54 protein-coding genes and 2 pseudogenes (1 of these 56 running past the window's edge) are annotated in these 57,671 nt (G+C 35.2%); 31 read left to right on the forward strand and 25 right to left on the reverse strand.

Annotated features, from left to right (window positions below; genetic code table 11):
- Positions 1-39: 39 nt before the first annotated feature.
- From ACFFU9_RS12890 to thrA, 9 genes and pseudogenes are all read right to left on the reverse strand, one after another.
- Positions 40-453, reverse strand: a pseudogene (locus tag ACFFU9_RS12890) (transposase); the annotation flags it as partial.
- Between the two features lie 284 nt (positions 454-737).
- The gene (locus ACFFU9_RS12895) at positions 738-1,454 is read right to left on the reverse strand and encodes a YebC/PmpR family DNA-binding transcriptional regulator (protein WP_379861882.1); all 717 of its coding nucleotides are present in this window, start codon (positions 1,452-1,454) and stop codon (positions 738-740) included.
- Between the two features lie 159 nt (positions 1,455-1,613).
- Positions 1,614-1,904: a 4a-hydroxytetrahydrobiopterin dehydratase gene (locus ACFFU9_RS12900; protein WP_379861883.1), complete on the reverse strand. Its 291-nt coding sequence runs from the start codon at positions 1,902-1,904 to the stop codon at positions 1,614-1,616.
- Positions 1,905-1,968: 64 nt separating this feature from the next.
- Positions 1,969-2,811, reverse strand: coding sequence for a sugar nucleotide-binding protein (locus ACFFU9_RS12905; protein WP_379861884.1), 843 nt, complete (start codon positions 2,809-2,811; stop codon positions 1,969-1,971).
- A gap of 18 nt (positions 2,812-2,829) precedes the next feature.
- Positions 2,830-3,915 carry a glycine cleavage system aminomethyltransferase GcvT gene (gene gcvT / locus ACFFU9_RS12910; protein ID WP_379861885.1) on the reverse strand — a complete coding sequence of 362 codons (1,086 nt, stop codon included), beginning with the start codon at positions 3,913-3,915 and terminating at the stop codon, positions 2,830-2,832.
- Between the two features lie 363 nt (positions 3,916-4,278).
- A complete protein-coding gene (locus tag ACFFU9_RS12915) occupies positions 4,279-4,872 on the reverse strand; it encodes an acetate uptake transporter (RefSeq protein ID WP_379861887.1) in 594 nt (197 codons plus the stop codon).
- A 378-nt stretch (positions 4,873-5,250) separates the two neighbouring features.
- On the reverse strand, positions 5,251-6,543 hold the full coding sequence (thrC, locus tag ACFFU9_RS12920) for a threonine synthase (RefSeq protein WP_379861888.1): 1,293 nt from the start codon (positions 6,541-6,543) through the stop codon (positions 5,251-5,253).
- 50 nt (positions 6,544-6,593) lie between these two features.
- On the reverse strand, positions 6,594-7,514 hold the full coding sequence (locus tag ACFFU9_RS12925) for a homoserine kinase (RefSeq protein ID WP_379861890.1): 921 nt from the start codon (positions 7,512-7,514) through the stop codon (positions 6,594-6,596).
- 81 nt (positions 7,515-7,595) lie between these two features.
- Positions 7,596-10,040: a bifunctional aspartate kinase/homoserine dehydrogenase I gene (gene thrA / locus ACFFU9_RS12930; RefSeq protein WP_379861891.1), complete on the reverse strand. Its 2,445-nt coding sequence runs from the start codon at positions 10,038-10,040 to the stop codon at positions 7,596-7,598.
- A 345-nt stretch (positions 10,041-10,385) separates the two neighbouring features.
- Between thrA and ACFFU9_RS12935 the strand changes: the two genes are divergently transcribed.
- Positions 10,386-11,951 (forward strand): NAD(P)H-hydrate dehydratase, encoded by a 1,566-nt coding sequence (locus ACFFU9_RS12935; protein WP_379861892.1) that lies wholly within the window; start codon positions 10,386-10,388, stop codon positions 11,949-11,951.
- 223 nt (positions 11,952-12,174) lie between these two features.
- Here ACFFU9_RS12935 and ACFFU9_RS12940 read toward each other — a convergent pair whose 3' ends face one another.
- The 4 genes from ACFFU9_RS12940 to ACFFU9_RS12955 all read right to left on the reverse strand — a co-directional run bounded on the left by ACFFU9_RS12940 (position 12,175) and on the right by ACFFU9_RS12955 (position 15,331).
- A complete protein-coding gene (locus ACFFU9_RS12940) occupies positions 12,175-13,038 on the reverse strand; it encodes a nucleoside phosphorylase (RefSeq protein WP_379861893.1) in 864 nt (287 codons plus the stop codon).
- Between the two features lie 12 nt (positions 13,039-13,050).
- The gene (locus ACFFU9_RS12945; RefSeq protein WP_379861894.1) at positions 13,051-13,983 is read right to left on the reverse strand and encodes a DUF1835 domain-containing protein; all 933 of its coding nucleotides are present in this window, start codon (positions 13,981-13,983) and stop codon (positions 13,051-13,053) included.
- Positions 13,984-13,986: 3 nt separating this feature from the next.
- Positions 13,987-14,313: a translation initiation factor gene (locus tag ACFFU9_RS12950; protein ID WP_379861895.1), complete on the reverse strand. Its 327-nt coding sequence runs from the start codon at positions 14,311-14,313 to the stop codon at positions 13,987-13,989.
- 70 nt (positions 14,314-14,383) lie between these two features.
- Positions 14,384-15,331, reverse strand: coding sequence for an isopenicillin N synthase family dioxygenase (locus ACFFU9_RS12955; protein ID WP_379861896.1), 948 nt, complete (start codon positions 15,329-15,331; stop codon positions 14,384-14,386).
- Positions 15,332-15,830: 499 nt separating this feature from the next.
- Between ACFFU9_RS12955 and ACFFU9_RS12960 the strand changes: the two genes are divergently transcribed.
- Entirely contained in the window at positions 15,831-16,244 is a 414-nt protein-coding gene (locus ACFFU9_RS12960; protein WP_379861966.1) for a 3D domain-containing protein, read from the forward strand.
- A 147-nt stretch (positions 16,245-16,391) separates the two neighbouring features.
- Entirely contained in the window at positions 16,392-17,066 is a 675-nt protein-coding gene (locus ACFFU9_RS12965) for a hypothetical protein (protein ID WP_379861897.1), read from the forward strand.
- A gap of 153 nt (positions 17,067-17,219) precedes the next feature.
- Here the strand turns inward: ACFFU9_RS12965 and mgrA are convergent, their stop codons facing one another.
- The gene (gene mgrA, locus ACFFU9_RS12970) at positions 17,220-18,233 is read right to left on the reverse strand and encodes an L-glyceraldehyde 3-phosphate reductase (RefSeq protein ID WP_379861898.1); all 1,014 of its coding nucleotides are present in this window, start codon (positions 18,231-18,233) and stop codon (positions 17,220-17,222) included.
- A gap of 235 nt (positions 18,234-18,468) precedes the next feature.
- Here mgrA and ACFFU9_RS12975 point away from each other — a divergent pair, with 235 nt between their 5' ends.
- From ACFFU9_RS12975 to ACFFU9_RS13020, 10 genes are all read left to right on the forward strand, one after another.
- The gene (locus ACFFU9_RS12975; protein WP_379861899.1) at positions 18,469-20,025 is read left to right on the forward strand and encodes a DEAD/DEAH box helicase; all 1,557 of its coding nucleotides are present in this window, start codon (positions 18,469-18,471) and stop codon (positions 20,023-20,025) included.
- 159 nt (positions 20,026-20,184) lie between these two features.
- On the forward strand, positions 20,185-20,637 hold the full coding sequence (locus tag ACFFU9_RS12980; protein WP_379861900.1) for a cold-shock protein: 453 nt from the start codon (positions 20,185-20,187) through the stop codon (positions 20,635-20,637).
- A 37-nt stretch (positions 20,638-20,674) separates the two neighbouring features.
- The gene (locus ACFFU9_RS12985) at positions 20,675-21,520 is read left to right on the forward strand and encodes a DMT family transporter (RefSeq protein ID WP_379861901.1); all 846 of its coding nucleotides are present in this window, start codon (positions 20,675-20,677) and stop codon (positions 21,518-21,520) included.
- Positions 21,521-21,525: 5 nt separating this feature from the next.
- Positions 21,526-22,548: an MFS transporter gene (locus ACFFU9_RS12990; protein WP_379861902.1), complete on the forward strand. Its 1,023-nt coding sequence runs from the start codon at positions 21,526-21,528 to the stop codon at positions 22,546-22,548.
- 535 nt (positions 22,549-23,083) lie between these two features.
- Complete coding sequence (locus tag ACFFU9_RS12995) at positions 23,084-24,184, forward strand: Re/Si-specific NAD(P)(+) transhydrogenase subunit alpha (protein ID WP_379861903.1); 1,101 nt, start codon at positions 23,084-23,086, stop codon at positions 24,182-24,184.
- A gap of 10 nt (positions 24,185-24,194) precedes the next feature.
- Entirely contained in the window at positions 24,195-24,503 is a 309-nt protein-coding gene (locus tag ACFFU9_RS13000) for an NAD(P) transhydrogenase subunit alpha part 2 (RefSeq protein ID WP_379861905.1), read from the forward strand.
- Positions 24,503-25,879 carry an NAD(P)(+) transhydrogenase (Re/Si-specific) subunit beta gene (locus ACFFU9_RS13005; protein ID WP_379861906.1) on the forward strand — a complete coding sequence of 459 codons (1,377 nt, stop codon included), beginning with the start codon at positions 24,503-24,505 and terminating at the stop codon, positions 25,877-25,879. The genes ACFFU9_RS13000 and ACFFU9_RS13005 overlap by 1 nt, the downstream gene beginning before the upstream one ends.
- A gap of 132 nt (positions 25,880-26,011) precedes the next feature.
- A complete protein-coding gene (locus tag ACFFU9_RS13010) occupies positions 26,012-27,016 on the forward strand; it encodes a glycosyltransferase family 9 protein (RefSeq protein ID WP_379861907.1) in 1,005 nt (334 codons plus the stop codon).
- A gap of 171 nt (positions 27,017-27,187) precedes the next feature.
- The gene (locus tag ACFFU9_RS13015) at positions 27,188-27,736 is read left to right on the forward strand and encodes a DUF4251 domain-containing protein (RefSeq protein WP_379861908.1); all 549 of its coding nucleotides are present in this window, start codon (positions 27,188-27,190) and stop codon (positions 27,734-27,736) included.
- A gap of 129 nt (positions 27,737-27,865) precedes the next feature.
- Complete coding sequence (locus tag ACFFU9_RS13020; RefSeq protein ID WP_379861909.1) at positions 27,866-28,489, forward strand: dioxygenase family protein; 624 nt, start codon at positions 27,866-27,868, stop codon at positions 28,487-28,489.
- A 173-nt stretch (positions 28,490-28,662) separates the two neighbouring features.
- Here the strand turns inward: ACFFU9_RS13020 and ACFFU9_RS13025 are convergent, their stop codons facing one another.
- Complete coding sequence (locus ACFFU9_RS13025) at positions 28,663-30,057, reverse strand: NAD-dependent succinate-semialdehyde dehydrogenase (protein ID WP_379861910.1); 1,395 nt, start codon at positions 30,055-30,057, stop codon at positions 28,663-28,665.
- Between the two features lie 217 nt (positions 30,058-30,274).
- Between ACFFU9_RS13025 and ACFFU9_RS13030 the strand changes: the two genes are divergently transcribed.
- The 10 genes and pseudogenes from ACFFU9_RS13030 (at position 30,275) to ACFFU9_RS13075 (ending at position 40,148) form a co-directional block, all read left to right on the forward strand.
- Positions 30,275-31,330, forward strand: a complete 1,056-nt coding sequence (locus ACFFU9_RS13030; RefSeq protein WP_379861911.1) for a Fe(3+) ABC transporter substrate-binding protein — start codon at positions 30,275-30,277, stop codon at positions 31,328-31,330.
- The gene (locus ACFFU9_RS13035) at positions 31,311-32,975 is read left to right on the forward strand and encodes an ABC transporter permease (RefSeq protein ID WP_379861967.1); all 1,665 of its coding nucleotides are present in this window, start codon (positions 31,311-31,313) and stop codon (positions 32,973-32,975) included. Before ACFFU9_RS13030 ends, ACFFU9_RS13035 begins: the two co-directional genes overlap by 20 nt.
- A 2-nt stretch (positions 32,976-32,977) precedes the next feature.
- Positions 32,978-33,985, forward strand: a complete 1,008-nt coding sequence (locus tag ACFFU9_RS13040; protein WP_379861912.1) for an ABC transporter ATP-binding protein — start codon at positions 32,978-32,980, stop codon at positions 33,983-33,985.
- 530 nt (positions 33,986-34,515) lie between these two features.
- A pseudogene (locus tag ACFFU9_RS13045) lies at positions 34,516-36,175 on the forward strand (cbb3-type cytochrome c oxidase subunit I).
- A 13-nt stretch (positions 36,176-36,188) separates the two neighbouring features.
- Positions 36,189-37,199 carry a cbb3-type cytochrome c oxidase subunit II gene (locus tag ACFFU9_RS13050; RefSeq protein ID WP_379861913.1) on the forward strand — a complete coding sequence of 337 codons (1,011 nt, stop codon included), beginning with the start codon at positions 36,189-36,191 and terminating at the stop codon, positions 37,197-37,199.
- A 3-nt stretch (positions 37,200-37,202) separates the two neighbouring features.
- Positions 37,203-37,472 (forward strand): hypothetical protein, encoded by a 270-nt coding sequence (locus tag ACFFU9_RS13055; RefSeq protein ID WP_379861914.1) that lies wholly within the window; start codon positions 37,203-37,205, stop codon positions 37,470-37,472.
- Entirely contained in the window at positions 37,459-37,899 is a 441-nt protein-coding gene (locus ACFFU9_RS13060; protein ID WP_379861915.1) for a cytochrome C, read from the forward strand. The genes ACFFU9_RS13055 and ACFFU9_RS13060 overlap by 14 nt, the downstream gene beginning before the upstream one ends.
- A gap of 2 nt (positions 37,900-37,901) precedes the next feature.
- Positions 37,902-38,261 carry a group III truncated hemoglobin gene (locus ACFFU9_RS13065; RefSeq protein ID WP_379861916.1) on the forward strand — a complete coding sequence of 120 codons (360 nt, stop codon included), beginning with the start codon at positions 37,902-37,904 and terminating at the stop codon, positions 38,259-38,261.
- A gap of 500 nt (positions 38,262-38,761) precedes the next feature.
- Positions 38,762-39,391 carry an SDR family oxidoreductase gene (locus ACFFU9_RS13070; protein WP_379861917.1) on the forward strand — a complete coding sequence of 210 codons (630 nt, stop codon included), beginning with the start codon at positions 38,762-38,764 and terminating at the stop codon, positions 39,389-39,391.
- Between the two features lie 250 nt (positions 39,392-39,641).
- A complete protein-coding gene (locus tag ACFFU9_RS13075; protein ID WP_379861918.1) occupies positions 39,642-40,148 on the forward strand; it encodes a peroxiredoxin-like family protein in 507 nt (168 codons plus the stop codon).
- A 97-nt stretch (positions 40,149-40,245) separates the two neighbouring features.
- Here ACFFU9_RS13075 and ACFFU9_RS13080 read toward each other — a convergent pair whose 3' ends face one another.
- From ACFFU9_RS13080 to ACFFU9_RS13105, 6 genes are all read right to left on the reverse strand, one after another.
- Positions 40,246-40,692 (reverse strand): TlpA family protein disulfide reductase, encoded by a 447-nt coding sequence (locus ACFFU9_RS13080; RefSeq protein WP_379861919.1) that lies wholly within the window; start codon positions 40,690-40,692, stop codon positions 40,246-40,248.
- A gap of 42 nt (positions 40,693-40,734) precedes the next feature.
- Entirely contained in the window at positions 40,735-41,634 is a 900-nt protein-coding gene (locus tag ACFFU9_RS13085) for an EamA family transporter (RefSeq protein WP_379861920.1), read from the reverse strand.
- A gap of 282 nt (positions 41,635-41,916) precedes the next feature.
- Positions 41,917-42,984, reverse strand: a complete 1,068-nt coding sequence (gene aroB / locus ACFFU9_RS13090) for a 3-dehydroquinate synthase (protein ID WP_379861968.1) — start codon at positions 42,982-42,984, stop codon at positions 41,917-41,919.
- A gap of 114 nt (positions 42,985-43,098) precedes the next feature.
- On the reverse strand, positions 43,099-43,692 hold the full coding sequence (locus ACFFU9_RS13095) for a sugar transferase (protein ID WP_379861921.1): 594 nt from the start codon (positions 43,690-43,692) through the stop codon (positions 43,099-43,101).
- A 9-nt stretch (positions 43,693-43,701) separates the two neighbouring features.
- Positions 43,702-44,079, reverse strand: a complete 378-nt coding sequence (locus tag ACFFU9_RS13100; protein WP_379861922.1) for a DUF4258 domain-containing protein — start codon at positions 44,077-44,079, stop codon at positions 43,702-43,704.
- Between the two features lie 37 nt (positions 44,080-44,116).
- Positions 44,117-45,319: an alanine dehydrogenase gene (locus ACFFU9_RS13105; protein WP_379861923.1), complete on the reverse strand. Its 1,203-nt coding sequence runs from the start codon at positions 45,317-45,319 to the stop codon at positions 44,117-44,119.
- Positions 45,320-45,574: 255 nt separating this feature from the next.
- On the opposite strand from ACFFU9_RS13105, the gene ACFFU9_RS13110 reads away from it, so the two are divergent.
- Entirely contained in the window at positions 45,575-48,013 is a 2,439-nt protein-coding gene (locus ACFFU9_RS13110; RefSeq protein ID WP_379861924.1) for an outer membrane beta-barrel protein, read from the forward strand.
- Here ACFFU9_RS13110 and ACFFU9_RS13115 read toward each other — a convergent pair.
- From ACFFU9_RS13115 to porX, 4 genes are all read right to left on the reverse strand, one after another.
- Complete coding sequence (locus ACFFU9_RS13115; RefSeq protein WP_379861925.1) at positions 48,010-48,519, reverse strand: hypothetical protein; 510 nt, start codon at positions 48,517-48,519, stop codon at positions 48,010-48,012. The genes ACFFU9_RS13110 and ACFFU9_RS13115 overlap by 4 nt on opposite strands.
- Entirely contained in the window at positions 48,494-48,625 is a 132-nt protein-coding gene (locus tag ACFFU9_RS13120; protein ID WP_379861926.1) for a hypothetical protein, read from the reverse strand. The genes ACFFU9_RS13115 and ACFFU9_RS13120 overlap by 26 nt, the downstream gene beginning before the upstream one ends.
- Positions 48,626-48,791: 166 nt before the next feature.
- Positions 48,792-49,232, reverse strand: a complete 441-nt coding sequence (tsaE, locus tag ACFFU9_RS13125; RefSeq protein ID WP_379861927.1) for a tRNA (adenosine(37)-N6)-threonylcarbamoyltransferase complex ATPase subunit type 1 TsaE — start codon at positions 49,230-49,232, stop codon at positions 48,792-48,794.
- Between the two features lie 88 nt (positions 49,233-49,320).
- On the reverse strand, positions 49,321-50,874 hold the full coding sequence (gene porX / locus ACFFU9_RS13130) for a T9SS response regulator signal transducer PorX (RefSeq protein ID WP_379861928.1): 1,554 nt from the start codon (positions 50,872-50,874) through the stop codon (positions 49,321-49,323).
- Between the two features lie 119 nt (positions 50,875-50,993).
- On the opposite strand from porX, the gene ACFFU9_RS13135 reads away from it, so the two are divergent.
- The 7 genes from ACFFU9_RS13135 to sucD form a co-directional block, all read left to right on the forward strand.
- Complete coding sequence (locus ACFFU9_RS13135; RefSeq protein ID WP_379861929.1) at positions 50,994-52,211, forward strand: HD domain-containing protein; 1,218 nt, start codon at positions 50,994-50,996, stop codon at positions 52,209-52,211.
- 127 nt (positions 52,212-52,338) lie between these two features.
- Positions 52,339-53,367: a UDP-3-O-(3-hydroxymyristoyl)glucosamine N-acyltransferase gene (lpxD, locus tag ACFFU9_RS13140; RefSeq protein WP_379861930.1), complete on the forward strand. Its 1,029-nt coding sequence runs from the start codon at positions 52,339-52,341 to the stop codon at positions 53,365-53,367.
- The gene (locus ACFFU9_RS13145; protein ID WP_379861931.1) at positions 53,354-54,760 is read left to right on the forward strand and encodes a bifunctional UDP-3-O-[3-hydroxymyristoyl] N-acetylglucosamine deacetylase/3-hydroxyacyl-ACP dehydratase; all 1,407 of its coding nucleotides are present in this window, start codon (positions 53,354-53,356) and stop codon (positions 54,758-54,760) included. Before lpxD ends, ACFFU9_RS13145 begins: the two co-directional genes overlap by 14 nt.
- Before the next feature lie 3 nt (positions 54,761-54,763).
- A complete protein-coding gene (gene lpxA, locus ACFFU9_RS13150) occupies positions 54,764-55,549 on the forward strand; it encodes an acyl-ACP--UDP-N-acetylglucosamine O-acyltransferase (RefSeq protein ID WP_379861932.1) in 786 nt (261 codons plus the stop codon).
- Between the two features lie 114 nt (positions 55,550-55,663).
- Positions 55,664-56,230, forward strand: coding sequence for an elongation factor P (gene efp / locus ACFFU9_RS13155; RefSeq protein ID WP_379861933.1), 567 nt, complete (start codon positions 55,664-55,666; stop codon positions 56,228-56,230).
- A gap of 127 nt (positions 56,231-56,357) precedes the next feature.
- Positions 56,358-57,296 carry a UDP-3-O-(3-hydroxymyristoyl)glucosamine N-acyltransferase gene (locus ACFFU9_RS13160; RefSeq protein ID WP_379861934.1) on the forward strand — a complete coding sequence of 313 codons (939 nt, stop codon included), beginning with the start codon at positions 56,358-56,360 and terminating at the stop codon, positions 57,294-57,296.
- A gap of 71 nt (positions 57,297-57,367) precedes the next feature.
- A protein-coding gene (sucD, locus tag ACFFU9_RS13165; protein ID WP_379861935.1) for a succinate--CoA ligase subunit alpha crosses the window boundary here: on the forward strand, positions 57,368-57,671 show its start. The gene runs 569 nt beyond the window's last position; 304 of the gene's 873 nt are visible here — the first part of the coding sequence; the start codon lies at positions 57,368-57,370; its stop codon lies beyond the right edge, outside the window.

Here is a 57,671-nt window from a genome sequence, read left to right on the forward strand (position 1 = left end):
AAGCCATAGCAGAGCCAGGCTACTTGTGCAGCTTCATTTTTAGTGACTCATATTCAGTTTCTTGTCTTTTAGTAAAACACGCCAGTTATCGGGTGGACCACGATTATTAAATAATAAAATGGTATGCAGCCTTCCCTTTTTACAAACAGAACATTGGCGGTGCAAAACGGGCCTGTCTGTTTTAACTGGTTCTATTTTTACGGTAGCCAGTTCAGCTTGTAGTTTTGGCAATTTCGTCTTTTTCCAACTGCTACTTAAAATACCATAATGCCGGATGCGGGTAAAACCTTTTGGTAAAATATGCAGAGCAAAACGCCTGATAAACTCCGCGCTCGATACCGTTAAATTGATTTTCTTACCACCGCGACGATAATCCTTGGCTGTAAAAGTGACCTGCTTATTTTTACTATCAATAGTTGCAATCCTGTGGTTGCTAATGGCTATTTTGTGGGTAGAGAGAGAGGCTGAGCTTATCTTTGTAGATTGAATTAGAAGTGGACTTGCGAATAAATCCCCTCTTAAACCTATTGCAAATTTCCCAGACCATCATAATATATCCATTTCGAGCTATTCATAAATATTACAGAGTGGAAAATAACGTTGCACCTCAACTAAATACTCAACTTGCTAATAGACCAAAGCTAAATAGTGTGTTAACGCCCCCAATTGGTTTGCCGTTATATGGGTAAATCGCTTAAAATTGAGGGCAGGGGTATAGGGGGTGAAAAAGCCTCGTTCTACTCTGTCTCATCCATGGTATGGTACACATGCTGCACATCATCATCTTCTTCTAGCTTTTCTAAAAGTTTTTCAACATCTGCGACTTGTTCTTCACTAAGGGTTTTGGTAACTTGCGGAATACGTTCAAAACCAGATGATAAGATTTCGATACCCCGTTTCTCTAGCTCTGCTTGAATGGCACCAAAACTCTCAAAAGGCGCATATATTAAAATGCCATCATCATCTGCAAAAACCTCTTCAGCACCAAAGTCGATAAACTCCAATTCCAATTCTTCGGGATCTAAGCCTTCTGCATTGAGTCTGAAATTGCAAGTATGATCGAACATAAATACTACGGAGCCAGAAGTTCCTAAACTTCCATCACATTTATTAAAATAGCTACGTACATTAGCCACAGTTCTGGTATTATTATCGGTAGCCGTTTCTACTAAAACAGCGATACCATGTGGTGCGTAACCTTCAAAAACGACTTCTTTATAATCGCCTTGGCTTTTATCACTGGCTTTTTTTATGGCTCGTTCTACGTTTTCCTTAGGCATATTTACAGCCTTGGCATTTTGTATAACAGCCCTTAAGCGTGAGTTGCTAGCTGGGTCTGGACCACCTTCTTTTATCGCCATAACAATATCCTTACCAATACGTGTAAAGGCTTTGCTCATGGCAGACCAACGCTTCATTTTACGTGCTTTTCTAAATTCGAAAGCTCTTCCCATAGTTACATTATTTAATTATATTTCTTTGGAGACATTTACATGTCGAAATGTATTAGAATTTACTATATTATTCTTAATCGTTTTTATCACACAAATTTAAAAAAAAACAAGCATCCAAGGTGCCTGTTTTTAATTAATATAAAAATTTAAAGCCGCTAGCTATTCTTCTGGCTCTACTATAAACTCTATAGCCTCTGCTAGCTTGAAATCTTTGTCACTTACCCCATTAACATCATGTGAGGAAAGTGAAATGCTAAGAATGTTATAAGTATTGGACCAATCTGGATGATGGTTTAAAGCTTCACATTCAAAAGCAATTCGACTCATGGCACTAAAGCAATCTTTAAAATTTTCAAACTCAAATTCTGCGTGTATCGCATCATCGTAAAACTCCCAATCTGGAAATCTTAAAAGTCTTTTCTCTATGTCTTCATTTGATAATTTGCTCATAATCAGTATTTATTTAAAAAATTAATGTGTTTTACAATTTAATGATTTACAATCTTAAAATCAATTAAATTTTTAGTTCTAATACAATTTCTTTGCTTTCCAATTGCAAATGCCTTGGTAACAGGTTGTCTTTTGGTAAAACAGCCAAATACCGCTCTTCATTGGTGGTATATACATTTTTATAAACCGGATTTTGCTGCCCTAAAGCGTCTATAAGTTCTTTTATAAAATCGTCGTGATGCACTAAGTCTTTACTTCCTAAATGAAAAATGCCCGATTTATTTCTATTAATTATATAATGGATTTGTTGTGTTACTTTAGAATCTGTGGTAACATTTATTATTAAATTAGGAAATACCTCAATGGGTTCATTATATTTTAAGTTTTGTATGATATCCTGAGTTCTTGGCGAATGCTTTCCAAAAACCATGGGTAACCTTAAGATAGCCACTTTGCTTTTCGGCAAACGTAGTAGCATGTTTTCTATTTTAATTTTGAAATGTCCGTAAACACTATGGGTTAAAGTTTTATCGAATTCGTAACTTGGAAATTTACTATACGCATCAAATACATTGGCAGAAGACAAAAAGATAAGTTTACATTGATGGGCCGATAGATACTCTGTTAAGTGCTTGTGAACCAAAACCTGCTTGGAGAAGTCGCCTCGTAAAGCTGAAATAATTATATCGGGTTTTACAATATCTAAAATTTCAAACACATCGTCTTCATCAATATTATAGTGAAAAAAATGCTTGTTTTTACTATAAACTTTGGTTGCTGTAGCGTAGGTTCCAAAAGTATTAAAATAGGAACAGAGTTCTTTGTAAATACTATTGCCCAAAAACCCACTAGCTCCTAAAATTAAAACCCGGTGTTTACGTTCTTTTTGGTTTTTATTAGCTTTCATATGGATAGCACCAAAAGTTTATTGACGTTTATAAAATGGTGTTTTTACAACAGTTGCAGGAATGGTGTTTTTACGTATTTGGATATGGATTTGGTTGCCAATTCCTGCGAACGGTGTTGGTACATAGCCTAAGCCAATACCTTTGCCCAATGATGGCGCCATAGTACCCGACGTTACAGCACCAATTATAATGCCGTTATCATCTACAATATTATAACCTTGCCTGGGGATGCCTCGTCCTTCAAGTTCGAAAGCAACTAGTTTACGGTTAGAACCGTGTTCTTTTTCTTTTTTTAAAGCTTCGGAATTTGTAAATTCTTTTGTGAATTTGGTAATCCAACCTAAGCCAGCTTCCATAGGCGATGTCGTGTCATCGATGTCGTTACCATACAGACAGTAACCCATTTCTAAACGCAAGGTATCTCGTGCAGCCAAGCCAATAGGTTTAATAGCGTAAGCAGCACCAGCTTCAAATACGTTGTCCCAAATTTGTTTCACATCGTCATTCTTACAATAAATTTCAAAACCGCCACTTCCTGTATAGCCTGTTGCCGAAATGATAACATGCTCAATGCCTGCAAAATCGCCTATTATAAAATTATAAAATTTGATGGCTGATAAATCATGACGGGTTAAAGATTGCATCGCCTCGATAGCTTTTGGCCCTTGAATGGCTAATAAGGCGTAATGGTCACTTAAATTCCGCATGGTAGCGCCCACATCATTTTTAGAAGTTATCCAATTCCAGTCTTTTTCAATATTGCTTGCATTTACAACTAAAAGATAACTGGTTTCTTTAATTTTATATATAATTAAATCGTCTACAATACCGCCAGTATCATTGGGTAAATAGCTGTATTGTGCCTTTCCAACGGTTAATTTAGAAGCGTCGTTACTGCTTATTTTTTGGATGAGTTCAAGCGCATGATCCCCCTCTATTAAAAACTCGCCCATATGCGATACATCAAATACGCCAATGCCGTGGCGTACAGTTTCGTGCTCTATAGTGACACCTTCATACTGTACGGGCATATTATATCCGGCAAAGGGGACTAGTTTAGCGCCAAGTGCTTTGTGGGTTTCTGTTAAAGCTGTGTCTTTCATCAATAAATTTTTTTATATTCCCGCGACGCTGAGAATTTTATTATTTTTTAACGATATATTTTATCGAAAACAAATGTATCGAAAATTTATGGATGTCGCTTTTTTGAACGGGAGTCATAATAAAATATTTTGGTAAAAAGGAGGGGTACCCTATAGTTACAAGTGATACAGGTACAAAAGTGGCGCTTTGTTTTTTATATTAACCGACTTGGCCAATAATAATTTTAGTTAAAAAACAAACCCTATGAAATTGGTATCCATAGGGTTTGATGATTAAAACAATTTATATACGTTTTATTTCGGATTTAATAAAAAATGTATTGAAATCACTGGTGGGCGATAACAATTCCGATAATTATAAATCTATTTTTTTATGGGGCCAATAGGCCATAATACTTTGCCGTAAGACTCATTAATAACTTGGGCTAAAGCTGCATATATTGCAGAAAAACCACACAGAATCCCTTCATAGCCTGCAATTTCTTTTATTAGTGCGCTATTTGTAATATCACCAAGGGCTAATAAAAAGAACAGCAATGTTAAGGTTGCGAAAACCACTTGTAATGCGCGACTTATTTTTAAGGTTGCTATAAAAAGACCTCCAGTGAAAATCCCCCACATAATTAAGTATATACCCATTGATAAGTTATCTGCAGCGGCAGCTAATCCCATTTTAGGCATTATAAGTAAAGCCACTAAAGAAAGCCAGAAAAAACCATAGGAGGTAAAAGCTGTAGTAGCAAAAGTATTGCCTTTTTTCCACTCCATAATTCCAGCAATAACTTGAGCCAGTCCGCCATAAAAAATCCCCATAGCCAATATCATGGCATTAAGTTCGAAAATACCGGCATTGTGAAAATTTAAAAGTACTGTGGTCATGCCAAAACCCATTAAGCCAAGAGGTGCAGGGTTTGATGTGTGGTCTTCTAGTTTTACCACTTGAGTTGTGTTGTCCATTTGTGTGAATGCTTTTTGTATGAGTAGTATTTGTGATTTAGGCTATATATTTAAATGTAGAGTGTAACTGAAGTTTAGGATTCTAGTAGTTCAAAATAATGGATTAGAGCTAGTTAAAACTCATAAGTTGTTACTTAAATTTAACGAAGCAAATGTATATAAAATTTGAATATGTACGACTTTTAAGAAGAGGATTTAATCAAAATTATTATCCACATAAAGGCCATTGAAAAAGGGAGAGGCGCCGATTTTTGAATACGATTTTTGAATATATTAGTTTAAAAATCTATTACTTGAATGGTAATAAAAAAGGAGTGGAACCGTACAGTACCACTCCTTTTTATTTTACTTCGCGTTTTGCTTTTTAAAGCATTCATGCTATCTTAATAAGTAAGCTTTTAAATCGTTATAAGTCTGAATATTTTCTGCAACTTTGTCTTTCCCCATAACAGATTGGATTTGTTCTGGTAAAGGTTGTTCTTCTTTTATAACGTCTTCAACAATATCTAAAAACTTAGTTGGATGTGCGGTTTCTAAGAATACGCAATGTGTTTTTGGATGTTCTTTTAAGTAAGCCTTACATCCTAAATACCCAACGGCACCATGTGGGTCTGCTACATAATTAAAGCTCTTGTACATATCTAGCATGGCAGCTCTTGTTTCTGCATCAGAAAAACTATAAGAAGATAAGTTTTCTTTTAAGGCTTTAAAATTGTTTTTATAAATTTCCTGAATACGGATAAAATTACTTGGTGCCCCCACATCCATAGCGTTACTAATAGTCTGTACGGATGGTTTTGGTTCGTATAATTGTGAGATTAAATACCGTGTTACCACATTATTGGCATTATTTGAAGCTATAAAATGTTGGATAGGCAAACCTAATTGTTGTGCCATCATGCCTGCACAAATATTACCGAAGTTTCCGCTAGGTACTGAAAATACAAGTCTATCATGCTTTTTATGCAATTGCTTATAAGCAAACATAAAGTAGAACAATTGTGGCAACCAGCGTGCTACATTAATGGAATTTGCCGAAGTAAGTTGCATTCTACTGATTAAATCTTCATCTAAAAAAGCAGTTTTAACCATGGCTTGGCAATCATCAAATGTCCCATCCACTTCTAAAGCACTAATGTTTTGCCCCAGTGTAGTTAACTGTTTTTCTTGAATGTCGCTCACTTTTCCGCTTGGATAAAGGATAACGACCTTAACACCTTTAACACCTAAAAAACCATTGGCAACAGCACCACCTGTATCACCAGAAGTGGCGACCAAAACAGTTACTTCTCTATCATTGCTTTTGTTAAAATAGCCTAAACAACGTGCCATAAAGCGAGCACCAACATCTTTAAAAGCCATGGTAGGCCCATGGAACAATTCTAAAGTAGAAATGTTTTCATTGAGCTGTACCACAGGGAAATCAAAGGACAAGGTTTCTTCAACAATGGTCTTTAAAACATCTTCTGGGATTTCAGGAGATACAAATTGTTTAATCGCCTCAAAAGCAATCTCAGTATGCGAAAGCTTGTCAATATTTTCAAAAAATTCCTTGGATAAGGGTGTAATTTGTTCTGGAAAGTATAGCCCCTTATCTGGTGCCAATCCTTTTATTACAGCATCTTTAAATGTTGTATGGGGCGCTTTGTGATTTAGTGAATAGTAGTTCATTGTTTTGTAGTCTTGAGTAAGTCAAAAACTTGTTTGTTTAAAAATTTATTTTATAGTATTTTAACACCCTCCACATTAATCTTCGATACATGCATATCAAAAAGGATATTTGTTCTAGAATACACTTTTTCAATAGCTTCTTTTACGCTGTTAGCAGCCTCTAGTCCTTTGCTTAATGAAAAAATTGAAGGTCCCGAGCCTGAAATTCCCGTGCCTAAAGCCCCTGCTTTTAGTGCCGCTTTTTTTACTTCGTTGTAATGCGGAATCAATGTGCTTCTGTAAGGTTCAACAATTACATCGTGTAATGAATTTTGGATAAGATTATAATCGCTTGTATGCAGTGCATGTACCAAACTACCTAAATTAGCCCATTGGGCAATGGCGTCTTGAAGCGGAACTTCTTTTGGAAGAATGGCTCGAGCTTCAGAGGTTTTTATTTCTATTTGTGGGTGGATTATAGTTACATACAGCTCGTTTGGCGATGGAATTTCAAGTATTTCTAAAGGCGTTAAACTTTTCACCAAAGTAAAGCCACCAAAAAGAGCAGGTGCCAAATTATCGGCATGCTCGCACTTACTGGCCAGGGCTTCGCCTTTTATAGCAAATGCGGTAAGCTGTGTTTTGTTAAATGGTTTCCCTAAGAGTTCATTCATCCCAAAAACACTACCCACAGCACTTGCAGCACTGCTCCCAATACCGCTACCGGGCTTTATGTTTTTATAGATTTCAATTTCGAATCCAAAATCGACATCAATGGCCTCGTACATGGCTAATGCTGAAACACCTGCTACATTGAGTTCTGGCTCATAAGGCAAATCAAAGCCTTCAATTTTAGTAATATGGATGCCTTTTTTATCCGTTTTTCGAATAACCATTTCGTCGCCCACACTATCCAAACAAAAGCCTAAGACGTCAAACCCACATGAAACATTGGCTACGGTTGCAGGAGAAAATATTTTTATTTCATTCATATGTTATAGACATAAAGAAAAACAGAGAAAAGAAAATAACCGGTATAAAGCGGTTTTCACTTTCTCTGTTCAGTCATCTTTTTAATCATTTCCAATTCTAATAATATCTGCAAACAAACCTGATGCTGTAACATCTGCACCAGCACCAGCACCCTTTATGATCATGGGTTGTTCTGGGTAACGTTGTGTATAGAACATCACGATGTTATCTTTTCCTTCTAAATTATAAAAGGGGTGACCTTCTGGTATTTCTTGCAAGCCTACACTGGCCTTGTCGCCATTAAATTGGGCTACATACTTTAATTGGCAATTTTTCGCTTTCGCGGAAGCGTATAAGTTTTGGTAGTGGCTTTCATCTTCAATAAGCGTTTTGTAAAAATCGTCTACAGAATCACTTTTTAACCCAGAATCTGAAAGGAAAGGCGTGTTTTCTATATCTTCAAGATTCATTTCAACACCACTTTCTCTAGCTAAAATTAAAATTTTTCGAGCCACATCCACACCACTCAAATCGATTCTGGGATCTGGTTCTGTGTAGCCTTCAGCAGCAGCATCTTTTACAACATCATAAAACTTGGTTTTATCTGAGAAGTTATTGAACACAAAATTCAAACTTCCAGAAAGCACGGCTTGTATGGATTTTATTTTATCTCCAGAAGCCATTAAGTTATTTAAGGTGTCTATAATGGGCAAGCCCGCGCCTACATTGGTTTCAAAAAGAAATGGTGCATTGTATTTAAGGGATAGTTGTTTTAAAAGTTTATAGTTTTCAAAATCGCTAGAACAGGCAATTTTATTACAGGCTACCACACCAATACTGCTTCTTAAATAATCGGCATATAGATTAGAAACATCGTAATTTGCTGTAACGTCTACAAATATACTATTGCGTAGATTTAAGGATTTGGTTTTTTCATAAAACCCTTTTAAAGAGGCTTTTTCTCCTGCTTCTAAAGTCTCTTTCCAATGGTTTAAATCAAGACCATCATCATTAAAAACCATGGTTCTGGAATTGGATAATCCAGCAATACGCATGTTTATTTTAAGATTTTCTTTTAAATATTTACGTTGCTTTTTTATTTGTTCTACTAATTTCTCTCCAACATTCCCAACTCCAGTAATAAATACATTAAGTTGTTTTGTTTTAGTTTCAAAAAACTGTTCGTGTAAGGTGTTTAAAGCCTTTTTAACATCACTTTGTGCGATCACTGCAGAAATATTTTTTTCGGACGCGCCTTGTGCTATAGCGCGAATATTAATATTATTTTTACCTAAGGTGCTAAACATTTTTCCACTAATTCCTTGATGATTTTTCATTTTATCGCCAACTAAGGCAATAATTGATAAGTCTTTTTCTAAAATAATGGGGTCTATTTTGCGAAGCGCTATTTCATTTTCAAAAGTAGCATCGATGGCCAATTTGGCTGCTTCAGCATCTTTCTCTTCAATGCCTAAACAAATAGAATGCTCTGAAGAGGCTTGCGTAATTAAAATCACATTGATTTTGTCTAGAGACAAGGTTTCGAACAACCGTCTCGAAAACCCAGGGATGCCAATCATGCCGCTACCTTGAAGTGTTAACAACGCGATATTATTAATGTTGCTAATTCCTTTTACAGGACCATTCCCATTAGTATCATCATTGGAGATTATAGTGCCTGCAACTTCAGGCTCTAAAGTGTTTTTAATATGAATGGGAATATTTAAATTTAAGACAGGCTGCACAGTGGGTGGATAAAGTACTTTTGCACCAAAATGCGAAAGTTCCATAGCCTCTTGATAAGATATTTTTTTAATAGGATATGCTTGTTTAACAAGTTTAGGATTTGTGGTATACATACCGCTTACATCGGTCCATATTTCTAGTTGCTCTACGTTAAGTGCAGCAGAAACCATAGCTGCTGTAAAATCCGATCCGCCACGTCCTAGAGTGGTTTGTTCTCCCGATTTCGATTTTGAAATAAACCCTGGAAGAATAGTAATCTGTTGTTTTGCAGCGTTAAAATAGGTTTGTATATTCGAATACGTTAATGGATAGTCTACTTCCGCCTTTGTAAAATTGGAATTGGTTACCACTAAATCTTGTGAGTTTTTATAAGCCGCTGGTGCGTTACGACTCTTTAAAGTTTCCGCTAAGATAAACGAAGACAATAACTCACCAAAAGTCAATAATTTATCTGATGTTTTAGGAGAAAGCTCATTAATCAAATAAATACCATCTAAGAGACTTTTAAGCTCGACCAACTTTTCATCTACATAACGCATAATAGAATCGTTGTTATTAGGAACTAAGTCTTTAACAATAGAAAAATGAATATCTTTTATGATATCAAAAGTATTATTAAAGCTTGTGTCTTTATTTTTAGCCAATTCACCAGCCAATAATAATTTATCTGTAATGCCGCCAACAGCTGAAACTACGCAAATTACGGGATCCGTTTTTGCATAATCATTTAATATGTTGATGACTTTATTTATGTTTTTTGAAGAACCTACGGAGGTCCCCCCAAATTTTAAAACCTTCATTTTTAATGAATTAATGTTTGAATAAATGATTTTGAAAACGTACAACCCTTAAGGTTGCAAAGATAGTCCGAAGAAATATATAAACCTAGAAACCCCAAGGGGTAATGGTAAAGATGGTTACTCCAAAAGCCACGATAGTCGCTTTGAAAAAAGAAAGAATAACAAGGTTTATATTTAAGTTTAAAAGATTCATTTTTCGAAATAAACACTCCAAAAGTATTACTTTTAGCCTAATAAAAAAACAAAAATCGGCTTTTTGCGTAATTCTTAAACAGAAGTGCTTTATTTTTAAAAGATTGAATGGTTTTTTTAATAGAATTGTAGAATTAATAAAAAAACGAACCAGTGAAAATATTCTCAAAAGACCAAATATACGAAGGTGATAAGCTCACGGCCGAACGTCAAAACATTACATCTGCCGATTTGATGGAGCGGGCCGGGATACAGCTATTTAATTGGATGCATTTACGATTACAAGGTGCCCAAGTACCCATTCATGTGTTTTGTGGTATAGGGAACAATGGTGGAGATGGCTTAGTCCTTGCCCGCCATTTAATTACCCATGGTTATCATGTAAAGACTTATGTTGTTAATTGTAGCGATAAGCGTTCTAAAGATTTTTTAGTGAATTATGATCGTATTAAAAACGTATCAAAAAAATGGCCTATATTATTAAAATGTGAAAGTGATTTTCCGGAAATAGCACCCCAAGACATCATTGTAGATGCTATTTTTGGTATTGGTCTTAATCGGCCCATTGATCCTTGGGTAAAAGCATTATTTATGCATTTTAAAAGTACAGGAGCTTTTACAATGGCTATAGATATTTCCTCGGGTTTAAGCACAGAACGTGTACCAGTAGATTCAGAAAGCGTGGTTTGGGCAGGATACACCTTGAGTTTTGCCTCCCCTAAACTGGTGTTTTTTTTACCTGAAACCTCTAAATACACGGTGCATTGGGAGGTTTTAGATATTGGTTTGGATGTTGGCTTTTTACGAGGTGTGCCTACAGAAAATGAACTTATAGGAAAACATGAAGTCTTGCCGATTTATAAACCCAGAACCAAATTTTCACATAAAGGAAGCTTTGGTCATGCCCTTATTGTTGGCGGAAGTTATGGGAAAATAGGAGCCGTAACTTTAGCGAGTAGAGCAGCACTTTCTGTAGGAGCTGGTCTGGTAACAGTATTTGTACCAAAATGCGGATACGTCCCGTTGCAAGCGGCGTTTCCTGAAGCCATGGTGATTACAGATATGGAGGAGGATTTTATCTCTAAAATTGAATTTGATATTACGCCATCGGTTATCGGTCTGGGTATAGGGATGGGTACGAATTCTAAAACCATAGCGGCGTTTGCTGTCTTTTTAAAACAAAACAAAACACCGTTGGTTGTTGATGCCGATGGGATTAACATCTTGTCTAAAAAGAAACGTCTATTAAAATTATTGCCTAGTGCATCGATTTTAACGCCACATCCAAAAGAACTGGAGCGTTTGATAGGAAAATGGAAAGACGATTTTGATAAACTGGAAAAGGTAAAGGTGTTTTCTAAAAAATATGATGTTATTGTGGTTATAAAAGGCGCCAATACGATGACTGTTTATAAAGATAAAACGTATATCAATACCACAGGGAACCCTGGATTGGCAACGGCAGGCAGTGGCGATGTGCTTACCGGAATTATTACGGGTTTGATATCTCAAGGATATGAAGCTTTGCCTGCTACTATTTTTGGTGTTTATTTACATGGAAAATCGGCCGATATTGCTGTTGAAGATTTTGGTTACCAGAGTTTAATAGCAAGTCATGTGATTGATTATTTAGGGAGCGCTTATATGAATTTATTTGAACCTCAAAAAGAAACTGAAGGTGATGAACAGGAGGGAGCCCGCAATAAAAAACAACCCTAATAAAGGCTGTTTGTATGCCATCCTAAAATAGTATGTGTTAATGATAAAGTTGTTTCTTAAATTTTCAAAATAATTCCATAACCTATTGGTGTGTAGTTTTTTTTATAAAAAAATATTTCATTTTAAACCATATTAATTACTTGTTGAAGTATAAATTATACTTAGATACGAATTGTTATAGTACATTGCAATGTACAGGGGGCTTTACTATGTAAAAAATCAATTATAATTTTTCTAGAGTATAACAAATCAATTTTTCCATTGCGGCTTCTGGGTCTTTACTAAACGTTGCGAGTGCTCGATTTGCAATTATGGCACTTAATGAGATGGCATGGTGCCCAAGTAATTTAGATAGGCCATAAATAGCGGCTGTTTCCATTTCTAAATTGGTTACTTGTAAGCCTTCGTATTCAAAAGAAGCCATTTTATCGTTTAAGCCGTCATCTTGAAGCTGCAATCTTAAAAACCGCCCTTGTGGCCCATAAAAACCGTTTGCAGTACCGGTCATGCCTTTAAAGGTTCTGTCGCTTTCAAACTGTTTTTCTAAACGCTTACTGCTGTTAACTACCACGGGGTTTGCTTTTTCTGAGTGCCATTTTGTATGGGCAACAAAAGCCTTTTCAATGTCTAGATTAGATATTTTATTCGAAATATAAGAATGGAAGAGTCCGCTAAACTCTATCGCATGGGTATTGAGAAGAAAAGCATCAACAGGAATCTTTTTTTGTAAGGTTCCAGATGTCCCAATTCTTATAATATTTAAAGCGGTGTGGTCTTGCTTTATGGTTTTTGTTTTTAGGTCGATATTTACCAATGCATCCAGTTCATTTAAAACAATATCAATATTATCACAGCCAATTCCTGTAGAAATAACCGAGAGTCTTTTCCCTTTATAGCGTCCCGTTTGGGTTTTAAACTCTCTTTTTTGAGTTTCAAATTCTATTACATCGAAATGCTTCGTAATAAGGGGGACGCGATCTGGATCTCCAACAAAAATGATGGTATGTGCAATATGGTCTGGTTTTAAATTAAGGTGGTAAATACTACCATCGGGATTTAAAATTAACTCAGAGTCTTTTATGGGCATTTTACAATCGTTTTATTTTAGGGTTTCTACCAATTTATTTAATCGCTTACTAAATTTGAAGTCGTATTTTTTTACGCCACCAAAAACCATATCACCATGGAGCTGAGATGAAAAATCATGTTGCCCCAATAATGCTTCATGCCCCATTCTATTTAGCTTTATACCTTCTGCGTTTTCAGAAAAGAAGAGACTGAGTTTTTCAATCATGCGAATAAACTGCATCTCTCTAAAACCATAATAGCCTTGAAAATTTAAAGCATATCCCAATAATTGATTTCTAGTTTTTATAGACTGTTGGTTTATAATTTCAAGAATATTGGCTTCTAAAACACTTAAACCCGTTTTAGAATTTGGAAACCGTTCTAAATGGGCTTTTAAGCAATTGCTCATGTATTTAAAAGAAGAATCCTTAACAATATAAGGTTTGAATAAATTGTGGTCTTTACCGCAGTAAGTTTGCCATAGCGTTACGCACAATTGAATATCTTCAGGCGTAAGCCTTGTTTTGCTCTCATAATGATTTAAAAGCTGTCCAGACGACAGTTCTGATAGTTCTTTTAAGTTCTTCTCACCTTTAACCCTGCCGCTGCATACATGATAAATGGGGAGTTTTATTTTCTTTTGCTGAATTAAACTAATAACTCCAAGCATATTGACATGGCAAAATAAATCATAATCAAACCAAAGCACAATTTCTGAATAATTTTCAGGATGGTTAAGTTTATCAATCTCTTCATTGAATTCTCGAATATCAAAATCAATATCATAAAATGTTCTTAAGAATTTAGAGCGCATGTCTAAAAAATCATCAGAACCTACCGTACTGATCACTGGGCCTTCACACAGTATCTCTTGCCAGATTAAGATGTCACCTGTAATCCCTAATGCTTTAATTAGCTTGGTTAAGGTGCTATCATTTGTAATATGCAATGCTTTTTTATTCATAAATCAACCTCCTACACGTTTAACAGAGAACCCTTTGTTTTTTAGGATTTCCATAATTTTATCGCGATAATCGCCCTGAATAATAATGCGGTCATCTTTAAAACTCCCACCAACACTTAGGGTTGTTTTAATATCTTTAGCCAATATTTTAAAATCTTCGGTTGCTCCAGTGTAACCTTCTAAAACAGTAATGGGTTTGCCTTTACGCTTTTCATACTTGCATAAAATGGGCTCGTCTTGAATCCATATATTAGAACCTTCTTCTCTGTCGTTTATGTCCTCTTCGAGATGTTCGGGAAAAAGGTTTTTTAGCTGATCTTTTAAATCCATGGTTTTTGTTTAGTAAGTCTCAGTAATTATTTTTTAAATCTATTTAAGGAAACTGTAAAGGAAGCTGCTGTTAATTTTTTAATCCCAATTCAATCAAGCGCTCGTTTAAAAAGGCGCCAGCAGTAATGTTTTCATATTGTTTTGGATGGGCCTCGTCGATACAGCCTTCCAAAACATCCAATTTCATATCACTTACAGGATGCATAAAAAAAGGAACAGAATACCTAGATGTTCCCCAAAGGTCTTTTGGCGGATTTACAACACGATGAATGGTCGATTTTAATTTATTATTGGTATGTCGTGATAGCATATCGCCTACGTTAATCATGAGCTCATCGGGTGCTGCAATAGCATCTACCCATTCCCCTTTATTGTTTTTAACCTGCAAGCCTTTTCCTTGTGCACCAATCAATAGTGTAATTAAATTTATATCGCCATGTGCTGCAGCACGCACGGCTTCTTTAGGCTCATTAACGATGGGAGGGTAGTGTATCGGTCTTAAAATAGAATTGCCATTAAGGATGTAATCATCAAAATACGTATCCTTTAAGTTTAAGTGAATGGCTAAGGCACGAAGCACGTATTTTGCAGTTTTTTCTAACATTTTGAACACCTCTTTTCCAACGGCATTAAATTCGGGAAGCTCCTTAACGATTACGTTTTTTGGATATTCGGCCTCTAATTTGGCATCGCCTTCTACATATTGCCCAAAGTGCCAAAACTCCTTTAAATCGCCCTCTTTTTTGCCTTTGGCACTTTCTTTTCCAAAGGAAACGTAGCCACGTTGGCCACCAATTCCAGGTATTTCATAGCGTTGTTTGATTTCTGTAGGCAAATCGAAAAAGTTCTTGATTTCCGAATACAACTTTTCCACTAGCGCATCGTCTAAAAAATGCCCTTTTAAAGCTACAAAGCCAATATCTTGATAAGCCTTGCCTAGGCGATCCACAAAGTCTTGTTTTTTTATGGGATCATCAGATAAAAAATCGTTTAAATCGACACTGGGTACTGGTTTCATTTTAAATATAAATAAAAGGTGTCTTACAAATGTACAAATATTGTAATAGGATGGCATGCCAATTAAGATAACTTTTAGCCTTAGAGGGTATTATACTTACTTTAATTTCTAGTATTAATTTTTAATTTTTGAGTGCCTCATTTCTCTTAGCGATTGGCCTTATGGCGTATCGTAATATTTCCTTATTGGTAACAAAAATCAGGATAATTAATTGGCGAGATTAAGCTGTTTTTATATTCATTTTAAATAAAACCTTATATTTAGAAACTCTAAAATAGAGAAAAGGCCTAACATTTGTTAGTAATAGATTTTATTGGGGAATCCTACATGGTGAAAACATACTCTATTACATTGTAAATAAGGGGATAAAGTCTATTTATTTGAGTTTTTTAGGTTTTTTAAAAAGATATTAAAAAGTTTATGGCCACTTTAATTAATGATAAGAGGCAGATTTAAAATATAAACAAAGCATTTGAAAGTTGTAATATTCATTTTAGCAATGCTCGCCATAAGCTGTAAAGACAGGGTGGAAGAGGAGTCGTATGTAAAGAAATATACCTGGCACCCTTTAAAAGTTACGGCTTCGGCGTATAATTCAACCAGTCGTCAAACCAACGGCAACCCAAACATCACCGCTTTTGGCGATAGCTTGAAACCAGGTATGAAATATATAGCGGTTTCCCGAGACCTTATCAGGAAGGGGCTTAAACACAATGTACCGGTAAAAATCCATGGTTTGGATGGGATTTATTTTGTTAAAGATAAAATGCATGCGCGCTGGAGCAACCGTATCGATATTTATATGGGCATAGACGTTAAGGCGGCAAGAAAATGGGGTAGAAGGAAAGTTAACATTCATTATGGGAGTATTAAAGAGCCCGATACCCTTGATGTTTCACGAAAAAAACAATAGACAATGGCTGTTCTGTGTAATGTGCTTGGTGGGCCTCACATAATTTATTGGAATGGTTATTGTGTTAAAGATCTCTGAAAAACAATAGTACTTTGCGTACCATTTAAGATAAAGAAATACCTTTGAAATTCTATAACCATTAAACTGATGAAACTTTTTAGTCTCCTTTTTCTCTTTTTTATGTTTGCCGTTTCTGCTCAAGCACAAATTGATAGTGATAGTAGGAAAAAATCTTTTACAATGCCTGTAATTGAGGATCCGGTAGAAACGCCTAGAACCATATCCGAAAAACCAAAAGCGCTTGAAGACTACAGTGGGTTTTCTGTGCCCAAGACTACTAGAGATTTAAGTTTGCCTGAAAAGGAGTTCAGCATGTTTCCGCAAGAACAATTTGGAAACCCTGGAGAGCTTTATACAAAACAACTTGATAAAAACATATCAGATTTAAAATTGTCGCCCAAGGAAGTAGAGCAAAGAAATGGAAGTACGACAGATCAATATTTTGGTGATTTTAAAAGTAAAGCGAAATTTATAAATGTGGTGTACCGAGACCACGGTTACGTGGATGGAGATATTATCCAGGTAAGGGTTAATGACGATGTGATACATCCTAGAGTGTTCTTAACCGGTAGTTTTAAAGGGTTTAAATTAGATTTAAAAAAGGGCTTTAATAAAATCGATTTTGTAGCATTAAACCAAGGGGAGTCTGGCCCCAATACAGCAGAATTTCGGGTTGTGGACGATACGGGACATGTGGTTTCCCATAATCAATGGAACCTAGCCACTGGTGTAAAAGCTACTATTATTATAGTTAAGGAATGATCCTTTTTATTTAATCAAAAGCCCCATATGAGATATGTGTCTATGTGTATAAATAGATAACACTAGAATAGCAGACTCCCATTATTTTAAAACTACTTTCAACAAATTAAAAAAACAATCACCCCACAGGTTTCAACAAGAAGATTGGTCGTTTTATGAAACTATTTCGTCTATCCGTTTCAACTCTTCAGCTGTAAAGTTTAAATGCTCTAATGCTTTTACGTTTTCTTTTAATTGGTTTGAAGAGCTTGCACCAATAAGAACAGAAGCAACTTGCGGTTGTCTTAAAATCCATGCCAATGCCATTTGTGATAATTTTTGTCCGCGTGCTTCTGCCAAAGCATTTAAACGTTGCACTTTTTCCATCATACTGTTTACGGTATCGGGATCTAAATAAGTTAAATCTTTTGCAGCTCTTGAGTTTTTAGGAATTCCTTTTAAATATTTATCGGTAAGCATACCTTGGGCCAAAGGAGAGAAGGCAATACAGCCCACTCCGTTTTGTTCTAAAGTATGGAGTAAATCTTTTTCAACCCAACGGTCGAACATGGAATATCGTGCTTGGTGTAAGATGAACGGCACATTCAAACGCTTTAAGATTTCCGAAGCTTTTTGGGCGTCTTCAGCTTGGTAATTGGAAATCCCCACATAGAGCGCTTTCCCTTGTCGGACTATATCGGCAAGTGCTCCCATAGTTTCTTCCAAGGGGGTATCTGGATCGGGGCGATGATGGTAAAAAATATCCACATAATCAAGGTCCATACGTTTTAGACTTTGATCTATACTGGCCATTAAATACTTTCTAGAGCCTAAATTCCCATACGGCCCGGGCCACATATCGTAACCCGCTTTAGACGCAATAAAAAGTTCATCTCTGTAGGGTTTGAAATCTGCTTTATAAAGCTGGCCGAAATTTTCTTCAGCAGAACCATAAGGAGGGCCGTAATTATTGGCCAGATCAAAATGGGTGATACCCAGATCAAAAGCAGTTCTTAAAATCTCTCTAGCGTTTTGAGTACTATCTACAAATCCAAAATTATGCCATAATCCCAGCGATAAAGCTGGTAATAGCACACCGCTTTTGCCGCAGCGTTTATAGGTCATGGTATCATAGCGTTTTGAATCGGCTAAATATGGTTTTGTCTGGGACTTGTCATTTATCTGCATAACGTAAAGAATCTCTATTAAATGTAAAAGTATTGTTTTATGATAGAAACCTCATAAAAAAAACAAAAAAACAACAACATGGCCTAATTATTACCAGAAGCACTTTCATTATTTCTAACAATTTAAAGGAGCATAATTATGACAAATAAAAAAATTATCCCATATTTCATTCCAATCATTCGTTAAAAACCTTTTAAAGGTGTTATTTTTGCACGTCAGAAAACTGAAAAAAACCATGGCTAAAATATCAACTCTAGAATTAGAGGAAAGAAACGAGGGTAAGAATTTATATAGCTATCAAAAAGGAGCTATCGACAAAATATTTAAACTTTTTGATGAAGCTCCGGATGATTACCATTTATTGTATCAATTACCAACAGGTGGTGGGAAAACAGTTATCTTTTCTGAAATGGTTCGTCAATATGTAAAGCACCACAAGAAAAAGGTTCTGGTTATGACGCATCGTATTGAGTTGTGCAGGCAAACCTCTGGAATGCTTACGGAGTTTGGTGTGATAAATAAGGTGGTAGATAGTAAAGCCGATTTGAGCGATCAAAATGATTATAGCTGTTTTGTCGCTATGGTGGAAACACTTAATAATAGATTGAATGATAATAAGCTTGATATTTCTGATATTGGTTTGGTTATTATTGATGAAGCCCATTACAATTCCTTTACCAAACTGTTCAAGTTTTTTAGCCAGTCTTTTATTTTAGGTGTTACCGCAACCCCTTTAAGTTCTAGCATGGAGCTCCCTATGACAGATAATTATGATGAACTGATTGTGGGCGAAACGATAGAGTCTTTAATTGAAAACGGGTTTTTAGCACGTGCCGAAATGTTTAGTTATAATGTAGGGTTAACGTCTTTGGTTGTAGGGGCTAATGGCGATTATACTGTAAAGTCTTCTGAAGATTTATATACCGATAACGACATGCTTTCGAAGTTGCTGCAAGCCTATGAAGAGCGTTCCAAAAATAAAAAAACACTTATTTTTAACAACGGGATCAACACCTCATTACATGTATACGATACGTTTAAAAGAGCAGGTTATCCTGTGGCACATCTAGACAATACCAATACAAAAAAGGAGCGTGCCATGATTTTAAAATGGTTCAAGAAAACGCCTGGTGCCATTTTAACTTCGGTAAGTATTTTAACTACTGGTTTTGATGAACCTTCTGTAGAAAGTATTATTTTAAACCGGGCAACCAAATCTCTAACGCTTTATTATCAAATGATTGGCCGTGGATCACGTGTTTTAAAAGACAAAAAAACGTTTACGGTTATCGATTTAGGTAATAACTTCCATCGTTTTGGAGCTTGGGGCGAAGATCTCGATTGGCAACGCATATTCAAATCGCCAAATTATTATTTAGATTCTATTTTAAGTGATGATGATTTAGAAAGCAATTTTAGATATGAGATGCCAGAGGAATTGCGTGCAGAATTCTCAAACTCTAAAGACGTTTATTTTGATATTCAAAAAACATATGTAGATTCTATCAAGAATGGGGAGTCTTCAAAAGTCGTTTTGGAGCGTTCTATAGAACAGCATGCCAAAATATGTATAGAAAATAGTGAAGATGTTTACGATGCGTTGGCATTGGCAAAAATGCTTGGCGATGATATCGATTTTAGGATCCAAAGGTATACGAAGTGCATTAGCAAGAGTACTTATAACTTTGTAGAATGGCTTAAAGGCGAATACCGAAAGAAATTAAATGCGTATTTAAGGTCGAATTTTGAAGAGGTGTTTGAAACGATTTACGGGTATGCTCCCAAAGATTAAGCGTTTAAAATATTAATTTAGCATTTCAATCTTAAAGCTTCCTAAAATAGCTTATCTTTGTATTTACAAATAAATCATTTAAAAGTTCATACCGTAATCGATTTTCCAAAAAATCGGTATGTGTTGTTAACTTCTTAAAAAAAACTGGTATTATAAACTATGGCAAAGTCTCAAGTTACATTTAATAAAATTGAAAAAGAAAAAAAGCGTTTAAAAAAGCGAGATGAAAAACAAAAGAAAAAAGATGCTCGCAAAGCAGAAGCAAAAGATAACCCACAGGGAATCCAATTTGCCTACGTTGATTTTAACGGTAACTTAACAGATACGCCACCAGACCCAAACATGAAAGTTAAAGTGGAGGCCGAAAGTATAGAGATAGGTATTCCCAAGAAAGAAGATAGAGAGGAAGTAGAACCTGTTGCAAAAGAGGGTAAAGTTTCTTTTTTCGATCACTCTAAAGGATTTGGTTTTATTATTGATAGTATTAATCAAGAAAAGTATTTTGTACACGTAAGTGGCGTTCTTGAAGAAATCAATGAAAATGATAAGGTTACCTATGAACTGGAACGTGGACAAAAAGGCATGAATGCTGTTCGTGTTAAAAAAATATAGTACTTCTTTTTGAATGAACACACAATCTTTTTAATTCTTGGACATTAGAAAAGCAGTCCTTTTCATGCTTGTAAGTACCTTTTCACTTGCATGTATGAATGCTAGCGTAAAATATTTAACAAACATTAGTGCCTACCAAATTGTTTTTTTCAGATCGGTAGGCTCTTTGTTTTTTACATTTGGTTTTCTTTTTAAAAACAAAATTTCTATTTTAGGTAACAATAAAAAATTGCTTATCTTAAGAGGATTAGTAGGCGTTACTTCTATGACCCTCTTTTTTATGTCTACAAAATACCTTCCTATTGGAACGGCAGTTTCTCTTCGCTATTTATCGCCCATTTTTGCGGCTATTTTTGCAGTATATTTTTTAAAAGATCGCATTAAGCATGTACAATGGCTGTTTTTTTTAATGGCATTTGTAGGGGTCTTGGTTTTAAAAGGGTTGGATACGCAGGTAAACGGTTATGGATTAATTCTTATTCTTATTTCAGGAGTCTTTAATGGCTTGGTGTATGTTGTTATTAGTAAAATAGGAAAAAGCGAACACCCGGTAGTTATTGTCAATTATTTTATGGTTATCGCCACATTAGTAGGCGGTGTACTGTCTATTGGCAATTGGGTAACTCCAGAAGGATGGGAATGGGTTACGTTGTTCAGTTTAGGGATATTTGGTTATGTAGGACAGGTCTATATGACAAAGGCTTTTCAAATAGCACGAACCACCCAAGTGGCACCTTTAAGCTATTTTGAGGTTATTTTTACAGTGTTATTTGGGCTCTTTATATTCAATGAGCTTTATACACTTTGGAGTGTGTTGGGAATTGCTATAATTATTTGCGCACTGTTGTTAAACAATATTTATAAAAACAAAAGTAATCCTTAAAAAGAATGGGCAATCCGAATAGGTTTTCTATTGTAGATCCAAAGAAATCACCAATATTTTACGGTTATATTATATTGTTTGTTGGAAGTATCGGCGTGTTAGCCAGTGTTCCTGGACAAACGGTTGGTGTCTCTGTGTTTACAGACCCTGTAAAAGATGCTTTAAACCTTACACGAAACCAGTTTAGTAATGCCTATATGCTCGGAACACTTCTGAGTTCTTTTTTTGTGAGCAAGGCTGGGATTTGGTTTGATCGTTACGGGGCGCGCTATGTTGCTTTCTTTGCGACCTTATTGTTGGGTTTTTCATTGTTATTATGCTCCGTTTCAGTTACAATTAGTCAAACCGTTTCTGCACTTTTAAATACAGACAGTTGGTTGGTGCCCTTTAGTGTTATTAGCCTGTTGTTTTTTTTAATACGATTTAGTGGACAAGGTGTGCTCACGATGTCTTCTCGAAATATGATCATGCTGTGGTTTAATAAAAATCGAGGTAAAGTCAATTCTATTAGCAGTATCGGAGTATCGTTAGGCTTTTCATCATCACCTATTTTAATGAATAAATTAATAGACGATAATGGATGGGAGCTTAGTTGGCAATTGTTGGCTGTGTGCTTATTTATTTTTAGCATTTGTATTCTTCAATTATACCGTCATAAACCAGAAGATTTCGGATTAAAACCGGACGGGTTTAGTGCTAAAAAAGAGCAAGAACGTATAGATAGGGTAGAACAGCACTTTACTTTAGAAGAGGCAAAAAAAACAAGGGCCTTTTGGGTAATTGCTCTTGTTTTAGCCTTTAATAGTTTTTTTATTACGGGATTTACCTTTCATATAGTTTCAATATTTGGAAGTCAAGATTATACAAAATCACAAGCCATTGCTGTGTTCTTGCCTATTTCTGTTATTGCTATATCGGTATCCACGTTATGTAATATTTTAAGTGACTATATCAATCATAAAATTTATATCCTAATTATGATTTTGAGTGGATTTATAGCATCTGTCGGATTGTTGTTACTTTCATAACCTTGGGGTATATACCTTTTAATTTCTGGGTTGGGGCTTTTAGGTGGCTTGTTTTCTGTTGTAAATGCAGTTACGTGGCCACGGTATTATGGGCGAAAATATTTAGGATCTATAACGGGTAAAGCGATGAGTTTTTTAGTTATTGCCAGTGCTATAGCACCAAGTCTTTTTAGTTATTGTTTTACTACTTTTGGCTCTTACAGTTATATTAGCTATATAACTTTGGTTTTTTTACTAGTCTTGATTATTGCTTTTATAAAAGTGCGAAATCCTCAGTAACACCTTTCTCTAGTTTCAGTATCCTTCTCATACAAAACCGCTGGGCTCATTGCAATATATTTTTTTGTAAACGAAATCGTATTTTTTTAAAAAATTATAAGGCAATGCCAACTTAAGAAAATGGCAATAGCCTTAAAAAAGGTGTTTTTTTTCAATGATTGCGAAAGAATGATAAACAATTCGTAAAAGTTTCCGATGAAATGTGCATTTTAGTTCGTTTTAGCTATATTTGCCGACTTAAAATATCAACAAAAAAATGAAAATAGGTATACTTAAAGAAACTCAAAAAGGAGAAAGACGGGTTTCAATATCGCCGAATATAGCTAAGCAATTAATCGCCAAGGGTTTTGAAATCTTTGTTGAAGAAGATGCTGGTTTAAAATCATCATATAAGAACTCCGATTATGCTGATGTTGGTGTGCAAGTTGAAAAAAGAGGTGTTCTTTATAAAGAGGCACAGGTACTTTTAAAAATCAACCCTTTTGATGAAGATGATCTGAAACTAGTGGATAAAGGACAAATTTTAATAAGTCAATTATACCACAAATCAAATGCTGAGTTAATTCAAGCTATTGCAGCTAAAGGTGCTACAGCATTCTCGTTAGACGCTATGCCTCGAATATCTAGAGCTCAGGATATGGACGTATTGAGTTCGCAAAATAACTTAGCAGGCTACAAAGCTGTTATTTTGGGGGCATATGAAATGACTAAAATTTTCCCATTAATGATGACGGCAGCAGGTACGATTACACCTTCTAAAGTGTTGATCTATGGTGTTGGTGTTGCTGGTTTACAAGCCATTGCTACGGCAAAACGTTTAGGTGCTGTGGTAGAAGCTACAGATATCCGTACAGAAACTAAAGAACAAGCTCAGTCATTAGGAGCTAAGTTTATTTCTGTAGATAATGAAGGGGAAGCCTCTGAAGGCGGTTATGCTAAAGAAGCTTCAGATGAATACAAACGTAAGCAGAAAGAAGCTGTTGATAAATCCCTCTTTCAAGCAGATTTAGTAATTACTACAGCGAACGTTCCAGGAAGAAAAGCACCGGTTCTAATTACAGAAGAGCAAGTTTTACAAATGAAAAATGGCGCTGTTATTATCGATTTAGCAGCTGCGCAAGGTGGAAACTGTGAAGTTAGTAAAATGAACGAAACCGTTATTTTAAATGGTGTAAAAGTTATAGGGACCACTATAGCTCCTGAAAGTGTTTCGACCAATGCGAGCGAATTGTTTGCGAAAAACATTTACAACTTCCTGATGCATCTAATAAAAGATAACGCCTTTAAATGGGATCTTGAGGAAGAAATCACAAATGAGACGTTAATTGTTAAAGAAGGTGAAATTAGACAAAAATAAATAAATCATTATGAATCAATTGATAGAATTTATCCGAGATAATATCCAAATCACATATATTTTAATACTTGCAACTTTTGTGGGTATTGAAGTTATTAAAAGTATCCCTGCAGTTTTACATACGCCATTAATGTCTGGTGCTAATGCCTTGAGTGGTGTGGTAATTGTAGGAGCCATATTGGTGATGTTACATGCAGACCCTAATGATTATTTAGCCTTAGCGCTTGGTTTTTTAGCGGTGGTATTAGGAATCTTAAATGTGGTAGGTGGTTTTGCCGTAACCCACAGAATGTTACAAATGTTTAAAAAGAAAAAATAATGAGTATATTATTAAGTGTTATATATCTTATCGCCACAGTAACTTTTATTGTAGGTTTAAATAAACTTGGGCACCCAGAAACAGCTAAAAAAGGAAACTTGATTTCGGCTGCGGGTATGGGACTTGCTATTGTTGGAACTATTTTTGTCCATGAGATAGAAGTACCCACTATCATCTATATATTAATAGGTGTTGCCATACTTATAGGATCCATTATAGGATGGCTTATTGCTGTTAAAGTAGAAATGACAAAGATGCCAGAATTGGTGTCTTTATTCAATGGTTTTGGTGGCGCTAGTGCTACCTTGATTGGTTTGGTGGAATTTAGTAAAAATACTGGAGACACCATGCAAGCCACGACTATAATTTCTGGTGTTGTTATTGGAGCTATTACTTTTTCTGGAAGTTTAATTGCTTGGGGAAAACTTAACGGTTCTTTAAAGAGTGTTGTTAAAATACCGCAATACAATATAGTAAATAACTTAGTACTTATTGCTATTATCCTATTTGCTGTATATATGGTTGCCGTTGGTGCTAATCCCTTATTCATTTATGCGTTATTAGCAGCCGGATTGGTTTATGGAGTTCTTTTTGTATTGCCTATTGGTGGTGCCGATATGCCTGTTGTTATTTCTTTACTAAACTCTTTAACAGGTATTGCTGCAGCTATTACGGGTGTTTTATACGATAATATGGTTATGCTTGTTGGTGGTATCCTGGTAGGTTCTGCTGGTATTATTTTAACTGTTGCTATGTGTAAAGCGATGAATAGAACATTACTTTCTGTTATTTTTGGATCCTTTACGGCTTCTAACGCTGTTGCTGGTGCCAATAAAACATTAGGTTCTATTAAAAGCACGAATGCTAGTGATGCTGCCATTATGATGAATTATGCCACAAATGTTATTATAGTTCCTGGGTATGGCTTGGCTGTTGCGCAAGCGCAGCATGTAATCCATGAACTGGAAGAGATTTTAACTAAAAAAGGTGTTAGCGTTAAATATGCGATACATCCAGTAGCAGGACGTATGCCGGGCCATATGAATGTATTGTTGGCAGAGTCTAACGTCGATTATGGTCTTTTAGTAGAAATGGACGATATTAACCCGCAATTTAATAATGCCGATGTGGTATTAGTTGTTGGTGCAAATGACGTGGTAAACCCTGCGGCACATAACGACCCTTCAAGTCCTATTTACGGCATGCCTATTTTAGATGTGGAAAATGCAAAACATATTGTAGTCAATAAACGTAGTATGAATGCAGGTTATGCTGGCATAGAGAACGAATTGTTTTACAATTCTAAAACCTCCATGCTTTTTGGAGATGCTAAAGCTGCATTGACCCAACTGGTAACAGAATTGAAAAATATGTAGAGAAAACGTATCAAAATACCGATTTTTATTAAAACTATCGGTATTTTTGGATATTCAGGTCACTTATGATTTGTGAAGCGACACTTCTTTATGAATTTTTCATTACAAATCAATAAACTACGACGTAAAGTCATGAGGATACTGACCAAGAATATTGGCAGTTCTCAAAACACTTCAAAATCTGATTTAAAGCACTTGTCTGATATTAAAAAGGTGCTTGTTTGCAGACCCAATCAGCGATTGGGAAACCAATTGTTATTGACGCCCTTAATTCAAGAGCTCATCAATACGTTTCCCAATTGCAAAATTGATTTATTTGTTAAAGGTGGTGTAGCGCATCCCATTTTTAAAAATTACGAGCAAGTAGACACCATCATCGTACTTCCTAGAAAACCGTTCAGCCATTTATTAGATTATGGATGGCGCTGGTTCAAAATAAAAAATAAGCATTACGATTTAGTGGTTAATGGTGATAAAAACTCTTCTTCAGGGCGCTTATCTACCGAATGTGCCCATGCTACCCATAAAGTTTTTGGAGATGTAATTGAAGAAGTTCGAAACACCTATTCAGATCATGCTCATATCTCTAAATATCCCATTTATAACCTTCGTTATTATTTAGCACAATTAGGATTTCCCAATCCTTCTCGAGAAGTTCCTGTTTTAGATATTAAATTAAGTGTTTCTGAAATTGCCGAAGGCAAGAAGATATTGGAACGCATCGTTAAAACAGATAAAAAAATCATCTGTATCTATACTAATGCTACCGGAAACAAATGCTATTCCGAAACGTGGTGGCATGCTCTATACAACAGATTAAAGATAGAATATCCAGATTGTTATATCATCGAGATGTTACCCATCGAAAATATTTCAAAAATTAATTTTAAAGCGCCCCATTTTTATAGCGAAGACATTCGGCAAATGGCAAGCGTTATCCGAAATACAGCTGTTTTTATATCTGCCGATAATGGTGTTATGCATTTGGCAAGTGCCTCTTTAACACCTACAGTTGGATTTTTTAGCACAACCAATCCTGATATTTATAAGCCTTACGGCAATGGTAGTATTGCTATACATACAGCTCAAACAAATATGGACGAGTGGATTCGTGAAATAGATAGCATTATTAAATAGTTGCTAATTTTTTCATAAAATACCTTTATATTAAAAAAGTGTAGGCAAATCCTTTTTTTAAACCGTAAATCTCATTCTTATTTTAAAATATCAATTTAGAATTTAACACGTATTAGGGACTTTAATTCATAGTTATTTCATACTTTAAATTGGATTTTAAATTATATGAAGATGAAAGTTTTTTATTATGTTTCTTTTCTGATAGTGTTGACCTCCTTATCCTGTCAATCCTCAAAATCGAATTTTACAGATATGCAAATCCAAAATTTGGAGACTTTGGTAGCGGGCAGGCATTTCAAAATTGAATCTGATAGGGCGTACCCTCAAAGTTCATATGCCATGCAACAGGTTCTTAATTCTGGAATTATGCAGCCCGGTAGTTCGTCTGGCACGATAAATTTAATAGGAAATTCAAATTTTCTTAAGGTTTCAGGAGATAGCATTAGCTCTTATTTGCCTTATTTTGGCGAACGTCAAATGCAAGTGGCTTATGGGGGAGGCGATGCTACAATTCAACTGAATGGTTTAGTAAGAAACTATCAAGTTAAAAAGAATGAAAAGCATGGTGGCTACACCATTTCATTTGAAGCCGACAGCCATGCAGAACGCTTTAGAGTAGTATTAGAGCTTTTTCCCAATTTAAAAAGTGAAATACGTTTAAGTGGTGCTTCCAGACATGCTATATCATATTCAGGCCAATTAAGCTCTGTTAAAGAATAAATAATAGGAAATATCGCCCGTTAATTATTGCCTTTTGTCTATTCAACGAAAATACGGTGTTCCAATCGATTTTTTTGTTTAAAATGCTTTGTAGTGTGTTAGTTTTGAGAGAATTAAAATCCTCTCACCATGAAACGTTTATTAAGCCTTTTAAGTATTATATGTGTTTTCAGCTATTCAGGTTTAGTGTATGCTCAAGATATTGCGGCGCATATAGAAGATGGAGCTGCTAATTTTAAAAAGCGTAGCCCTATATATGATTATTCAGAAGAAAAACTAAACAATATAGATACTATACCCGATTTTGCTTCAAAATCAAATAAACTTAAAATTACAGGAACTATCTTTGAAAGTGATGGCGTTACTCCAGCAAAAAACGTGTTGCTTTTTATCCATCAAACTAATGAAAACGGAGATTTCGAATTAAAACGGTATAATAAAAAACGGTATGTGCACCACAGGGGATGGATCAGAACCGATGCCGATGGTCGTTACACGTTTTACACATTTGTGCCCGGTAGTTACATTTATGGTAGAGAACCACTACAAATCCTTCCTATTATTAAAGAACCTAGTAAGCCCGAGTATGAAATTGAGTCTTTTCTTTTTGATAACGACCCGCTTTTAACAGCTTCTTGCAGAACGCGAGTAGAACAAACCAACCCTAACCGAATCCTTAAACTCGATAAAAAGGAAGGTTTGTTTGTTGCAGAGCGTGATATCGTTTTAAGTGCCGAACCGCCTCAGTTTTAAAAAAATAAATATTTTAGGATTAAAACAAAAGTGTTCTGTTAAATCAAGCCTACTAATTGCTAACACTTAATACATGGTATGGAGCTAAATTAAGCCTTGTTTAGATACGTAAGTGTAATTAGTTACAAACTACTTTCCTAGCATGAAAAGACATCTTTAAAACGCTTAAATTATTATTCACCCACGAGTATAGATTTTATATTTACAAATTCCTTCATACCAAACCCTCCATGTTCTCTTCCATAGCCAGAATCTTTAACGCCTCCAAAAGGCATGGTGGGTTCTGCTAATCCAAATGTATTTATAAAAACCATACCAGTATCAAAATACTTTTCTGCGAGCGCTATAGCATGTACCGTGTTTTTAGAAAAAATGCCACCGCCAAGTCCAAAGCGGCTGTCGTTCGCTATGCGCATGGCATCTTCATCATCTTTAGCTTTTATTAAAGAAGCGACGGGTCCAAAAAGTTCTTCTTCATAAGCAGGTTGTCCAGGTTTAACATTATCTAAAACAGTGGCTGGATAGTAGTAGCCGTTGCCATCGGGAAGTTGGCCTCCACACAAAATACGAGCCCCTTTTTCTACACTTTTAATTACTTGATCATGTAGTTTATCGCGTAAATCTTGTCTCGCCATAGGGCCTAATTCGGTATCTTCTTTTTTAGGATCCCCTAATTTTAAATTAGACATGGCTTTTACAAAGCCTTCCTTAAAAGCATCGTAAATGGGAGCTGCTACAATAAAGCGTTTTGCGGCAATGCAGGTTTCCCCATTGTTATAAATGCGCCCTTTTACACATTTTTCAATGGCGAGTTCCAAATCTGCATCTTCTAAAACGAGATAAGCATCATTACTTCCCAGTTCCAAAACTGTTTTCTTAAGAGCATTTCCGGCTTTTACCCCTACTTTTTTACCAGCAATAGCACTACCAGTTAAGGTAACGCCACGTACCAACTTGTGCTCTATAAGTGTGTCAGATTGATCGTGATCAATAATAAGCACATTAAAGAGACCATCTGGCAGCCCTGCAGTTTCAAAAATTGAAGCCAATAATTGAGCACTGCCTGTAACATTTGAGGCATGTTTTAGTAAAATACTATTTCCTGCCATTAAATTGGTGATAGCAAAACGAATTACTTGATATGCAGGGTAATTCCAAGGTTGAATGCCGTAAATAATTCCAATAGGCGAATACGTTATAAGGCCTCGATTACCATTGCTCAGTTTACGTTCTTCATTCTTCAAAACTTTAGCGGCTTCTGTAGCTGCATAATCGCAGATACCGGTACATAAATCGATTTCCTGATGGCTTTGTGTTAGAAGTTTCCCCATTTCATCGGTCATTAATGCTGCAAGTTCAGATTTTTGATTTTGAAGTTCTCGACCAATAGCTTTAATTATTGATCCCCGTTCATCAAAAGAAACACTACGCCAGTTTAAGTATGCTTTTTGTGCTTTTTCCACAACAGACTCAATAGTTTTATCTGTCATGTAGTTATAAGACGAAAGCGTTTTGCCTGAAGTGGGATTAATGGTTTTAAATGTATGTTTATTTGTGCTGGTTTCCATAAGTTCTATATTTTATCATTTAAAGATACTATACGTATTAGGGGATGTATTGCTGATTCACGTTGTTTATTAACTCAAATAAAAAAACAAGATTTGTTGGTTCTAAAAAATTTATAAGCGTTAGGGGGCTTTTATTGATTATAAAGTAATTTATATCTACTTCGCTATTTGTATTCATTCTAAATTGTTATATTTGTCCTTTATAAAAAAAGAGGATATGAAAAAAATAATAATAGGCGTAGCAACCATTTTTTTATTTGCTGCCTGTAAAAACAATAGTGATAAAAAAGATAATTTAACCACAGAAGACACAACAAAAGATCAGGTTGTAAATGTATATACCCATCGTCATTATGAGCCAGATCAGGATATTTTTAAAATGTTTGAAGAGAAAACAGGCATTAAAGTAAAAGTAATCAACGCTAGTGCAGACGAGTTGATTCAGAAAATGCAAATGGAGGGAAAACAGTCGCCTGCTGATGTGTTGATTACTGTAGATGCAGGAAGATTAAGTCGTGCTAAAGATCAAGGATTATTACAGTCTATTGAGTCTGATATTTTAGAAAATGCAATTCCTGCACATTTACAAGATGTCGATAACCAATGGTTTGGTTTAACGAAACGTGCACGGATTATAGCTTATGCTAAAGATAGGGTTACACCAGAAGACTTATCTACTTATGAGGATTTAGTTGCCGATAAATGGAAAGGAAAAATATTGGTAAGATCGTCTTCCAATATTTACAACCAGTCCTTAATGGCTTCTATTATAGCAAATAATGGAGAGGATACAGCAAAGCGATGGGCTGAAGGTATTGTGGCAAATATGGCACGCGCACCAAAAGGCTCGGATAGAGATCAAGTAAAAGCTGTAGTGGCTGGAGAGGGTGATTTGGCGATTGTAAACTCCTATTATATCGGTAAAATGTTAAATTCACCTGATGCTGAAGAAGTAAAAACTGCAAAAAAAATAGGCTTGTTTTTTCCTAACCAAGAGGATAGAGGCACACATATAAATGTAAGTGGTGCCGGCGTTGCTAAATATGCCCCCAACAAAGCAAATGCTATTTTATTTATTGAGTACTTAATTAGTGAAGATGCCCAACAGGTATTTACCAATGCGAATTATGAATACCCTATTCTAGACCGTGTGGAACCGGTTCAAGATATTAAAGATTGGGGCGATTTTAAGGAAGATACTTTAGGTTTAAATAAGTTAGGAGAAAATAATAAAAAAGCAGTTTTGATTTTTGATGAAGCAGGTTGGAAATAAAAACACGGCGTTTTCTTTAAAAACGAGGTTAAAAAGACTTAAAAGAGATAGTAACCGATGGTCAGTTTTTACACTGGCCATTGTTTTTTTCTTGGCCTTGCCCATTGTGTTTATTGGTGTAGAGTTGTTTTCTGGCCCTGGAGAAACATGGCAACATATTGTAACCTACTTATTGCCCGATTACATTTGGAACTCCTTGTATTTGGTCTTCTTCTGTAGTATTCTTGTTTTGGTTTTTGGAGTCTCTGCGGCGTGGTTTGTGTCACGCTTCGATTTTATGTTTCGCAAACAAATGGAATGGCTTTTAATCCTTCCGCTAGCTATCCCATCTTATATTGTTGGGTACGCCTATGCTGGTATTTTCGATTATGGGGGCAGTATGGATTTAATATTCCGACACCTAAATTTAGACTTTATCCGTATTGATATCATGAATCGGGCAGGCCTTGCTTTCGTGTTGAGCATTTCTCTGTTTCCTTATGTTTATGTAAGTGCTAGAGCGTTCTTTCTTAATCAAGCTAACAACCTCTTAGAAGCTTCTAAAATGTTAGGTGTTAGCGAACGTAAAACCTTTTTTAAACTTATGTTGCCCCTTGCTAGACCAGCTATTGTTGCGGGTTGGGTTTTGGTAATTATGGAAGTTCTTAACGACTATGGGGCAGCAAAATATTATGGTGTAAATACATTTACAACTGGTATTTTTAGGTCTTGGTTTTCTCTTGAAGAGCCCCAAACAGCAGTGTATTTATCGGCTTTGTTAATTCTTATTATTTTCGCATTGATTCTTTTTGAAAAATGGCAAGTAAGAAAGCTGAAGTTTAGTTCTTCCAAAACTAATAGTACACAAATTCAACGAAAAACACCAAAAGCATCGATAAAATGGCTCATTTTTTTGGTAGTAGGCTTCCCTATATTTTTAGGATTTATGTTACCTGTAGCGCAATTGGTGTACTGGGCCGTACTAACAGCGTCAACTGTGTTTGATATGCAGTTTCTCATGTTGTCGTTACAGAGTTTTGGGATTGCCATTAGTGCTGCTGTTATTACAGTTTTCTTTGCACTTTTATTAATTTACTTTTCAAAATGGAGCACATTAAACGCTATTAAAAATATTGCAAGAGTTGGCGTTTTAGGCTATGCTATTCCCGGTGCCGTGATTGCCATTGGTATTATGATTCCCACTTTAGCATTAGATAAATGGTTTATTAAGATGCTTGGTCATTTTGGAATCGATTCTGGTTTTATTATTCACGGCACCTTAATCGCTTTATTTTACGCCTATGCCGTTCGTTTCTTGGCTGTTGCTTACAATCCTATCGATTCTACAGCATTAAAAGTAGATAATGCTATACCAGATTCCTCTAAAGTTTTAGGGGTTGGAAATTTAAAAACCTTTTTTAAAATTGAGTTTCCGTTGATTAAAACTGGGGTGTTTAGTGCTGTTATTTTGGTTTTTATCGATGTGATGAAAGAATTACCTTTAACTCTCATTTTAAAACCGTATCACATTGATACCTTAGCAGTAAAAGCTTTTGAATATGCTAGTGATGAAATGGTTATGGAAGCATCCATCCCATCTCTTTTTATTATCTTTACAGCTATGGTCCCCGTAATTTTTTTAAATAAATTATTGATTAAAAAATAAGCATGTTAAGCATAGACTCTCTTTCCAAAAGTTTTGATAATGGCAAGAATTACGCCTTAAATGATGTTAGTTTCCATTTGGAACCAGGGCATGTTTGTGCTATTGTAGGGGAGAGTGGTAGTGGCAAGACCACTTTGGTGCGTTTAATTGCCGGACTTGAAAGACCCGATCATGGTAGTGTGTCAATTAATGGAAAAGTAATCGCCTCTTTAGATAAATTTGTTCAGCCAGAGAAAAGAAAAATCGGCTTGGTTTTTCAAGAATATGCACTTTTTCCACATTTAACCATTTTAGATAATATTTTATATGGTATTTCAAAAGTAAAAAACAAGAAGCTACGCGCACAGGAAATGCTTGATTTAGTAGGTTTAAAAGGTATGGAAAAGCGGTATCCCCACCAGCTTTCTGGAGGGCAGCAGCAGCGTGTGGCATTAGCACGAGCATTGGCACCAGAACCTGCTTTATTGATTTTAGACGAACCTTTTAGTAACCTCGATGCTATGCTACGCATGCAATTGAGAAATGAAGTGTTTGATATTATAAAAAAAACAGAGGTTACGGTGTTGTTTGTTACCCATGATACCCAAGACGCTCTTTCTGTGGCCGATGAAATTTTAATTTTACAAAAAGGCAAAGTCGTTCAAAAAGATATCGCATCAAATCTGTACGTTAAGCCCAACACTTTGTATGTGGCATCATTATTTGGGAGTACGGTACATATTAATAAGAATCTGCAAAATGCCTTTAAATGTCCGTTAAAAGAGACCTGCTGCCATGCCATTCGCAATGAAAAAATCAAAGTAAACCCGTCTTTTACCGATTTTGAATGTGAGTACATCACAACGGCCGAAGTCATTAAAAAAATAGAATTGGGAGATTCTGTTCAGCTGCTACTCAAGCTTGAGTCTGGCGAGCAATTAACTGTTATAACCCAAGATAAAAACATTGCAGACACTATTAATATAGGTTTTAATTCTAAGGATATTTTAGAGTTTGAGCAGGAGCATTAAGCAAGAATATTATTATTAAATTTTAGGTTTGGATGATGATGTAAAATACCATTATACTGCACACGTATTTCTTCATTTCCTTTAAATCATCACAGCTGTTTTCTATTGGCTATCTTATTAATAAAGCCCATTTATTTTTATTTGTTATTACAAAATATTTCGGACAAATTAGTCTTAATTAATCTTTTAAACTTATATTTGTAGTAAAAGGTGGCATTTGCATTTTATTATTTTGAACATAAGATGTTGCGATACATTCAAATAACATCTTTGTTTTGTTATAAAAATTGAGAGCCTCTTCGTATAAAATATAGCGTACCTGATAAAACAGGTCTTTTTTAAACTAAAGATATTTGTCCAGATATATGGCAAAAACTAATAAATTAAACTTTATGAAGACATTTAAGTTGACTAACTTATTATTTTTAGCCGTAATCCCAAATGTAATAAGTGCTCAAAATAAGATTACGACAGAGAATTGGCTTTCTAGTCCTGGTATTATTGGAACCTTCGTTCTTATAGCCATTGTCATGATTATTGCAAGCATCATTTTATTCATAAAACTAAATGGCTATATCGATAACATGAAGCGGCGACAAATCGATAAAAATCGTATGGCATTTGATGATGAGCTCGTGGCCATGGAAGAAAGTGATATAGATACTATATTAGAGAAACGGAAAGCAGCTTTAAAATACAAATTAAAGGGAGACGAATTATCCGGAGATGCTATAGCAGTTGATGACAAAGGTTTGGTGCATAGGGTTGAAAACGATCCGAACAATGCCTATTTTGACGAAAAGAAAAAAAACATCATTGGGTCTCGAAACACCTCAAGAATTAAAAAAGATTGTTATTTATTATATTGGAGCTGCAACGTTTTGGCTCGTATTGGGAACCTTGGTAGGGCAATATTTAGGGATGAAATTCTTGTGGCCGGAAATAGATCATCAATCTTGGCTTAGTTTTGGTCGTTTGCGACCGGTACATACTAACATGGTGTTTTGGGGATGGTCGTCCTTAGCCATGATCGGACTGGCATATTTTGTAATTGCTCGTACATCGAACAATAAAATCTACAGTTATGCATCGGCTTGGTATGCATGGTGGCTTATCAATATTACAGTCTTTTTGGGTACAATATCTTTAATGGCAGGGATAAACAACGGTGGAGGAGAGTATAGGGAATATATATGGCCCATTATGTTTTTATTCGCAATGGGCTTGATATTGACGTTTATTAACTTTTATAAAACGGTTGCTACTCGTAAAATATCAGAAATATATATATCAAATTGGTTTATTCTTGCAGCGCTCGTTTGGACTATCGTTTTAGCAATTATTGGCTATTTACCATTTTATCAAGACGGTTTAGGAGAAACCGTAATTCAAGGATATTATATGCATCAAGGCGTGGGGATGTGGTTTATGACCTTCACCCTGGGGTTGGTGTACTATTATCTGCCGTCAACATTAAACAAACCCATTTATTCTTATTCATTGGGTGTTTTGGCTTTTTGGACCCAAATGCTTTTCTATACCATGATTGGCACGCACCATTTTGTGTTTAGTCCCTTACCATGGTGGTTACAAACTATTGCTATTGTGTTTAGTGCTGGAATGGTTATACCTGTTGTGGCGGGTACCACCAACTTTTTAATGACCATGAAAGGAAGTTGGAACCACATTTCCAAAAGTTATGTGCTGCCCTTCTTTTTGGTCGGGACCGTATTTTATTTTGTAGGGTCTATGCAAGGTAGTTTACAGGCTTTTCGCTTTACAAATTTTGTGTGGCACTTTACTGATTTTAATGTTGCTCACTCGCATATGACGATGTATGGCATAATCGCTTTCTTTTTGTGGGCGTCTATTTATGCCATTCTACCAAAATTGACAGGAAGAGAACCAGCACAGGTGTTTGTCGGTGCTCATTTCTGGTTGGCGTTTATTGGTCTTTTCGCCTATATGATTTCTCTTATGGCAGGGGGCACCTACAAAGGTTTAAGTTGGATTGATGGCAATCCATTTATCGAATCGGTCATACTGATGAAGCCTTATTGGGTCTGGCGTGCCATAGGCGGTTCGCTTATGTTTGCATCTCACTTGGTATTTGCTTATAACGTTTATTATATGGCGAAAGGCTACACTAATAATAAACCCACTGGTAAAGTAGAAGAAATAACTGTTTAATAATACGTATAGCATGCTTAATTTTCATAAAGAACATAAAAATCTAGTACTTACTGCAGGGGGCGTATTTATTGCTTTGAGTATACTTATTGCCATAATCCCGGCGTATCAGATGCAGAGAACTGAACCGATTCCGGACGAAAAACCTTTAACGGCCAATGAAGAAGAAGGCTTACATATCTATGTTTCCGAAAACTGCATGGCTTGCCATACACAGCAAGTTCGTAATATTGAAATGGACAAGGTATGGGGTAGCAGGCCGTCGATTCCTTCAGATTATTATTATAGTAAAAAGCGTTTGGACTTTTGGAGACAATCGCCTTCTATATTAGGAAGTGAGCGTACAGGCCCCGATCTTACCAATATAGGAGAACGTCAACCCAGCGAAGACTGGCATTTACTACATTTATATAATCCAAGAGCAGTGGTCTCAGCGTCAGTAATGCCCTCGTATCCTTGGTTGTTTAAAGAAGTTGATAGCGCATCTATAAATAAAGATGATAAGATAGTAGCAGTTCCAAAAGAATTTTTCAATAAACCTGGGAAAAAAATAATCGCATCCTATGATGCGCTACGATTGGTAGATTATTTAAAATATTTAAAACAAACCGAACTGCCTGGTGGAAACATCAATGATTTTATTCCTGCATTACGAAAAATTCAAGAAGAAGGTATGGACGGTACAAAAGTCGGGAATATAGATGGGGCCAAGCTATTTTCGCAAGTCTGTGCAGCTTGCCATCAAGAATCCGGCAAAGGAGTTGTGGGTGCTTTCCCGTCGTTGATTGGAAGTGAAATTGTGAACGATGAAAACACAGAGAAACTGATTAGGGTCGTTATTCAAGGCTACGATGCACGTACAGATTATGGGGTTATGCCTCCTTTTGGCAATCAGCTTTCTAATGCAGAAATTGCAGCTATACTCAGCCATGAGCGAAGCAGTTGGGGTAACAATGCGACGCCCGTAACGGAAGAAGATGTGGCCAAAGTTAGGCAGTATATAGAAATGGAAATAAATAAATAAAAGATGAAAAGAAGAGCTTTAGTATTTACTTGTTTGTTTCTTTTGGGGCAATATATAACATTTGCTTGTGATGTTTGCAAGAAGAATCAGCCCAAAGGATTTGAGAATATCACCCATGGTGCGGGACCATTAGGAGATTTCGATTATTTTATTATTTGGGGTGCTGTTATTATCGTTGGATTCACCCTTTTTTACAGTCTTAAATATCTTATAAAACCGAAAGAGAACAATCCAGACCACATAAAAAATATCGTTAGAAATGAAGGATTTTAAAGTTATGGAAGATAATAGGGTCATAAAAGTTTTTTTAGACGACGACCCCAAGCCGTTTGCATCTTTTGCACCACCAGTTAAAATGGTTTTAGATACTACAAAAATCCCAGATGGGAAGCATACCTTAAAAATTGTAGCAAAATCTTCTAACAACATAGAAGGTATTCGGGAAATTCCTTTTATAGTACGAAATGGACCAGAAATATCAGTTATAGGATTAAAAGAAAATGAAACAGTAGATGCTCAAATACCTATCACAATAAACGCTTATGGCAGTGAGACCTCCGACTTTTTTGTAATTCGTGGCTCCGAAACCCCAACAGCTATTCCGGCATGGGTTTGGGCTTTAGTCATCTTATTTATAGCTTTCGGTTTGTTCTATATCATTATGTATTGGGATCATAACCTTTATAAATCTTTCTTTTAATTATGGGAAAAGAAATTATAAGTTTAGACGACATTAAAAAACTTGTAGATACTTTCTATGATAAAGTGCGGAAAGACAGTCTTTTGGCACCAATTTTCAATAAGGTTATTCAAGACGATTGGCAAAAACATCTTGATAAAATGTACACATTTTGGCAAACCCTTTTACTTGGTGAACATACGTATTACGGGAGTCCTTTCCCTCCACATGCCAATTTGCCAATAGCAGAAGAACATTTTAATCGTTGGTTAGACTTGTTTTTTTCTACTATAGACGAAAACTTTGAAGGAGAAAAAGCAGCTGAGGCAAAATGGCGCGCCTCAAGAATTGCTGAAGTATTTCAACATAAAATTAATACTTAGCTTTTAGGGTTATGGAATGCCTAATGCGTCTTTTTATTATTTAGTTTTTAAGTAGGAATAGTATACTGGAATTATACCCTGTAATATATTAAAAAGACGAGTCTTTTGGGGTATGGTGTAACAGCTATATTATAACAAATAAAACATTCTAAGTTTTACAAATCTTAAACTCCCAATATATTTTTTTATTTAAATCTTAATCGTCTTACCAGAATTAAAACTATGCGTAACCTTGCACTAGCAGTTTAGGATGCATGGATAGTTAAAAGTTAATTAAAGCCTACAGAGCCGAAGGCGTAAAAGGTGCTTTATAAGAACTTGATTAAAAAAAGGTTGCATTACATTAAGAATGTGGCTTGTATGCGATTGATAACATATTTTTTAAAATATTGCTCTAAAAGCAACCCCTTAGCACCCTATTTTTTCAATGTGTTATTTTTTTATTTTTTGCAGTTAAAAGCTTTTATGGGCTATGCCTACTTTGTGAAAAAACAAAGCATATGGAACGCGTATTAATAGTGGGTGCCGCAGGAACCACAGGACATAAAATTGTAAATCTAATAAAAGCGTCGTCGCATTTTGAGCCGATAGCGATGATAAGAGATGAAAAGCAACAAGAGGCATTTAAAGCACAAGGTATTGAAACTGTTTTAGCCGATTTAGAGCAAGATGTAACACATACAGTTAAGCATGTAGACAAGGTGATTTTTGCTGCAGGCTCGGGAGGTAAGAAGGTGAAAGCTGTCGATCAAGAGGGGGCAAAAAAGATGATAAGCGCATCAGAACAAGCACATGTTAAAAAATTTATAATGTTGAGTTCCATGGGAGCAGACCGCCCAGAGCAAAGTGAACAACTTCAAGATTACCTCAAAGCCAAACACAATGCCGATACATTTTTAAAAGCCTCAAAACTAAATTATACCATTATAAGACCAGGAACACTTAATAATGATAAAGGTAAAGGGAGGATCCAGTGGGCAAAATCATTATCTAAATCAGGAGAGATTACGCGTGATGATGTTGCCCAAGCGTTAGTACATGCCCTGCATGATGACATAGCTAATACGGCCACTTTTGAAATACTCCAAGGCGAAACGCCTATAGAAGAAGCGTTGAGAGCTGTTGAATAGCACATTCATCATCAGTATAAAATAGAATTTGAAAATTATTTAAAGTCCCAATTATCGTATTAAAATGAGAGCTTTCTTTTGAAAGTTTTGAATAGAATGACAAGGATATATAAAAATCACAATTAACCTTCTATCTGTTTATTCTCTATCAACATTAGGTTTTAATTCTAATTCCTAAAAATAGGATATAACACAATGGTGCTTATATGTTATGTAATTGCAATCCATTATAAATTTAAAAAAACATCTTATGATTAAACCGAGAACCAAAACACCAGACCTTGATATTAAGTTAGTAAACGGTACAACTTGGAAGCTAAGCGACCAAAACCCAGAACACTTTACCATGTTGGTGGTGTATCGGGGCAAGCACTGTCCTGTATGTAAAGAGTACTTACAAACCATCCAAAACCATTTAACAGACTTTACTAAAAAAGGCGTTCATGTGATAGCCATAAGTGCAGATTCTGAAGCACGAGCTAAAGCGACTTTCGAAGATTGGGCTATCGACGATTTAGCCCTAGGTTATGATTTTCCCATTGAAGAAGCAAGAGACTGGGGTCTTTATATCTCTAAAGGTATAAAAGAAGAGCCAGACCAATTTGTTGAACCGGCACTATTTTTAATACGTCCCGATAGAACTTTATATGCCTCATCCATTCAAACCATGCCTTTTGCACGACCCGCTATTGAGGATATTTTGAAATCTCTTGATTTTGTTATTAATAAATCCTACCCTGCCAGAGGCGAAGCTTGATTTTTTGCTTAGGCCAAGAGTCAATGTACTGGCATTAAAAAACCATCTAAAACATATAGGGTTTAGATGGTTTTTTAGTGTTTAAAGCGTTAGTATATTAGTCTTTTCTAGTTTCTATAAGGTTTTCAATGGCATAATACAATCGGTTTTGTGCATTGTCTTGTGAGCCAAAAATAGAACGAAACAATTTGCCTTCTTCTGAAATTAATAGCCATTGGGGTGTACCTTCAGCATTAAATTGATCGTAAACTTGATGATGCTCGTCTATGTAAATAGGAAACGGAACATCGCCACTTGTAAAAACAGCCTTAATAGACGCTTTGGTCCCTTCTCGATTATTAAAATCGGCATGTATGCCAAGTACTTGAATAGTGGGATAGGTTTGCTGCAACTCATAAGCCAAAGGAATTGCTCTTCCCGTACAGCCCAAACAATCATTATTATAAATAATAATCAGTAATATTTGATCTTTATATTTCTGCATTAAATCAACAGATACGCCGTCTAAATCTTTAACGCGTATGGTTTGGATAGGAGTATGCATGGGTTTTGTTTTATATTAATATTTTTTTTTAAATTTAGGTTATTACGAATACAAAATCAAAAATACGCCTAATAAAATACCACATAAAGGAACTAGTTTTTTTCGCTTATTATGTTCTTTAAAAAGGAGTCCGCCAACCACCACGGCAATTAAAAGCTGACTTCTTTTAATAGCAGAAAGCAACATGATCAAAGCATCAGGATCTTGCAATGCTTTAAAGTAAAAATAATCAGCAGCTTGCAACAGGATTCCCACGGCAGGAATACTCCAACGCCATTTAAAGGCCTTTCGTTTTTCAGCATGAGGAAACCAGCTTATTGATAAAATAACGAGTAAAATAGCAATAACATAAAAACTAAACCAAAAAATTAAGGTTTGCGGATTTAAATCTAAATACTGAATAAGAAACTTATCATATAAACCACTGGAAGCTCCTAAAAATGTGGCCGCAATGATAGCAAAAATCCATTTGTTGCTTTTAAAATTAATGCCTTCTTTCTTGCCTATTTTAGAGTAGAGCAACATCGAAAAAAGAATGACAAAAAAACCAAGCCATTGCAGAAGGTTTGGTCTTTCGTTATAAATAAAAATGGCACCAATAAAGGTAAAGAACGGTCCAGCAGACCGGATAGGGGTTACAATGGTTATGGGTAAATGCTTTAACGCTTGGTACGCCAAAACCCAAGATGCTGCCATAATAGCCGATTTTATAAAAATAAAACCATGAACTTCCCAAGGAATTTCCGTGATATAAAACCCTGTCGTTTTACTGTATTCGGGAAAAAATACAGAGGTAAAAAAGAAGGGTAAAATAAATATAAAGCCGGAGCCAATAGTTCCTAAAAGCACAGGGAAAACCTCATTTCCTTGTACGGCATGTTTTTTACATAAATTATGTAATCCTAAAAAAAGCGCGGCTAAAAGCCCTAAATACATCCACATCGCGCGAAGATAAGCATAAGCTTATTTTTAGTGAATTATTATAAGCTCAAAAATTGAATTTGTAGATTGGATACCATTATATATATGATAATGGCATGTAAATAGCTGGCATGCTCCAAAAATTTGAACAGTAAATTAAGTTTTAAAAAGGCTTAAATTTAAAATTATGACCCTAATTAGGATTAAAATTAACTAAGACACTTTACAAATGGTTTTTAAGAGTTAAAAATTGGTATTAAAGTATCCTATTAAACCACTCAGGGCTTCCTTAATAGTTATAAATTAAGCTTTATAAAACTCAAATGCTTTGTAAATAAGAGCATCATCTACAAGGCAGTCAATTTTAGGCACCCCAATAGCTTCTAAAAGCACAAAGTTGATATTGCCATGCTCATTCTTTTTATCGTACTTAAGCAGTTCCATTATAGTATCATACTCTGATTCCTTAATCGCTACTTTCCCATAATACGCTTGGAATATATTTTTAATATCTTTCGTGGTGTCCAGTGGGAAGCCCATCAGTTCTGATGAAATAAAACACTCCAGGATCATACCTATTGCAATCGCTTCACCATGAAGCAAAGTGGTTTTATCTGTGCTACTTAAAAAGTAGGATTCGATGGCATGCCCTAAAGTATGGCCAAAATTTAAAGTTTTTCTTACGTTAGCTTCGTAAGGGTCTTGTTCTATTACATTTTTTTTAATGATAATAGACTCGTAAATCAAGCGATCTAAGTCTGTAAGCTTTAATTTTGAAAGGTCTTTAAATTGATTCCAATACGATTCCCCAGTAATTAAACCATGCTTAAGCATTTCTGCTAAGCCCGATTTCATTTGAATTTTTGGTAAAGTATCTAAAAAAGAGGTGTCTACCAATACCATATGTGGCGTGGTAATAACCCCTACTTGGTTTTTTAAATGCCCTAAATCGACCCCCGTTTTGCCGCCAACCGACGCATCGACCATAGCCAAAAGTGTTGTTGGAACATTTATGTAAGCAATACCTCTTTTAAAAGTAGAGGCTACGAAACCGCCTAAATCTGTTATAACACCCCCTCCTATATTGATAAGGAGACTTTTTCTATCTGCATCTAGCTCTGACAAGGCATTCCAGACACCCACGCATGTTTCAATGGTTTTATTGATTTCACCCTCCTCAATTTCAATAATCTCGATAGTGCTGGTGGTTTCCAGTTTTTCTAGAAAAGGAGGTAAGCAATACGTATGCGTATTGTTATCTACTAATATGTAGATGTTAGAAAAATTATTGTTTTTAAGATGCTCGTTTATAGAAGTGTAACAGGCTTCATTAAAATGAATCATACAATCGTTTGCTGCAAAAGAATCCATAGGTTTCATTAAAAAATTTAAAGCTGTGAAATTAAGAAGTTTTTATATAAAATGATAATATAGCATGCACTATCTTCTTCTTTTATTATAATAGCATAGGGTTACGCGTGGCTTCTACTTAAACAAAACCTTAAATATCGTAATAAAAATAAGCTTTATGTCAAAAAGGAGATTATGCTTTTCTAAGTAGATTTTATTATACTTTAATTTATCTGGAATGATGGTTTTTATATAATACTCTTCGGGATCTTCAGCAGTTTTTAAAAGCTCTACTTCATTTCTATAATGGATGGAGGCTAAACCCGTAATCCCTGGTCTAAGACTTAGAACAACATAATCGTCCGGCTTATACTGGTTTACATATATTTTTAGGTCTGGTCGAGGCCCTACAAAGCTCATATCGCCTTTCAATATATTTAAAAGTTGCGGAAACTCATCAATTTTATAGCGCCTTAAAAAATAGCCCATTTTGGTAATACGGGTGTCATTATTCCCTAAAGTGAGCAAACCATCAGATTCAGACTTTAAATACATCGTTCTGAATTTAAAAATATCAAAATCCTTATTATTTTTCCCCACACGATTTTGAACGTATAAAACAGGACCTTTAGAATCTATTTTAATGATTATGGCTATAATTAAAAGCAAAGGAAGTAAAAAAACAATGCCTAGCAGTGAAAAAATAAAATCGAAAGCTCTTTTAATCATGATTTTGCTTTATTCGATATACAAATCGAGTAGGGTAGCAGTGCTATCACAATTTTCTACTAAAAGCGCTATCGTTTTGTCTTTAAAATCTTCTTCAATATAATATGTACCACAAGGTTTTTTTCGAGAATCACTTTTGTCATTATTAAAATTGATGTCCCCCTTAAGTAGGATTTCTTTAACCGTAACCGTGTCTATGTGTTCTTGTTCCATAGTGCGTAAAGCTGTAGTACTATAGGCTAATGTTTTTAGATTGATATTTTTAAGCACCCGAGCTTCTGGGCCATAACTACAAGATGTTTTCTTACCATTAAAGAAAAAGGCCAATACGACTAACCCTAGAGAAAATCCCACAAGGTAATAGCCGATACGCTGTATTAATTTCATTTAAAATGTTTAGGTTGTACAAAATGGTCACTTTATATTAAAATATAAGCAAATTAATGTCGCTATACTCTAAATTAAACCATTTTGCAACAGGTTTACTGGTTAAAATTCCGTGGTAAAAGTACAAACCATTTCTCAAACCTCTGTCGAAACGAAGTGAATTTTCTATACCGCCATCTTCCGCTATTTTTAACAGATAAGGGGTGAAAATATTACTGATGGATACTGAAGCTGTTCGCGAGTATCTCGCAGGTATATTCGGAACACAATAATGTATAACGCCGTGCTTTATAAAGGTTGGTGTTCGGTGAGAGGTTACTTCACTGGTTTCAAAACAGCCTCCCATATCGATGCTTACATCTACAATTACCGAGCCTTTTTTCATGTTTTGAACCATGAGTTCTGTTACTACAACAGGAGACCGATTATCACCTCTTACTGCGCCAATAACCACATCGCAACGTTTTAAGGCTTTTAACAGATTTTTTGGCTGGATAGTAGATGTGAAAAGAGTTTGTCCTAAATTGGTCTGGATTCGCCGTAATTTTGAAATGGAGTTGTCGAATATTTTAACATTTGCCCCTAAGCCAATGGCACTTCGTGCCGCAAACTCGCCAACCGTTCCTGCCCCAATGATTACCACTTCTACAGGAGGAACGCCACTAATGTTTCCAAACATAATACCGTTTCCATCCTTACTGCTGTTGGATATTAATTCTGCGGCCACTAAAACGGAAGCGGTTCCTGCAATTTCACTTAAAGATCGTACGGCAGGATAAGCCCCATCTTCTTCCCTTATATACTCAAAGGCCAATGCCGTAATTCTTTTGGCGGCTAAAGCTTCAAAGTACATTTTATTTTGGGTCTTAATTTGTAAAGCCGAAATTAAAATGGTCTGCGGATTGATAAGCTTTATTTGTTCTAAACTTGGAGGTTCGACCTTAAGGATCATAGGACAAGAAAAAACCCGTTCTGTATCTTTTGTGATTTCTGCACCTGCTTCACTATAATCTTTATCACTAAAGTTAGCACCGTTTCCTGCACCAGACTCTAGTAATACTTTATGGCCATTGCTTACAATGGCAGAAACTGCATCTGGTGTTAAACAAACGCGCTTTTCTTGATAGGCCGTTTCTTTAGGGATCCCAATAAAGAGCTCTCCTTTACGTTTAAAAATCTCAAGTGTTTCTTCTTGTGGCAATAGCTGCTGCTTTGTAAAAGGAGACAGAGGTTTTAACATGTTTTTCGTTTATGAAATAAATTTCAAATTACAAATATTTTTTTGAATGTTTTAAAAACTAATTACAAATATTTTTTTAGTTTCCTTTTCTCAAAAAAGAGCTAAATAGCACATATACAATAGCCTATATGGGTTTCTAATTCTTTTTTAATACACCTTATGATACACGAAAGAAATATCTTATTAAAATAATTGAGGTTTTCCTCAAATGTATTCTAATAAATTATGTTAAATTTGTAGTCACTATTAACTTTTATGGTAGTAAAACTTCTTATATCCTTTTTATTTCTATGCGCATTGTGTGGCTATGGGCAGAACATTACTGTAACCGGCACGCTACTAGATAAAGACAATGGCTCTATTGCATATGCCAATATTATTCTACATGATGAAAACGCTTCTATTGTTTCTGGAACCATATCTGAAGATAATGGTTTTTTTACTTTAAAAAACGTAAAGCCGGGTTCTTATCTTATGATAATAAGCTATTTAGGCTTTAAATCCTATAAAAAAACAATGCTTCTTGCAAAAGATGTAAATCTTGAGCCCATTATACTCGAAGATCTTACCGAGGAGCTTGAGGGGGTTACCATAGTCGCAAAACGCCCAACAATAAAGCGCTTGGTGGATCGCTTGGTTTTTAATGTTGAAAATTCAACCCTGTCGGATAATAATGTTTTGGATATCTTAAAGTATACGCCAGGCGTTATGATCAACGACGATAAAATAATGGTTAAAAATGGTGTTCCTACAGTTTATATCAATGATAAGAGAATTCATTTATCTTCTACGGAAGTGTTACAACTCTTAGAGGGAACGTCTGCAAGCAATATAAAATCTATTGAAGTTATTACAAATCCACCTGCAAAATATGAAGCTGAGGGAGGTGCTGTTCTTAATATTATAACTAAAAAAAACTTAATTACCGGTTATAATGGAACTGTTTTTGGGAATTATAAATATGGAAGCAAATATGCGAAATATGCCTTCGGAACCAGCCATTTCTTTAAAACAAAAAAACTAAACACTTATTTTAACTATAGCATAAGCCCTAAAAAAGATTACAAAAATAATACGGAGTATATAAATTTTATAGACAATAATGATGATCTTGTTTCTAGTTGGGAAACGAATTACAATAAAACCATAGAAGCGTCCAACCACAATATTAGCGCAAGTATTGATTTTGATTTAGATAAAAAAAATACGATTAGCTTATCCACCAACATGCTTCTTCAACCTCGGCGAAATTCAAAAACCGACGTTAATTCTTTAACAGAGGTCTATAGCCCTATGGGTATAATAGATTCTACTTTTAGAACTGTAAATAAATCGGTAAATGAAGGTGTGAATTTAGGTTTTACCTTAGATTATATCCATAAAATGGATAGGGAAGGTGAAAAGATTTCTTCTAGTGTACATTATACAAATTATGATTTATCCAGTTTTCAAAATGTAGAGACAGGGTATTTTTTTCCTAATAACATCATTTCTTTTAGGGATAATTTTTTTGAAACCTTCTCCAGTCAGAAAATAAAATTATATACCGGACAACTGGATTACGAGTTGCCTATTAATAATTCTACACAGTTTGAAGCAGGCTTAAAAATCTCAAAAATTAATTCTAAAAGCATTATTAAACAAATGGTTTTTAATAATGATGAAAAAGAAGAGGATACGCAAAATTCTGATACTTTTTTATATGATGAAGGTAATTACGCGGCCTATTCTAGTTATTCCAGTGAAACCGATACATGGAGCTTAAAAACGGGTTTAAGGTTGGAATACACAAGCATTACAAGTCAATCTTTATCCATTAATCAGGAGAATACCCAAGACTATTTTAAATTTTTTCCATCATTGCATTTTCTTTATAAGTTAAATGATAAGAACACGGCTTACTTCCAATATAATCGTCGTATATACAGGCCACGTTACGAAGAGTTAAATCCTTTTAAGTTCTTTTTAAATGATAACGTCTATGTGCAAGGGGATCCTAAATTAAAGCCACAAATTGATGATGTGTTGACATTGGGTTATACCTTTAATAAAAAACATACTTTTGAACTGTATTATCGTTTCGAAAAGGACCCTACATTGGAAATCGTATTTCAGGACAATAACAATACTTTTTTAAAATATATAAATACAAATATAGATACCAGTATTTCATATGGATTGGATTTTACAACCTATACACAACTTGCAAATCGTTGGAATCTTTATCTACTTTCTTCTTTATTTTACTATGAAAACCAATTCTTTGCTTTAGAATCTGGCGGAGTTTTAGAAAAAAATGATAAATGGTCTGTTTATGCTGAAATAGTAAATTATTTTACCTTTTTAAAAGATAGCAGTTTAACTGCTGATGTCTCTTTTCTATATATATCGCCGTTTGCCGATGGGCCTTCTATAATTAGCGACCGATTGGCTTTGGATATTCATATAAGAAAAACCATATGGAACAACAAAGGGTCTATAAGCATGGGGGTTACCGATATTTTTAATACTCAAAATTATAATCAAACAACCAAGTATTTAAATCAGGATGTGTTTTTAAAATCCAGAATTGAAAACAGGTTATTTACACTTGGTTTTAATTATAAGTTTGGTAATACAAAACTAAAAAGAACTGTAAAAGAAACCCAGTCTGAAGAACGTAATAGATTACAAAGTAAAAAAGATACCAACTAGAAGTAACGGGTTATTTTTTTCCAAAAGCCTTTTGGGGTTATTTTAAACTCATCTTCCAATTCTTGCATAGATTTATTGACCTCATTAATACTATTGAACAGTTTTGCTCTAATTAAGTAAATAGAAGGTATAATAATAGCCATAATAGGAAGTAGATAAATCAATTGATTAGAATCGAAAATAATTTCATCTTCTTTAGATATTACCTCGAATATTTGATAAGAATACATGGCAATAGGAACCAACAAGGCGTGATACCACCAATGACGGCAAGTAAAGAACCATAAAAACATTAAATACAAAGGTATTATTTTACCCGTTAGAACCCACATGGCAACTTTCGAGCTATCATAGTAGCCACTGTTATAGGAGAATAAAAAAGTGTTCCAGTCTTTTGTATCTGGAACACTTTCATGTAAATAGAACAAGTAGGGTGTTATAGCAATTAGTGTAGCAAAAACACTACCTACAACTACATTCTTAAATCTTAATTTTTCTTTTGTCAACTTTGACTGTTGTTGCTCCATCTGTGCTATAAGCATTTATTGTTTGAGCTGTAAACATGATACCACCGAAGATTGCAATTGCAATTAAATACTTTTTTGTTTTCATTTTAAAGGGTTTTAAGATTAATTAATATCCCAAATATAAATGAAGGCTAAATTCCAAATGATGCCAATATGTTAAAAAAGTGTTAAAAACCGTGTTTTTTAATTTTTTAGCTGTGGGTTTACCGTAAAAAACAATTTTCGATCATGTATATATAAGTAACTATCTGTTACAACTCAATTTTTTTTTTGGTTAAATTCGTTTTTAAATTCAGTTTTAAAGTCCTCGAATTATCGGGGTTTATTTCCAAATCTATTCTATCAAAAGGCTCTGGCAATATACTTTCAATGACTTGGGGCCATTCTATAATGCACCATTCTTTTGAATAAATATAGTCCTCAATACCAAAATTATAGGCATCTTCTAAAAGAGGGATTCTATACAAATCAAAATGGTACACCATTCCTTTATTTATTTCATATTCATTTACTATTGAAAAGGTAGGACTGCTAACCCCATCATCACTTCCCAAAGCTTTTACTATAGCTTTAATAAGTGTGGTTTTACCAGCACCCATATCTCCATAAATCAAAATGGTTTTTGATTTTACACTTTCAACCAATTGTTTTGCAACATGGTCTACATTGTTTAAAGTATATTTTATTTCCAACGATAAAATTTTGATACCAAAATTAGCAATTAAAACTGAAAGACACAAAAAAACAAACGCTTTATCGGTGTTTTCTGTATTATATAGATTATCTAGGGTTTAATACTACAAAAGGGATGATCATTTCTTCAAGAGAAACGCCTCCATGTTGATAAGTGTTTCTAAAATAACTCACATAATGATTGTAATTGTTGGGATAAGCAAAAAACAAATCGCTTTTTGCAAAAATAAACGAGCTACTCATATTAATAGTAGGTAAATGAATATCTTTAGGATTCTTTGCCACCAAAACATCTTTCGCTTCATAGGTAAGGCTTCTACCGGTCTTGTATCGTAAGTTTAAGCTTGTGTCTCTATCTCCAACAACTTTAGAGGGGTTTTTTACATTTATAGTCCCGTGGTCTGTCGTTAATATAAGTTTAAAGCCCGCAAGTTGTGCTTGATGGATCATTTCTAAAAGCGGAGAGTTTTTAAACCAGCTTAGGGCCAAAGAGCGGTAAGCCTTATCATTGGATGCCAGTTCTTTCACTACTTCCATTTCGGTTTTGGAATGGGACAGCATATCTACAAAATTAAAGACAACGGCAGTAAGGTCGTTACTTTTCAAAGCATTAAAATTCTCTAGCAATTTTTTGCCGCCTTTAAGATTGGTTATCTTATGGTACTCATAACTTAGGTGACTAAGGTTTAAGCGCTTCATTTGAGTGTCTAAGAACTCGGCTTCAAAAAGGTTTTTGCCACCTTCATCGGTATCGTTTTTCCAATATTCAGGAAATAATTTTTCCATATCGCTCGGCATCAACCCAGAAAAAATAGCATTTCTCGCATACTGGGTCGCTGTAGGTAGGATACTAAAAAAGCCGATTTCACTTTCCTTTTTATAATAATTACTTATTATGGGTTCAAAAACTTTCCATTGGTCATAACGCAAGTTGTCTATCACTACCAATAAGGTGGGTTGTTCTTTACTTAGTTGTGGCGCAATTTTCTCCTTAAAAAGGGTGTGGGACATGATGGGAGCCTCAGTTTTCTGATTAAACCATTGTGTATAATTTTTATCGATATATTTTCCAAATTGGGTGTTAGCCTCTACTTTTTGAGATTCTAATATTTCAAACATGCCCACATCTTCTATAGCCTCTAATTGTATTTCCCAATAAATAAGTTTTTGATAAAGGCTAACCCATTCCTCATAGGAGTTTACCATAGCCAGATCCATCGCTATTTTTCGGAATTCCTGTTGGTAATTCGAGGTGGTTTTTTCAGAAATCAACCTAGAATGATCTAAATTTTTCTTTAAACTTAGTAGAATCTGGTTGGGATTTACTGGTTTTATAAGGTAATCGGCTATTTTATTGCCAATGGCCTCTTCCATAATATATTCTTCTTCGCTTTTGGTAATCATTACCACTGGAAGGTTATCTTGTTTTTCCTTAATTTCGTTTAAAGTTTCTAAGCCCGTTAGCCCTGGCATATTTTCATCTAAAAAAACAATATCGAAAGTATGATCCTCTAGAATGTCAACAGCCTCTGTTCCACTATTACAAGTAGTGACATCGTAGTTTTTTTTCTCAAGAAATAAAATGTGGGGTTTTAACAAATCGATTTCATCGTCTACCCAAAGTATTTTTATTTTAGTCATTTTTTTAATTTTTGTAAAATTATAAGTAATAGGCCCAATTTATAATTAATGGGGCGATTTTATTAAAGCTTATGGCCATCTTTATATATTTGTAACTCTTTAAAGCTAAAAATCGACACTTGAATAAACTTAAAATATTAAACGACCCAATTTACGGATTTATTACTATCCCAAACACGCTTATTTTCGATTTAATCCAGCATAGGTATTTTCAAAGACTGCGCAGAATCACACAAATGGGCATGTCGCATTTGGTATATCCTGGCGCTAACCATACTCGGTTCCATCATGCTATAGGCTGTGTACACTTAATGCAAAAGGTAGTGAATGTACTTCGTTTTAAGGCAGTTGCCATTTCTGTAGAAGAAGAAGAAGCTTTATACATGGCTATCTTATTACACGATATAGGTCATGGACCTTTCTCTCACGCTATGGAACATAGCATTGTAAATAATGTTTCGCATGAGCAAATTTCGTTATTGTTTATGGAGCGTTTAAATGAAGAATTTAACGGAAGTTTAACGCTAGCCATTAAGATTTTTAAAGGAGAATACCCCAGATTATTTATGTGCCAGCTCATCTCTGGACAATTGGACATGGATCGAGCAGATTATTTAAAACGAGATAGTTTTTATACTGGCGTTGCAGAGGGAAACATTAATAGTGAACGGTTAATTACGATGCTAAACGTTGTGGACGATGCCTTGGTCGTTGAAGAAAAAGGGATTTATAGCGTCGAAAAATTTATTATCGCAAGACGTTTAATGTATTGGCAGGTGTATTTGCACAAAACAGGTTTGGTGGCAGAGCAATTGCTTATTCGGGTTTTAAAAAGAGCTAAAGAACTCACTATTAATGGAGCTATTTTAGGCGCAAGTAAGCCACTTCAGTTTTTTTTAGAAAATAAAATTGCATTTAAAGACTTTAATGATAGTACCTTAAAAATATTTTCAGAATTAGATGATTACGATATTGTTTCTGCCATGAAAGCCTGGCAATATCATGACGATTTTGTGTTAAGTAATCTGTGCGCGATGATTATCAATAGAAATTTGCTTAAAATCAAGATGAAAAAAAAGAAAATAAAAGAAGAGGTTTTAAAAACCCGTAAAGAAATTTTTAAAAATAAACACAATATAACCGACGCAGAGGCAGCTTACTTTGTGTTTACCGGAAGCATTTCAAACCAAGCTTACGAAACAGATAAACAAAACATAAACATTTTACATAAATCAGGGAAAATTGAGGATATTGTTAAAGCATCCGATCATTTAAACCTTAAAGCATTATCTAAGCCCATTACCAAACATTATATTTGCTATCCAAAGAATCAATAAAAAATTATTTTTAACAGCTTGGTTATGTGGGGCGACCAGTAAGAAAATGCAATAAACACAAGTACATGAAAAACTTTAGTACATTTTTCCTATTTTTGCAACAACATAAAAACAACCTTTTTTAAGTGTGAAATTTACAGCACAGCAAATAGCAGGTATATTAGATGGTGATATTGAGGGCAACCCTGATATTGAAGTGTATAAATTATCTAAAATAGATGAGGGGTCGGAGGGGTCTATAACTTTCTTGGCAAACCCTAAGTATAATGCATATTTGTATTCTACAAAAGCATCTATTGCAATAGTCAATAAAGAGTTTAAACCAGACGCGAAAGTAAGCACCACTTTAATTAAAGTGGATGACGCTTATTTGGCTTTTTCTAAAATTCTAGAATATTATAATTTAGTGAAGCTCAATAAATTTGGAATAGAAGAGCCTTCGTTTATTTCTAAAACGGCTACATATGGCGAGGGCGTTTATTTAGGAGCCTTTTCATATTTAGGAGAAAAGGTGAAGTTAGGGCGTAATGTTAAGATTTTTCCCAATTCTTACATTGGAGACAATGTTGTAATTGGTGATAATACTGTTGTTTTTGCAGGGGTTAAAATCTACTCTGAAACCGTAATAGGCAGCGATTGTGTTATCAATTCTGGCGTTATTATAGGGGCCGATGGATTTGGCTTTGCGCTAAGCGATAATGGTGAATACAAAAAAATTCCACAAATTGGTAATGTTATTATCGAAGATTTTGTAGATATTGGTGCCGCAACAACTATAGATAGGGCCACAATGGGGTCTACTATAATAAAAAGTGGTGTTAAGCTGGATAATCACATACAAATAGCCCATAATGTTGAAATAGGTAAAAACACAGTCATTGCCTCACAAACAGGAATTGCGGGGTCAACTAAAATTGGTGAAAACTGTATGATTGGTGGACAGGTAGGTATCGTAGGACATATAACTATAGGCAATAATGTAAAAATACAAGCGCAATCGGGAATTGGCAGAAATGTAAAGGATAATGAAACCTTACAAGGTTCTCCAGCCATAGCGCTAAGTGATTATAACAAGTCTTATGTCCATTTTAAAAACCTACCAAAGATTGTTAAAGATATTAATGATTTAGATAAAAAAATTCATGGCGATAGTTAGTACAGATGTCAGGCAAAGAACCATACAAAAGGATGTATCCTTAACAGGTGTGGGTTTGCATACAGGTAAAAATGTAATCTTAACATTTAAACCTGCAAAAGAAAATACAGGATTTGTATTTCAGCGTATAGATTTAGAAGGCACACCAAAGATTGAAGCTGATGCCAATTATGTTACCAATACCCAACGCGGCACTTGCCTAGAAAAAAATGGGGTTGTTATTCAAACCTCAGAGCATGTGTTAGCAGCTTTAGTGGGCTTGGATATTGATAACGTTATTATCGAACTAAATCAATCTGAACCTCCAATCATGGACGGGTCGTCAAAGTTTTTTGTTGAAGCTCTTGAAAAAGCAGGCATTGAAGAACAAGAGGCTTTTAGAGAGGAATACGAAGTAACCGATATTATTTCGTATACCGACGAGGAATCTGGTAGCGAAATACTCGTCATGCCTTCAAAAGAGTACCAGATTACAACTATGGTAGATTTTGGAACTAAGGTTCTAGGAACTCAAAATGCTACCTTGAATCAAATTTCCGATTTTAAGAAAAGTATATCCAATTCCCGAACTTTTAGCTTTCTCCATGAAATTGAAATGTTATTGGAAAATGGTTTGATAAAAGGTGGTGACTTAAATAATGCCATTGTTTATGTAGACAAACCGTTGTCTACAGAGACTATGGAAAAGTTAAGAGCTGCTTTTAAAAAGGACTCTATTGCCGTAAAACCAAACGGTATTTTAGATAATTTAACCTTGCACCACCCCAATGAAGCAGCAAGACACAAACTACTTGATGTTATTGGAGACTTAGCCCTTGTTGGCACACGAATTCGTGGAAAAGTGATTGCCAATAAACCAGGGCATTTTATAAACACACAGTTTGCGAAAAAGCTATCGAAACTTATAAGAAATGAAAGACGTAACAACGTTCCTAATATCGATATAAATCAGACGCCCTTAATGGACGTCACTCAGATTATGGATATGTTGCCACACAGGCAGCCTTTTTTACTAATAGACAAAGTGTTTGAGCTTAGTGACAGCCATGTTATAGCCTTAAAAAATGTTAGTATAAACGAAGAGTTTTTTAAAGGCCATTTTCCAGGAGCTCCCGTGATGCCTGGTGTTTTAATAGTAGAAGCTATGGCACAAACAGGAGGTGTTTTAGTTTTAAACACAGTTCCAGATCCAGAAAATTACCTCACGTTTTTCATGAAAATGGATAAAGTGAAATTTAAACAAAAAGTAGTCCCTGGCGACACATTAATTTTTAAGTGTTCCTTAATAACACCTATTCGTCGTGGTATATGCCACATGCAAGGCTACGCATATGCAAATGGTAAACTTTGTGCAGAAGCAGAGCTCATGGCACAAATCTCTAAAGTAAAATAAAATATGAATCAACCACTTGCATATGTCCACCCAGGGGCAAAAATCGCAAAAAATGTTGTAATAGAACCCTTTACAACCATACACAATAATGTTATAATTGGAGAGGGCACATGGATAGGTAGTAATGTTACTATTATGGAAGGTGCCAGAATAGGAAAAAATTGTAATATCTTTCCAGGCTCGGTAATATCTGCTGTACCACAAGATCTAAAATATAATGATGAAGATACTACGGTAGAAATTGGCGACAATGTAACCATTAGAGAATGTGTCACTATAAATAGAGGTACTTCTGATAGAATGAAAACCGTTATAGGCAATAACTGCTTAATTATGGCCTATTGCCATATTGCGCACGATTGTGTTGTTGGTGATAATTGTATTTTTTCGAACAACAGTACACTTGCAGGCCATATAACCATTGGTGATTATGTGGTTTTGGCCGGTATGACTGCAGTACACCAATTTGTGTCTATTGGGAACCATTCGTTTGTAACAGGAGGGTCTTTGGTTAGAAAAGATGTACCACCTTATGTGAAGGCTGCTAGAGAACCGTTATCTTATGTGGGGATTAACTCTGTAGGATTGAGAAGGCGTGGTTATACCACAGATAAAATAAGAGAAATTCAAGATATTTATCGCATCCTCTATCAGAAAAACTATAATAACACACAAGCCTCAGAGATTATTGAAGCAGAAATGGAAGCGACACCCGAACGGGACGAAATACTTCAGTTTATCAAAAATTCTCATAGAGGTATCATGAAAGGGTATTTCAAATCAAACTAAACTATAGATAGAAACTAGTATCGTTTCGATATAAATAGTTTTTACACATTATTAACACACATGGAATTTGTTAATACAACAGGTTCCATATTTTAAAACAAAATACAGCATCCTATGGCTACAACATCAGATATTAGAAACGGATTGTGCATTCGATATAATAATGACATCTATAAAATTACAGAATTTTTACACGTGAAACCAGGTAAAGGCCCTGCTTTTGTAAGAACAAAAATGAAAAGCGTAACCAATGGAAAGGTTTTGGAAAATACATTTTCTGCAGGACATAAGTTAGACGATGTTCGTGTGGAAACCCATAAGTTTCAGTTTTTATACCACGATGGGGAATATTTCCATTTTATGAACACTGAAGATTATTCTCAAATTACACTTTTAGAAGCTGCTTTAGATAGCCCAGAATTAATGAAAGAAGGGGAAGTGGTTACAGTTCTTATTAACTCTGAAGACAACATGCCACTTTCTGTGGATATGCCTGCAAGTGTTATTTTAGAAGTTACTGCAACAGAACCCGGAATTAAAGGCAACACCGCAACAAATGCGACCAAACCTGCAACTGTAGAAACGGGTGCCATTGTAAACGTTCCTTTATTTATAAATGAAGGGGACAAGATAAAAGTTGAGACAGAAAAAGGAACCTATAAAGAACGTGTTAAAGAATAAATACACCACTGGCATTTGCATTTCAAAACTATAAAGGCTTTAAATTTATCATATAAGTATTGAGGTCTATTGTTAATTCAGCATATTAGCCTTTGCAATTCATACGTTTTTATTAATTTTATTTCAAATGAAATTCTCTACTCCCTATACTTTATTACAAATAGCAGAATTAATCAATTGTCGCTTTATCGGTGATGATGATTTCCCTGTGTTGGGCATGAATGAAATACATGTTGTAACATCTGGAGATATTGTTTTTGTAGACCATCCCAAATATTATGATAAGGCTCTTAATTCTGCAGCAACTATCATTTTAATCAATAAGGAAGTAGAATGTCCTGAAAACAAAGCGCTATTAATTAGTGACGACCCGTTTCGCGATTTTAATAAACTCACCGAGTATTTCAAGCCATTTCAGCAGAGCAATCAAGGCATTTCAGATTCTGCTATTATTGGAAAGAATACGATAATCCAACCCAATTGTTTTATTGGAAATAATGTTATTATTGGTGATGACTGCGTAATCCATTCCAATGTAAGTATTTATGATGATACTATTATAGGCAATCAGGTTACCATTCATTCAGGAACCGTTCTTGGGGGCAGCGCTTTTTATTATAAAAACAGACCTGAAGGTTTTGATCAATTAAAATCTGGTGGGCGCGTGGTCATTGAAAACCATGTAGATCTAGGCGCACTATGTACTATTGATAGAGGCGTTAGTGCAGATACTAGAATAGGGGAGGGCAGTAAAATAGACAACCAAGTACAAATAGGCCATGATACTGTTATTGGTAAAAAATGCTTAATTGCATCACAAGTGGGTATCGCAGGTTGTGTGGTTATAGAAGATAATGTTACCATTTGGGGACAAGTGGGTATTACCAGTGGTATCACTATTGGTGCAAAAGCTGTGATTCAAGCACAATCGGGCGTAAGCAAATCACTTCAGGGCGGAAAAACCTATTTTGGGTGTCCGGCGGAAGACGTTAGGGTGAAATTAAAAGAGTTAGCCATGATTAAAAGAATCCCGCAATTATTTGAACTTTTAAAATCAAAAAAATAAACCGTAAATTTGACGGAAGTACAATCAATATAAGTACTTTTGTTAATCTTTATTTAAAAAAAATAACAAAAATGAGTGTTTTAGTAAACAAAGATTCAAAAATCATAGTTCAAGGTTTTACAGGTAGTGAAGGAACTTTTCATGCCAGTCAAATGATTGAATACGGCACGAACGTAGTAGGGGGTGTTACTCCAGGAAAAGGAGGACAAACACATCTTGATAAACCCGTTTTTAACACGGTTCTAGAGGCTGTCCAGAATGTTGGAGCAGATACTACTATTATTTTTGTACCACCAGCTTTTGCAGCCGATGCGATTATGGAAGCTGCCGATGCCGGTATTAAGGTTATTATTACCATTACCGAAGGCATTCCTG

It is taken from the genome of Mariniflexile ostreae, from assembly GCF_042427585.1.
GTDB lineage: Bacteria > Bacteroidota > Bacteroidia > Flavobacteriales > Flavobacteriaceae > Pseudalgibacter > Pseudalgibacter ostreae.

Bases quoted from the DNA above. Each gene is read 5' to 3' on its own strand.
- ACFFU9_RS12925 (WP_379861890.1), bottom strand. From the start codon at position 7,514: ATGAATGAAATAAAAATATTTTCTCCTGCAACCGTAGCCAATGTTTCA.
- lpxA (WP_379861932.1), top strand. From the start codon at position 54,764: ATGAATCAACCACTTGCATATGTCCACCCAGGGGCAAAAATCGCAAAA.
- ACFFU9_RS12965 (WP_379861897.1), top strand. From the start codon at position 16,392: ATGAAACTTTTTAGTCTCCTTTTTCTCTTTTTTATGTTTGCCGTTTCT.
- ACFFU9_RS12915 (WP_379861887.1), bottom strand. From the start codon at position 4,872: ATGGACAACACAACTCAAGTGGTAAAACTAGAAGACCACACATCAAAC.
- ACFFU9_RS13010 (WP_379861907.1), top strand. From the start codon at position 26,012: ATGAGGATACTGACCAAGAATATTGGCAGTTCTCAAAACACTTCAAAA.
- ACFFU9_RS12955 (WP_379861896.1), bottom strand. From the start codon at position 15,331: ATGAAACCAGTACCCAGTGTCGATTTAAACGATTTTTTATCTGATGAT.
- ACFFU9_RS13060 (WP_379861915.1), top strand. From the start codon at position 37,459: ATGAAGGATTTTAAAGTTATGGAAGATAATAGGGTCATAAAAGTTTTT.
- ACFFU9_RS13105 (WP_379861923.1), bottom strand. From the start codon at position 45,319: ATGTTAAAACCTCTGTCTCCTTTTACAAAGCAGCAGCTATTGCCACAA.
- ACFFU9_RS12895 (WP_379861882.1), bottom strand. From the start codon at position 1,454: ATGGGAAGAGCTTTCGAATTTAGAAAAGCACGTAAAATGAAGCGTTGG.
- ACFFU9_RS12960 (WP_379861966.1), top strand. From the start codon at position 15,831: ATGCTCGCCATAAGCTGTAAAGACAGGGTGGAAGAGGAGTCGTATGTA.
- ACFFU9_RS13100 (WP_379861922.1), bottom strand. From the start codon at position 44,079: ATGAAATTAATACAGCGTATCGGCTATTACCTTGTGGGATTTTCTCTA.
- ACFFU9_RS12905 (WP_379861884.1), bottom strand. From the start codon at position 2,811: ATGAAAGCTAATAAAAACCAAAAAGAACGTAAACACCGGGTTTTAATT.
- ACFFU9_RS13030 (WP_379861911.1), top strand. From the start codon at position 30,275: ATGAAAAAAATAATAATAGGCGTAGCAACCATTTTTTTATTTGCTGCC.
- ACFFU9_RS13050 (WP_379861913.1), top strand. From the start codon at position 36,189: ATGCTTAATTTTCATAAAGAACATAAAAATCTAGTACTTACTGCAGGG.
- aroB (WP_379861968.1), bottom strand. From the start codon at position 42,984: ATGGATTCTTTTGCAGCAAACGATTGTATGATTCATTTTAATGAAGCC.
- ACFFU9_RS13005 (WP_379861906.1), top strand. From the start codon at position 24,503: ATGAGTATATTATTAAGTGTTATATATCTTATCGCCACAGTAACTTTT.
- ACFFU9_RS13120 (WP_379861926.1), bottom strand. From the start codon at position 48,625: ATGAAAACAAAAAAGTATTTAATTGCAATTGCAATCTTCGGTGGTATC.
- gcvT (WP_379861885.1), bottom strand. From the start codon at position 3,915: ATGAAAGACACAGCTTTAACAGAAACCCACAAAGCACTTGGCGCTAAA.
- ACFFU9_RS13080 (WP_379861919.1), bottom strand. From the start codon at position 40,692: ATGCATACTCCTATCCAAACCATACGCGTTAAAGATTTAGACGGCGTA.
- mgrA (WP_379861898.1), bottom strand. From the start codon at position 18,233: ATGCAGATAAATGACAAGTCCCAGACAAAACCATATTTAGCCGATTCA.
- ACFFU9_RS12975 (WP_379861899.1), top strand. From the start codon at position 18,469: ATGGCTAAAATATCAACTCTAGAATTAGAGGAAAGAAACGAGGGTAAG.
- ACFFU9_RS12950 (WP_379861895.1), bottom strand. From the start codon at position 14,313: ATGGATTTAAAAGATCAGCTAAAAAACCTTTTTCCCGAACATCTCGAA.
- ACFFU9_RS12900 (WP_379861883.1), bottom strand. From the start codon at position 1,904: ATGAGCAAATTATCAAATGAAGACATAGAGAAAAGACTTTTAAGATTT.
- efp (WP_379861933.1), top strand. From the start codon at position 55,664: ATGGCTACAACATCAGATATTAGAAACGGATTGTGCATTCGATATAAT.
- ACFFU9_RS12940 (WP_379861893.1), bottom strand. From the start codon at position 13,038: ATGCCCATAAAAGACTCTGAGTTAATTTTAAATCCCGATGGTAGTATT.
- ACFFU9_RS13025 (WP_379861910.1), bottom strand. From the start codon at position 30,057: ATGGAAACCAGCACAAATAAACATACATTTAAAACCATTAATCCCACT.
- ACFFU9_RS13065 (WP_379861916.1), top strand. From the start codon at position 37,902: ATGGGAAAAGAAATTATAAGTTTAGACGACATTAAAAAACTTGTAGAT.
- ACFFU9_RS12995 (WP_379861903.1), top strand. From the start codon at position 23,084: ATGAAAATAGGTATACTTAAAGAAACTCAAAAAGGAGAAAGACGGGTT.
- ACFFU9_RS13085 (WP_379861920.1), bottom strand. From the start codon at position 41,634: ATGTGGATGTATTTAGGGCTTTTAGCCGCGCTTTTTTTAGGATTACAT.
- ACFFU9_RS12990 (WP_379861902.1), top strand. From the start codon at position 21,526: ATGGGCAATCCGAATAGGTTTTCTATTGTAGATCCAAAGAAATCACCA.
- ACFFU9_RS13075 (WP_379861918.1), top strand. From the start codon at position 39,642: ATGATTAAACCGAGAACCAAAACACCAGACCTTGATATTAAGTTAGTA.
- ACFFU9_RS13070 (WP_379861917.1), top strand. From the start codon at position 38,762: ATGGAACGCGTATTAATAGTGGGTGCCGCAGGAACCACAGGACATAAA.
- ACFFU9_RS13055 (WP_379861914.1), top strand. From the start codon at position 37,203: ATGAAAAGAAGAGCTTTAGTATTTACTTGTTTGTTTCTTTTGGGGCAA.
- thrA (WP_379861891.1), bottom strand. From the start codon at position 10,040: ATGAAGGTTTTAAAATTTGGGGGGACCTCCGTAGGTTCTTCAAAAAAC.
- ACFFU9_RS13160 (WP_379861934.1), top strand. From the start codon at position 56,358: ATGAAATTCTCTACTCCCTATACTTTATTACAAATAGCAGAATTAATC.
- ACFFU9_RS13145 (WP_379861931.1), top strand. From the start codon at position 53,354: ATGGCGATAGTTAGTACAGATGTCAGGCAAAGAACCATACAAAAGGAT.
- ACFFU9_RS13015 (WP_379861908.1), top strand. From the start codon at position 27,188: ATGAAAGTTTTTTATTATGTTTCTTTTCTGATAGTGTTGACCTCCTTA.
- ACFFU9_RS12945 (WP_379861894.1), bottom strand. From the start codon at position 13,983: ATGAATAAAAAAGCATTGCATATTACAAATGATAGCACCTTAACCAAG.
- ACFFU9_RS13110 (WP_379861924.1), top strand. From the start codon at position 45,575: ATGGTAGTAAAACTTCTTATATCCTTTTTATTTCTATGCGCATTGTGT.
- ACFFU9_RS13000 (WP_379861905.1), top strand. From the start codon at position 24,195: ATGAATCAATTGATAGAATTTATCCGAGATAATATCCAAATCACATAT.
- ACFFU9_RS13040 (WP_379861912.1), top strand. From the start codon at position 32,978: ATGTTAAGCATAGACTCTCTTTCCAAAAGTTTTGATAATGGCAAGAAT.
- ACFFU9_RS12980 (WP_379861900.1), top strand. From the start codon at position 20,185: ATGGCAAAGTCTCAAGTTACATTTAATAAAATTGAAAAAGAAAAAAAG.
- ACFFU9_RS13095 (WP_379861921.1), bottom strand. From the start codon at position 43,692: ATGATTAAAAGAGCTTTCGATTTTATTTTTTCACTGCTAGGCATTGTT.
- ACFFU9_RS13035 (WP_379861967.1), top strand. From the start codon at position 31,311: ATGAAGCAGGTTGGAAATAAAAACACGGCGTTTTCTTTAAAAACGAGG.
- porX (WP_379861928.1), bottom strand. From the start codon at position 50,874: ATGACTAAAATAAAAATACTTTGGGTAGACGATGAAATCGATTTGTTA.
- thrC (WP_379861888.1), bottom strand. From the start codon at position 6,543: ATGAACTACTATTCACTAAATCACAAAGCGCCCCATACAACATTTAAA.
- ACFFU9_RS13020 (WP_379861909.1), top strand. From the start codon at position 27,866: ATGAAACGTTTATTAAGCCTTTTAAGTATTATATGTGTTTTCAGCTAT.